The organism is Streptomyces sp. CT34 (assembly GCF_000805335.1).
Lineage (GTDB): Bacteria > Actinomycetota > Actinomycetes > Streptomycetales > Streptomycetaceae > Streptomyces.
Genome location: NZ_KN708638.1, coordinates 5882842 through 5940512 on the forward strand (window position 1 = coordinate 5882842; position 57671 = coordinate 5940512).

50 protein-coding genes, 4 pseudogenes and 1 riboswitch (1 of these 55 running past the window's edge) are annotated in these 57671 nt (G+C 71.4%); of the genes and pseudogenes, 36 read left to right on the plus strand and 18 right to left on the minus strand.

Going from position 1 to position 57671, the window contains the following annotated elements; translation table 11 throughout:
• Positions 1-10: 10 nt before the first annotated feature.
• The 3 genes from RZ84_RS25780 to RZ84_RS25790 all read right to left on the minus strand — a co-directional run bounded on the left by RZ84_RS25780 (position 11) and on the right by RZ84_RS25790 (position 4755).
• Complete coding sequence (locus RZ84_RS25780) at positions 11-1735, minus strand: ankyrin repeat domain-containing protein (RefSeq protein ID WP_043266299.1); 1725 nt, start codon at positions 1733-1735, stop codon at positions 11-13.
• A 321-nt stretch (positions 1736-2056) separates the two neighbouring features.
• Complete coding sequence (locus RZ84_RS25785; RefSeq protein ID WP_078894180.1) at positions 2057-3109, minus strand: LLM class flavin-dependent oxidoreductase; 1053 nt, start codon at positions 3107-3109, stop codon at positions 2057-2059.
• A gap of 149 nt (positions 3110-3258) precedes the next feature.
• A complete protein-coding gene (locus tag RZ84_RS25790) occupies positions 3259-4755 on the minus strand; it encodes a purine-cytosine permease family protein (RefSeq protein ID WP_043266301.1) in 1497 nt (498 codons plus the stop codon).
• Between the two features lie 422 nt (positions 4756-5177).
• Between RZ84_RS25790 and RZ84_RS25795 the strand changes: the two genes are divergently transcribed.
• Complete coding sequence (locus tag RZ84_RS25795; RefSeq protein WP_043270823.1) at positions 5178-5423, plus strand: hypothetical protein; 246 nt, start codon at positions 5178-5180, stop codon at positions 5421-5423.
• Between the two features lie 314 nt (positions 5424-5737).
• Positions 5738-6976: a signal recognition particle-docking protein FtsY gene (ftsY, locus tag RZ84_RS25800; protein ID WP_043266302.1), complete on the plus strand. Its 1239-nt coding sequence runs from the start codon at positions 5738-5740 to the stop codon at positions 6974-6976.
• Between the two features lie 261 nt (positions 6977-7237).
• On the opposite strand, the gene RZ84_RS25805 is transcribed toward ftsY, so the two are convergent.
• Positions 7238-7948 carry a bifunctional DNA primase/polymerase gene (locus RZ84_RS25805; RefSeq protein ID WP_043266303.1) on the minus strand — a complete coding sequence of 237 codons (711 nt, stop codon included), beginning with the start codon at positions 7946-7948 and terminating at the stop codon, positions 7238-7240.
• Between the two features lie 487 nt (positions 7949-8435).
• On the opposite strand from RZ84_RS25805, the gene RZ84_RS25810 reads away from it, so the two are divergent.
• The 5 genes from RZ84_RS25810 to ffh all read left to right on the plus strand — a co-directional run bounded on the left by RZ84_RS25810 (position 8436) and on the right by ffh (position 16090).
• Positions 8436-9929 carry a transcriptional repressor NsdA gene (locus RZ84_RS25810; protein WP_052230157.1) on the plus strand — a complete coding sequence of 498 codons (1494 nt, stop codon included), beginning with the start codon at positions 8436-8438 and terminating at the stop codon, positions 9927-9929.
• Between the two features lie 197 nt (positions 9930-10126).
• A complete protein-coding gene (locus RZ84_RS25815) occupies positions 10127-11467 on the plus strand; it encodes an ammonium transporter (protein ID WP_043266304.1) in 1341 nt (446 codons plus the stop codon).
• Positions 11464-11802, plus strand: coding sequence for a P-II family nitrogen regulator (locus RZ84_RS25820; RefSeq protein ID WP_043266305.1), 339 nt, complete (start codon positions 11464-11466; stop codon positions 11800-11802). Before RZ84_RS25815 ends, RZ84_RS25820 begins: the two co-directional genes overlap by 4 nt.
• 71 nt (positions 11803-11873) lie before the next feature.
• A complete protein-coding gene (locus tag RZ84_RS25825; protein ID WP_043266306.1) occupies positions 11874-14393 on the plus strand; it encodes a [protein-PII] uridylyltransferase in 2520 nt (839 codons plus the stop codon).
• Positions 14394-14536: 143 nt separating this feature from the next.
• Positions 14537-16090, plus strand: coding sequence for a signal recognition particle protein (gene ffh, locus RZ84_RS25830; protein WP_043266307.1), 1554 nt, complete (start codon positions 14537-14539; stop codon positions 16088-16090).
• 535 nt (positions 16091-16625) lie between these two features.
• Here the strand turns inward: ffh and RZ84_RS25835 are convergent.
• The 5 genes and pseudogenes from RZ84_RS25835 to RZ84_RS25855 all read right to left on the minus strand — a co-directional run bounded on the left by RZ84_RS25835 (position 16626) and on the right by RZ84_RS25855 (position 20691).
• On the minus strand, positions 16626-17582 hold the full coding sequence (locus RZ84_RS25835; protein ID WP_043266308.1) for a phosphotriesterase family protein: 957 nt from the start codon (positions 17580-17582) through the stop codon (positions 16626-16628).
• A 34-nt stretch (positions 17583-17616) separates the two neighbouring features.
• The gene (locus tag RZ84_RS25840; protein ID WP_052230158.1) at positions 17617-18963 is read right to left on the minus strand and encodes a YhfT family protein; all 1347 of its coding nucleotides are present in this window, start codon (positions 18961-18963) and stop codon (positions 17617-17619) included.
• Positions 18964-18965: 2 nt separating this feature from the next.
• On the minus strand, positions 18966-19325 hold the full coding sequence (locus tag RZ84_RS25845; RefSeq protein ID WP_043270829.1) for a DUF2620 family protein: 360 nt from the start codon (positions 19323-19325) through the stop codon (positions 18966-18968).
• An 83-nt stretch (positions 19326-19408) separates the two neighbouring features.
• Positions 19409-19789, minus strand: a pseudogene (locus tag RZ84_RS25850) (transcriptional antiterminator); the annotation flags it as partial.
• A 35-nt stretch (positions 19790-19824) separates the two neighbouring features.
• On the minus strand, positions 19825-20691 hold the full coding sequence (locus RZ84_RS25855) for a methyltransferase domain-containing protein (protein ID WP_043266309.1): 867 nt from the start codon (positions 20689-20691) through the stop codon (positions 19825-19827).
• A gap of 553 nt (positions 20692-21244) precedes the next feature.
• On the opposite strand from RZ84_RS25855, the gene RZ84_RS25860 reads away from it, so the two are divergent.
• The 17 genes and pseudogenes from RZ84_RS25860 (at position 21245) to RZ84_RS25940 (ending at position 34898) form a co-directional block, all read left to right on the plus strand.
• Entirely contained in the window at positions 21245-21835 is a 591-nt protein-coding gene (locus RZ84_RS25860) for a hypothetical protein (protein WP_043266310.1), read from the plus strand.
• Between the two features lie 155 nt (positions 21836-21990).
• Entirely contained in the window at positions 21991-22440 is a 450-nt protein-coding gene (gene rpsP, locus RZ84_RS25865) for a 30S ribosomal protein S16 (protein ID WP_043266311.1), read from the plus strand.
• Between the two features lie 2 nt (positions 22441-22442).
• The gene (locus tag RZ84_RS25870) at positions 22443-22682 is read left to right on the plus strand and encodes an RNA-binding protein (protein ID WP_003980229.1); all 240 of its coding nucleotides are present in this window, start codon (positions 22443-22445) and stop codon (positions 22680-22682) included.
• A gap of 210 nt (positions 22683-22892) precedes the next feature.
• Positions 22893-23438, plus strand: coding sequence for a ribosome maturation factor RimM (rimM, locus tag RZ84_RS25875; protein ID WP_043266312.1), 546 nt, complete (start codon positions 22893-22895; stop codon positions 23436-23438).
• Positions 23438-24247, plus strand: coding sequence for a tRNA (guanosine(37)-N1)-methyltransferase TrmD (trmD, locus tag RZ84_RS25880; RefSeq protein ID WP_043266313.1), 810 nt, complete (start codon positions 23438-23440; stop codon positions 24245-24247). Before rimM ends, trmD begins: the two co-directional genes overlap by 1 nt.
• Positions 24248-24381: 134 nt before the next feature.
• Entirely contained in the window at positions 24382-24729 is a 348-nt protein-coding gene (gene rplS / locus RZ84_RS25885; protein WP_043266314.1) for a 50S ribosomal protein L19, read from the plus strand.
• A gap of 96 nt (positions 24730-24825) precedes the next feature.
• Complete coding sequence (gene lepB / locus RZ84_RS25890) at positions 24826-25590, plus strand: signal peptidase I (protein ID WP_043266315.1); 765 nt, start codon at positions 24826-24828, stop codon at positions 25588-25590.
• The gene (gene lepB / locus RZ84_RS25895) at positions 25583-26650 is read left to right on the plus strand and encodes a signal peptidase I (RefSeq protein WP_043266316.1); all 1068 of its coding nucleotides are present in this window, start codon (positions 25583-25585) and stop codon (positions 26648-26650) included. Before lepB (RZ84_RS25890) ends, lepB (RZ84_RS25895) begins: the two co-directional genes overlap by 8 nt.
• Positions 26592-27557: a signal peptidase I gene (gene lepB, locus RZ84_RS25900; RefSeq protein WP_043270833.1), complete on the plus strand. Its 966-nt coding sequence runs from the start codon at positions 26592-26594 to the stop codon at positions 27555-27557. The genes lepB (RZ84_RS25895) and lepB (RZ84_RS25900) overlap by 59 nt, the downstream gene beginning before the upstream one ends.
• A 55-nt stretch (positions 27558-27612) precedes the next feature.
• Complete coding sequence (gene lepB, locus RZ84_RS25905; RefSeq protein ID WP_043266317.1) at positions 27613-28341, plus strand: signal peptidase I; 729 nt, start codon at positions 27613-27615, stop codon at positions 28339-28341.
• Between the two features lie 61 nt (positions 28342-28402).
• Positions 28403-28903: an NUDIX hydrolase gene (locus tag RZ84_RS25910; protein WP_043270836.1), complete on the plus strand. Its 501-nt coding sequence runs from the start codon at positions 28403-28405 to the stop codon at positions 28901-28903.
• Positions 28904-28941: 38 nt separating this feature from the next.
• Positions 28942-29250: a DUF2469 domain-containing protein gene (locus RZ84_RS25915; RefSeq protein ID WP_003980220.1), complete on the plus strand. Its 309-nt coding sequence runs from the start codon at positions 28942-28944 to the stop codon at positions 29248-29250.
• Positions 29251-29673: 423 nt separating this feature from the next.
• Positions 29674-30024 (plus strand): annotated as a pseudogene (locus RZ84_RS25920) (YraN family protein); the annotation flags it as partial.
• Positions 30024-31718 (plus strand): YifB family Mg chelatase-like AAA ATPase, encoded by a 1695-nt coding sequence (locus tag RZ84_RS25925; protein ID WP_052230159.1) that lies wholly within the window; start codon positions 30024-30026, stop codon positions 31716-31718. The pseudogene RZ84_RS25920 and the gene RZ84_RS25925, both read left to right, overlap by 1 nt.
• Complete coding sequence (dprA, locus tag RZ84_RS25930) at positions 31702-33027, plus strand: DNA-processing protein DprA (protein WP_241777856.1); 1326 nt, start codon at positions 31702-31704, stop codon at positions 33025-33027. The genes RZ84_RS25925 and dprA overlap by 17 nt, the downstream gene beginning before the upstream one ends.
• Before the next feature lie 359 nt (positions 33028-33386).
• The gene (gene whiG / locus RZ84_RS25935) at positions 33387-34223 is read left to right on the plus strand and encodes an RNA polymerase sigma factor WhiG (protein ID WP_043266318.1); all 837 of its coding nucleotides are present in this window, start codon (positions 33387-33389) and stop codon (positions 34221-34223) included.
• Between the two features lie 135 nt (positions 34224-34358).
• The gene (locus RZ84_RS25940; protein ID WP_043270846.1) at positions 34359-34898 is read left to right on the plus strand and encodes a TetR/AcrR family transcriptional regulator; all 540 of its coding nucleotides are present in this window, start codon (positions 34359-34361) and stop codon (positions 34896-34898) included.
• 532 nt (positions 34899-35430) lie between these two features.
• Here RZ84_RS25940 and RZ84_RS25945 read toward each other — a convergent pair.
• A pseudogene (locus tag RZ84_RS25945) lies at positions 35431-36105 on the minus strand (M23 family metallopeptidase); the annotation flags it as partial.
• Positions 36106-36782: 677 nt separating this feature from the next.
• On the opposite strand from RZ84_RS25945, the gene rpsB reads away from it, so the two are divergent.
• From rpsB to RZ84_RS25990, 9 genes are all read left to right on the plus strand, one after another.
• A complete protein-coding gene (gene rpsB / locus RZ84_RS25950) occupies positions 36783-37634 on the plus strand; it encodes a 30S ribosomal protein S2 (RefSeq protein WP_043266319.1) in 852 nt (283 codons plus the stop codon).
• A gap of 107 nt (positions 37635-37741) precedes the next feature.
• Complete coding sequence (gene tsf / locus RZ84_RS25955; protein ID WP_043266320.1) at positions 37742-38578, plus strand: translation elongation factor Ts; 837 nt, start codon at positions 37742-37744, stop codon at positions 38576-38578.
• Positions 38579-38740: 162 nt separating this feature from the next.
• Positions 38741-39511, plus strand: a complete 771-nt coding sequence (pyrH, locus tag RZ84_RS25960) for a UMP kinase (RefSeq protein ID WP_043266321.1) — start codon at positions 38741-38743, stop codon at positions 39509-39511.
• Between the two features lie 175 nt (positions 39512-39686).
• Positions 39687-40244 carry a ribosome recycling factor gene (gene frr / locus RZ84_RS25965; protein ID WP_043266322.1) on the plus strand — a complete coding sequence of 186 codons (558 nt, stop codon included), beginning with the start codon at positions 39687-39689 and terminating at the stop codon, positions 40242-40244.
• A complete protein-coding gene (locus RZ84_RS25970) occupies positions 40244-41383 on the plus strand; it encodes a phosphatidate cytidylyltransferase (RefSeq protein WP_078894186.1) in 1140 nt (379 codons plus the stop codon). Before frr ends, RZ84_RS25970 begins: the two co-directional genes overlap by 1 nt.
• A 168-nt stretch (positions 41384-41551) precedes the next feature.
• Positions 41552-42664, plus strand: a complete 1113-nt coding sequence (gene rlmN, locus RZ84_RS25975) for a dual-specificity RNA methyltransferase RlmN (protein ID WP_043266323.1) — start codon at positions 41552-41554, stop codon at positions 42662-42664.
• Positions 42665-42697: 33 nt separating this feature from the next.
• Positions 42698-42817: riboswitch (TPP riboswitch) on the plus strand.
• Between the two features lie 104 nt (positions 42818-42921).
• The gene (locus RZ84_RS25980) at positions 42922-44004 is read left to right on the plus strand and encodes a thiamine ABC transporter substrate-binding protein (protein WP_043266324.1); all 1083 of its coding nucleotides are present in this window, start codon (positions 42922-42924) and stop codon (positions 44002-44004) included.
• 53 nt (positions 44005-44057) lie between these two features.
• Positions 44058-45707: an ABC transporter permease gene (locus RZ84_RS25985; protein WP_043270852.1), complete on the plus strand. Its 1650-nt coding sequence runs from the start codon at positions 44058-44060 to the stop codon at positions 45705-45707.
• The gene (locus RZ84_RS25990; protein WP_043266325.1) at positions 45708-46778 is read left to right on the plus strand and encodes an ABC transporter ATP-binding protein; all 1071 of its coding nucleotides are present in this window, start codon (positions 45708-45710) and stop codon (positions 46776-46778) included.
• Positions 46779-46833: 55 nt separating this feature from the next.
• Here RZ84_RS25990 and RZ84_RS25995 read toward each other — a convergent pair whose 3' ends face one another.
• Complete coding sequence (locus tag RZ84_RS25995) at positions 46834-47520, minus strand: response regulator (protein ID WP_043266326.1); 687 nt, start codon at positions 47518-47520, stop codon at positions 46834-46836.
• Positions 47514-48668, minus strand: coding sequence for a sensor histidine kinase (locus RZ84_RS26000; RefSeq protein WP_043266327.1), 1155 nt, complete (start codon positions 48666-48668; stop codon positions 47514-47516). The genes RZ84_RS25995 and RZ84_RS26000 overlap by 7 nt, the downstream gene beginning before the upstream one ends.
• Positions 48669-49144: 476 nt before the next feature.
• On the opposite strand from RZ84_RS26000, the gene RZ84_RS26005 reads away from it, so the two are divergent.
• Both RZ84_RS26005 and RZ84_RS37070 read left to right on the plus strand, forming a co-directional pair.
• Positions 49145-50221, plus strand: coding sequence for a glycosyltransferase 87 family protein (locus RZ84_RS26005; protein WP_347232787.1), 1077 nt, complete (start codon positions 49145-49147; stop codon positions 50219-50221).
• Positions 50221-51351 (plus strand): annotated as a pseudogene (locus RZ84_RS37070) (glycosyltransferase family 4 protein). Before RZ84_RS26005 ends, RZ84_RS37070 begins: the two are co-directional and overlap by 1 nt.
• A gap of 52 nt (positions 51352-51403) precedes the next feature.
• On the opposite strand, the gene RZ84_RS26010 reads toward RZ84_RS37070, so the two are convergent.
• From RZ84_RS26010 to RZ84_RS26020, 3 genes are all read right to left on the minus strand, one after another.
• Positions 51404-52357, minus strand: a complete 954-nt coding sequence (locus RZ84_RS26010) for a DMT family protein (RefSeq protein WP_043266328.1) — start codon at positions 52355-52357, stop codon at positions 51404-51406.
• A gap of 129 nt (positions 52358-52486) precedes the next feature.
• Positions 52487-53641, minus strand: coding sequence for an LOG family protein (locus tag RZ84_RS26015; protein WP_052230160.1), 1155 nt, complete (start codon positions 53639-53641; stop codon positions 52487-52489).
• A 1-nt stretch (position 53642) separates the two neighbouring features.
• On the minus strand, positions 53643-54050 hold the full coding sequence (locus RZ84_RS26020) for a MarR family winged helix-turn-helix transcriptional regulator (RefSeq protein WP_043266329.1): 408 nt from the start codon (positions 54048-54050) through the stop codon (positions 53643-53645).
• A 135-nt stretch (positions 54051-54185) separates the two neighbouring features.
• On the opposite strand from RZ84_RS26020, the gene RZ84_RS26025 reads away from it, so the two are divergent.
• On the plus strand, positions 54186-54608 hold the full coding sequence (locus RZ84_RS26025; RefSeq protein WP_043266330.1) for a RidA family protein: 423 nt from the start codon (positions 54186-54188) through the stop codon (positions 54606-54608).
• Positions 54609-54899: 291 nt separating this feature from the next.
• Here RZ84_RS26025 and RZ84_RS26030 read toward each other — a convergent pair whose 3' ends face one another.
• The 3 genes from RZ84_RS26030 to RZ84_RS26040 all read right to left on the minus strand — a co-directional run.
• Positions 54900-56057, minus strand: coding sequence for a hypothetical protein (locus RZ84_RS26030; RefSeq protein ID WP_043266331.1), 1158 nt, complete (start codon positions 56055-56057; stop codon positions 54900-54902).
• Positions 56039-56779, minus strand: coding sequence for an ABC transporter ATP-binding protein (locus RZ84_RS26035; RefSeq protein ID WP_043266332.1), 741 nt, complete (start codon positions 56777-56779; stop codon positions 56039-56041). Before RZ84_RS26035 ends, RZ84_RS26030 begins: the two co-directional genes overlap by 19 nt.
• Positions 56780-56992: 213 nt before the next feature.
• Positions 56993-57671: the 3' portion of an aspartate aminotransferase family protein gene (locus RZ84_RS26040; RefSeq protein ID WP_043266333.1), read on the minus strand. 683 nt of this gene lie beyond the right edge of the window; the window shows 679 of its 1362 coding nt (coding positions 684-1362); its start codon lies beyond the right edge, outside the window; it ends in the stop codon at positions 56993-56995.

Genomic DNA, 57671 nt, shown 5'->3' on the forward strand with positions numbered 1-57671 from the left:
CTCGGGAGCCTCAGCCCAGCAGCGGGCTGCCGTCCGGTATCTCCACCCGGCGGCGCGGCGGACCGGCCACCGCGTGCGGGTTCGCCAGGCGCAGGCCCGCCATCGCGGAGGCGTACGCCAGCTCGGCGGCGCCGTACCTGCCGTCCGGCCGGTCCCAGCTCCAGAAGCGGTACAGCCAGTGGCCGTCCGGCTCGTCCCCGTACGGCGGGAGGCCGATCTCCTCGGTGAGCTCGGTGCGGCCGTCTTGGGAGAGCGCGCCGAAGGTGCCCCCGCTGGGATGGAAGTGGACGCCGTAGGCGGTGGTGCCGGCGGAGAGCGCGTCCAGCACCGGGGCGGTGCTCAACCGATACGACGTGGGCTGGACCAGGACGCATCCGCCGGGCACGCCCGTCACGCCTATCTGCCGCTCGGCCCCGTCCGGGGCGTACGGATCGAGGCCGCGCGGGCCGGTGCCGTGCGGGCCGGGCTCCGCGTCCAGGGCGAGGACCGGGCAGTCGCGCTGGTCGCGGCCCAGGCGCCGCACGGCCTCCTCCTCGCCGATGCCGGGGACGAAGGCGACCGAGAGGCCCTCCGTCTCCACCCCCTCGAAGACCGCCGCCCGGTCATCGGCGTCCTGCTGGGCGGCGCGCTCCGCGGCCGTCAGCGGCACCGCGTCCGGCAGCCCGGCGAACAGCGGGGCCAACGGTGTCGTCAGGGCCAGCCGGCCGGGCGATCGGCCGCCGGCCCGCGGGCTCCAGGCATCGGCGCCTGCCCCGAGCAGCAGCGCGGCGTTCGCCTCGGCGCCGTGCGCGACCGCGTGCCACAGGGGAGTGCGGCCCTGGTCGTCCACTGCGTCCACCGCCGGCCCCCGCGCGAGGAGTTCGGCGACGATCTCCGGGGAGCTGTGGGCGGCGGCCGGATGCAGCGGCGCGTCCCGGGAGCCGGGCCGCAGCGCGGCGGGATCGGCACCCCGCGCCAGCCGCGCCCTGATCAGCTCGGTGTCCTGCCAGTGGAAGGGGGCCAGCTCCTCCCAGTCGCCGCGCGCCGGGTCGGGGGCCGGCGGGGACCACGCGGGCAGCCCGGCCGCCGGCGGCTGCGCCAGGATCTCGGACGGTCCCGGGCTGACGCCGAGGAACCCCCGCGGTTCCTCACCGTCCCCGGAGCGGGCGGGCGGCGCGGCGTCCGGCCAGATCTCCAGCGCGCCGCCGGCCGCCGCCCGCAGCATCGCCGCGTCGACGACCGTGACCGTCTCCGGCACCCCCTCGTCCGGCCACTCGACCACCAGCTGGGCCGGCCCGGCGGGCGGCAACCGGGAGAGGTGCAGCTCCAGTTGGTAGTGGAAGGCGCCGCCGGTACCGCCGTTCAGCCGGAGCGTGGGCCGGCTGCCGCCGGCCATCGGCCAGGGCTCGCCGTCGAGCGTGGTGACCTTGCGCCCGTCGGCCAGCAGCAGGCCGCAGCGCAGCGCCCCGCTGCCGGGGCGGCCGTACGGTGTCGTCCGGCCGCCCGGCTCGATCCGCCGCAGGAAGACCGCCAGCCGCATCGTCACCGACGCCGGCCACACCTCCCAGCCGGTCAGCATGATCCGCACATCGGGGCCGGCGCCGACCTCGGCAACCTGCGGAAGCCGAGCCGGCACGAACCAGGGGGCGGGCGCGAAATCCTCGGTGCCGCCGGGATCGTAGGCGCTCAACACCATGGTCCCGGCGGGGGGTTCGGGTGGTGGGTCGGTGGCGATCAGACCGTCGAAGAAGCTCATGCACCGATCGTGACACCCGCCACTGACAATCCGCCGCGCCGCGCGCGCCGCCGCCGCTCCGGTGTGATTGGTCGCGGTAGATGACACCTGGTCGTCCTAACTGTCACCGGCGCTCCGCCAGCACGACCGTCGAGATGCGTGAGGTCGTTGACCGGCGGAAACGACTCACTGCCGGTGTCAGATAGGCCGACCAACGCGAGCATGTGCCAACAACGATGACCAAACGGTGCCAACCATCGTGACCAAGGCGGACCATCGGACATGCTCGGCGGGATCCAGCGGTGTCATCCATCGCGACCAATCACATCCGGCCGCCCCGCATCAGCCCCGGAGTTCGGGCAGCACCCGCTCCGCGAACAGGTGCAGCGACCGCCAGCCCTCGTCGACCGGCATCCCGCCGCACAGCGGATGCAGGATCAACGTGCCCTGGGCGCCCGCCTCTTGGGCCAGCTTCACACACGCCTCCGGCGTGACGATCCGGTACACGCCCTCCGCGCGCAGCGCCGCGGCGTCCCCGGCGGTGGAGCGCACCGCGGAGCGGATCCCGGCGGACTGCCACGACGCGTACATCCGCGCCTCGTGCAGCAGATGCCCGCCGTACTCGGCCCAACTGCGGTGCGGGTCCTCGGAGATGTGCAGCAGGCAGGTGCGCTCGGGCGGCTGCAGCACCCAGCCCTCGGTGCCGAACTCGGCGCGCTGCTCGTGGTAGTAGCGCTCCAGCTCCGGCAGGCGGTCGCCGGGGAAGAAGGGCAGCCCGAACCGGGCGGCGCGCCGGGCCGCCGGGCGTGAGCCGCCGCCGATCAGCAGCGGCGGATGCGGCCGGGTGTACGGGCGAGGGGTGACCTGGACCGTACGCCCCCGATAGTCGAAGGGTTCACCGGTCCAGGCGGCGAGCAGCGTCCGCAGCACCTCGTCCTGGAGGGCGCCGCGGCGCCGCCAGTCCTTGCCGTGCGCCGCGTACTCCTCGGGCCGGTAGCCGAGGCCGGCGACGGTGACCAGCCGGCCGCCGCTGAGCAGGTCGAGCGCGGCGATGTCCTCGGCCAGCCGCAGCGGGTCGTGCAGCGGGGTGATCAGCGCGGAGACGGTGACGCCGATGCGCCGGGTGGCACCGAAGACGGCGCCCGCGAAGACGAGCGGCGCGGGCATCCAGCCGTTGGTGGTGGCGTGGTGCTCCTCGGTCTGCACCATGGTCAGCCCGCGGTCGTCGGCGAACGCGGCCATCTCCAGGGCGGCCCGATAGCGCGCGGCGAGCCCTTCGGGGGTGGGCGCCGGGTCGACGAGGTTGAAGCGCAGCACCGTTGTGCAGAGGGGCGGCGGGTAGCCCCTCGTCGAGGGGTGGTGGTCGGGCGACGGGCGGGATGGAATCGCTGACATGACGGCGTCCCCTTCGCCGGGCGGATGGCGAAGGGGACGTTAGCTGACGTCTCGTCAGTTATCCAGGTCGGTGGCCGGAACCGGCCAGGACGGTGGCGCGGATCCGGCCGGGGCGGCCACCGGCTGCGCGCCGCCGGCCGCCCGGTCGTTCAGCCGACCTCGACGGTCGGCCGGTCCTCGTCGGCGGCCCGCTCGGGCGCCTGCGCGGGGACGTTCTCCCGAGCGGCCGGCAGTACCGCGAAGACCACCGCGGCGATCAGGATCGTGGCCGCCCAGCCCAGGCCGTTCCGGCCGATCCAGGTGCCGGCCAGCGGGCCGGTGAACCACTCCACCTTCGTGAAGCACAGGCCCGCCACCAGGGCGACGGTCCAGGCGGTCATGGCCTGCCAGGAGAAGCCGCCCTTGTACCAGTAGCGGCTGGTGCGGCCGACGTTCATCAGGCTCTCCGCGTCGTAGCGCACCGCCTTGTTGCGCCGGCGGGCCATGTCGACGCCGTAGACGCCGATCCAGGCGGAGAAGGAGACCGCGAGCAGCGTCAGGAAGGCGATGAACTGGCCGATGAAGTCCTTGGCCACCAGCATCATGAACAGCCCGCCGATCAGGCTGATGGCGGCGTTGATGCTGACCGCCATGGCACGCGGCAGCTTGACGCCCATGGTCTGCGCGGTGAAGCCCGCGGAGTACATCGACAGGCTGTTGATCAGCATCATCCCGATCAGCGCGGTGATCAGGTACGGAATCGCGATGGCCGACGGCAGGACCTGGCCGAGGAACGACATCGGGTCGGTGTTCTGGTTGGCCAGCTCCGGGTTGGACACGGCCATCACGCCGCCCATGACCACCATCGGGACCAGCACCAGGGCCGCACCGGAGACGGTGGTGCCGACGATCTTCTTGCCGGAGGCGGAGTGCGGCAGGTAGCGCGCGAAGTCCGGGCCGGTGGGCACCCAGCTGATGCCGCCGGCCGCGATCGTGCCGATGCCCGCGATCATCATGGCGCCGCTGCCCGGCGACTTGGCGAAGACGGCGCTCCACGGCATCTCGACGATCAGGTAGATCAGCACGACGATGCTGATCAGGCTGAAGAGGTACGTGGAGTACTTGTTGCAGAGGTTCAGCGCCTTGCGGCCCATCCCGCTGACCAGGAAGGTGCAGGCGACGAAGGCGAGCAGGGTGACGACGACCAGGACGTTGTTGGCCTTGATGCCGAACACCAGGTGCAGCACGGTCAGGATCGCGTAGGCGCCGGTGACCGCGTTGATCGTCTCCCAGCCGAAGCGCGCGACCCAGAGGATCGCGCCCGGGAAGTAGTTGCCGCGCACGCCGAAGGCGGCCCGGGAGAGCATCGCGCCGGGGGCACCGCCCCACTTGCCGGAGACCGACAGCAGGCCGACCATCCCGAAGGAGACCGCGGAGGCGATCGCGGCGACCACCAGCACCTGCCAGAAGTTCAGGCTGTTGTTGATCACCAGGGAGGCGCCCATGGTGAGCAGCAGCACGCTGATGTTGGCGGCGACCCAGGTCGGGAACAGTTCGCGGACCCGGCCCCGGCGTTCGTGGTCGGGAACCGGCTCGATGCCACGGGTCTCGACGGCGCCGTCGGCTTCGGGGATGGACGTGGATGCGGACGTAGTGCTGGTGCCCATGGGTGCAGCTGTCTCCGTGCGGGGGTCTGGGGGGCACCCCCGGGGAGGAGGTGCAGGCAGCGGCTGTGGTGCCTGGCCAGAAATGGTTGCCAGGACTCTACGCGCGTTGCGCAGCCGTCCACCATCGTACTTTGATCCAACTTCTACCGGTCCGCCCCCTTGGACTCCTCGACGATGCCAGAGATTTCCGGTTCCTGTCGATGAGTCCAGTCACACCCTTCTGAACAGGCACGGCGCGACCGCACCGGGTGCCGGCGGCAGAAGCGGAAGCCGGTCCACCGGTCCGGAACCTCGTGGCTCCGCCCGACACCGTGCCTCCGGAGAGACGCATGTCTCGTTTCGGGTGGGTCCCGGCGGCGCCGCGGACGGCGATCTTCCGGCTCGGGGTCATCCGGGGCCGGATGTGGTGCAAGGTGAAACCGATGAACGAGAGCGAGTACTCGCAGGAGGCCGATGTGCCCGGCAAGACGTGTCAGTGGTGCCAGGGCACCGGCTATGTGTCCCAGGCCCTCGCCTACGCCCCGGGCGTCGATCCCTTCCGGGGGCCGTACGAAACCGTTCACCGGGCGGGCGAATGCCGGCACTGCCAGGGGTTGGGCATGTACGACTCGCACCGAGATCCCACCCTGGAGCGCTGGCGGCGCACCCAGGAGCGCAGAGAGAGCTAGGTCCTGTCGTCGGACTCCCGCCTGCCTGCCGACGCCCTGCACGCGCCCCCACCCTCGAACCGGCTTCGCACGGCTAGGGCGGGGGGACCCCCTTCGTCGCACCGGACAATGACCGCAGTACTCCAGTACAGGGGCCGTCGCCCGGCACGCCGAGAGCACGCACCGGACGCCGCCCGGCCCGCCCTTCGGGCGGACGACGGGAGTCCGACGACAGGACCTAGGGCCGCGGGCGCCGGCCCGGGCCCGATGCGCCGGACCGGACCCCGTGCGCGTGCCGCCGCCCGCCGCGGGGCGTGGCTGATACTGGAGGGGTTATGGAAACCGTCATCCTTGCTGTAGTGATCGCCGTGGTCGCGCTCGGCGCGATCAGCGGGCTTGTCGTCAGCAGCCGCAAGAAGAAGCAGCTGCCGCCGTCCCCGCCGGCTGCCCCCAAGCCCTCCGTCACCGCGCCCCCCGCCGAACCGCAGGTCGGCGAGGAGGCCGAGACCCCACGCGACGAAGAACGTCGCACCATCGAAGAAGTCGCGCTGCCCGCCGTCGAGGCCCCCGAGGCCGAGGCACCGGCCGTCGAACCCGAGGCGGCTGCGCCGGCCGCGGCGCCCGAGATCGAGGTCCCCGCGCCGACCGCCGGCCGGCTGGTCCGGCTGCGCGCCCGGCTCTCCCGCTCCCAGAACAGCCTCGGCAAGGGCCTGCTGACCCTGCTGTCGCGCGAACACCTCGACGAGGAGACCTGGGAGGAGATCGAGGACACCCTGCTCACCGCCGACGTCGGTGTCGCCCCCACCCAGGAGCTCGTCGACCGGCTGCGCGAACGCGTCAAGGTCCTGGGCACCCGCACCCCCGAGGGCCTGCGCGAGCTGCTGCGCGAGGAGCTGCTGACCCTCATCGGCACCGACGCCGACCGCACCGTGCACACCGGCAACGGCATCGGCAACGGCGGCGACGAGATCCCCGGCGTCGTGATGGTCGTCGGCGTCAACGGCACCGGCAAGACCACCACCACCGGCAAGCTCGCCCGGGTGCTGGTCGCCGACGGCAAGTCCGTGGTCCTCGGCGCGGCCGACACCTTCCGCGCCGCCGCCGCCGACCAGCTCCAGACCTGGGGCGAGCGGGTCGGCGCCCGCACGGTCCGCGGGCCCGAGGGCGGCGACCCCGCCTCGATCGCGTTCGACGCGGTGAAGGAAGGCATCGCCGAGTCCGCCGACGTCGTCCTGATCGACACCGCCGGCCGGCTGCACACCAAGACCGGCCTGATGGACGAGCTCGGCAAGGTCAAGCGGGTCGTCGAGAAGCACGGCCCGGTCGGCGAGGTGCTGCTCGTCCTGGATGCCACCACCGGCCAGAACGGCCTGGTCCAGGCCCGGGTGTTCGCCGAGGTCGTCGACATCACCGGTGTGGTGCTGACCAAGCTCGACGGCACCGCCAAGGGCGGCATCATCGTCGCCGTCCAGCGCGAGCTCGGGGTGCCGGTCAAGCTCGTCGGCCTGGGCGAGGGCGCGGACGACCTGGCGCCCTTCGAGCCGGAGGCGTTCGTCGACGCGCTCATCGGCTGAGGCAGCCGAGGCCGCCGACGCAGGAGGCACCGCCGCACCGCCCGCGGCCCCATCGGCCCCCGGTACCCGCACCCGTCGGGTACCGGGGGCCGACGCTTCTCCCCGTGGGCACACGCGCGGCGCGTACGGCACTCGCGGGCACCTACGGCACCGGGCGCCGCCTCCTCGGGAGCGGCGCCCGGATCACGCCGCCGACGTCACGCCGCCGACGTCACGCCGCCGACATCACCCCGACGACGAAACGATTTGCCCGCGTTCAGTTCAGACCGGTGGCCGGGAGCAGCCCGCTCCGTGGGCGGCCGGGCGGCTGCCCACGGAGCGGTTGCACACATACGCCAGCGTCCCGAGCAGCAGCCGGGCCTGCGGCGGGCGCCCGGCCGAGTCCAGCGTCGGCGGACGCAGCCAGCGCATCGCGCCGTGGCCGCCGAAGTCCGAGGGCGGCGCGGTGATGTAGTCGCCGCGCCCCAGGGAGCGCAGGTCCAGATCGGCGTCGTCCCAGCCCATGCGGTAGAGGAGGTCGGGGAGCGCGCCGGCCGCCCCGGGGGCGACGAAGAACAGCGCCCGGCCGGTCGGGGTGGCGGCCACCGGCCCGAGCGGCAGCCCCATCCGCTCCAGCCGCACCAGCGCGCCGCTGCCCGCGTCCTCGGGCACGTCGAGGATGTCGAAGGACCGCCCCACGGGAAGCAGCACCGCGGCCCCCGGGGTGTCGGCCCAGGCAGCCGCCGCCTTCTCCAGGGGTGCGCCGGCCGCCAACTCCTGGCCGAAGGACAGCGGATGGGCGCCCGGCGACGGGCAGTCGGCGGCGCCGCACGAGCAGTCCGTGCGGCTGCCGGTGCGGACCGCGCGGGCGCCCGGAGCCACGTCCCAGCCCCACAGCCCGGTGTACTCCGCCACCGCGGTGCTCTCGGTCGAGCGGGCGCGGCGGCGCGAGCCGGAACGGATGTCCCGAATGCCGCCGATCGTGAAGTCCATGCCCCCTCCAACGGGTGGTGCGTGCGAGTGGTTACGAGGCGGCGCATTGACGAGGAGGCGGTGTCCACGCAGGTGTTCACGCTCCGTCGACGGTCCGCGGTGCCGGTGGTGAGCCGTCGCGTGCCGGGTGGTGCGATGCGCCGCGCACGCCTTCGCGTGCTTCGCTCCGCCCGGCCCTCTTCGGCCTGTGTCAAGTCAATCGCGAGAGCAGCCCGGGGAGTTCATTCAAAGGGGTGGCGAATGGTGGCGTTTCCGCGGTCGCCCTCGCGATGGGCGTGATCGTAGGATTACTTTCGGTGCGCGAACCCCGGAGAGGCATCGTTCGCACGGGTATGCCGGTGGCAACGCGCCAGGAGGAGCGCGGCCGGAGGTGTGGCCGGAATCCGCGCTCGGGTAGATGTACCCCCGCAACGGACGCCGCAACAGGCGGCATCCTGTGGGTGGTTCGCAGTTCGCAGCAAAGCGCAATCGGAATGGGGGCATTCCTGTGGGCGGCACTGGCGGCACCGCCGGCTCCAACAGCACGGGCGGCACCGACGCCGTCAAACGTCCCAACGCGCAGTTGGGTTCGTGGTTCATGCGCAGCGGCTGGTCCAAGGGCGAGCTGGCGCGACAGGTCAACCGGCGGGCGCGCCAGATGGGCGCCCACCACATCAGCACCGACACCTCCCGCGTGCGCCGCTGGCTGGACGGCGAGCAGCCGCGCGAGCCCATCCCGCGGATCCTGTCCGAGCTCTTCTCCGAGCGCTTCGGCTGTGTGGTCGGCATCGAGGAGCTGGGACTGCGTTCGGCGCACCAGTCCCCATCCGTCTCCGGGGTCGACCTGCCCTGGGCCGGGCCCCAAACCGTCAGCCTGATCAGCGAGTTCTCGCGCAGCGACCTGATGCTGGCGCGCCGCGGCTTCCTGGGCACCTCCCTGGCGCTGGCCGCCGGGCCGACCCTCATCGAGCCGATGCAGCGCTGGCTGGTGCCGGTGCCCGCGACGCCCGGCGACGCGCAGGCCCGGCAGGACCGGGCCCCGCGGCCGGCCCGGCTGTCCCAGCCCGAGCTGGAGCTGCTGGAGTCGACGACCGCGATGTTCCGGCAGTGGGACGCGCAGTGCGGCGGCGGGCTGCGGCGCAAGGCGGTGGTCGGCCAGCTTCACGAGGTCACCGACCTCCTCCAGGAGCCGCAGCCGTCCCAGGTCTCCAAGCGGCTGTTCAAGGTCGCCGCCGAACTGGCCGAGCTGGCGGGCTGGATGAGTTACGACATCGGGCTCCAGCCGACCGCGCAGAAGTACTTCGTGCTGGCGCTGCACGCCTCCAAAGAGGCCGGCGACCGCCCCCTGGGCTCGTACATCCTCTCCAGCATGAGCCGGCAGATGATCCATCTCGGCCGACCCGACGACGCGTTGGAGCTGATCCACCTCGCCCAGTACGGCAGCCGGGAGACCGCCACGCCGCGTACCCAGGCGATGTTGTATGCGATGGAGGCGCGCGCGTACGCCGGCATGGGTCAGCCCAGCAAGGTCAAGCGGGCGGTGCGGATGGCCGAGGACACCTTCTCCGACATCACTCCCGGCGAGCCGGAGCCGGACTGGATCCGCTTCTTCTCCGAGGCCGAGCTGAACGCCGAGAACGCCCACTCCTACCGCGACCTCGCCTACGTGGCGGGCCGCAGCCCCACGTATGCCTCGCTCGCCGAGCCCGTGATGCGGCGCGCCGTGGAGCTGTTCGGCCAGGACCCCGAGCACCAGCGCTCGTACGCGCTCAACCTGATCGGGATGGCGACCGTGCATCTGCTCCAGAAGGAGCCGGAAGCCTGCGCGGAAATGGCGCAGCGCGCGATCCCGTTCGCCCGGCAGGTCCGCTCCGAGCGGGTCAACACCCGGCTGCGCAAGACCGTGGACACCGCGGCGCGGGAGTACGGGGGCCTCGCCGAGGTGGTCCGGCTGGGCGACGAGCTGTCCCGGCAGCTCCCGGAGACGGCCGAGGCCGGCTGAGGGAGGGTGTCCGCGGGCTGAACCGGTGGTGCCGGTCTGATCTCGGAGTTCACCGGGGTGTAACACGGAGGGTGCCTTCGTCACCCCGGTGAAACACCGGCAAGGTTTGGCCGAAACGGTGCTGCGACAACCTCATCGCGAAGTCGGCCCACCAGCACCACGCCCGCACGGGCCGCATCGACGACGAGGAGACGCCGATGCCCCCAGGCATCCTGACGATCGCGGCAGACAAAGCGACGCTCAGCCCGGCCAACACCGGGTTCATGCTGATCTGCTCCGCACTGGTGATGATCATGACCCCCGGTCTCGCCTTCTTCTACGGCGGCATGGTCCGGGTCAAAAGCGTCCTGAACATGCTGATGATGAGCTTCATCAGCCTGGGCATCGTGACCATCCTGTGGGTGCTGTACGGCTTCGGGCTCGCGTTCGGCAAGGACAACGGCGGCGTCATCGGCTGGGACAGCACCTTCGCCGGGATGGGCCACATCGGCCTGACCCAGCTGTGGGGCACCACCACCATCCCCGTCTACGTCTTCGCGGTCTTCCAGCTGATGTTCGCGGTGATCACGCCCGCGCTGATCAGCGGGGCGCTCGCGGACCGGGTGAAGTTCACCGCCTGGGCGCTGTTCATCGCCCTGTGGGTGACCGTCGTCTACTTCCCCGTCGCCCACTGGGTGTGGGCCGACGGCGGATGGCTCTTCAAGCTCGGCGTGATCGACTTCGCCGGCGGCACCGCCGTCCACATCAACGCCGGTGCCGCGGCGCTCGGCGTCATCCTCGTCGTCGGCAAGCGGATCGGCTTCAAGAAGGACCCGATGCGCCCGCACAGCCTTCCCCTGGTGATGCTCGGCGCGGGACTGCTGTGGTTCGGCTGGTTCGGCTTCAACGCGGGCTCCTGGCTCAACAACGACGACGGTGTCGCCGCGGTCGCCTTCGTCAACACCCAGGTCGCCACCGCCGCCGCGATGCTCGGCTGGCTCGCCTACGAAAAGCTCCGGCACGGCTCGTTCACCACCCTTGGCGCGGCCTCCGGCGCGGTCGCCGGACTCGTCGCGATCACCCCGGCGTGCGGCGCCGTCAGCCCGCTCGGCGCCATCGCCATCGGCGTGATCGCCGGCGTGGTGTGCGCGATGGCGGTCGGCCTCAAGTACAAGTTCGGCTACGACGACTCGCTCGACGTCGTCGGCGTCCACCTCGTGGGCGGCGTCATCGGCTCGCTGCTGATCGGCGTCTTCGCCACCGGCGGTGTGCAGAGCGACGCCAAGGGCCTCCTGTACGGCGGCGGCTTCGCCCAGCTCGGCAAGCAGAGCGTCGGCGTGGTCTGCGTGCTCCTGTACTCCCTGGTCGTCTCGTACGTCCTTGCCAAGGCGATCGACCTGGTGATGGGCTTCCGGGTCGGCGAGGACGAGGAGATCGCCGGCGTCGACCAGGCCGCGCACGCCGAGACCGCGTACGACTTCGCCGGCGCGGGCGGCGGCACGGCCGCCCGCAAGACCACGGCCCTCGGCGAGACCCCGACCAAGAAGGTGGACGCGTGAAGCTCATCACCGCAGTAATCAAGCCGCACCGGCTGGACGAAGTGAAGGACGCCCTCCAGGCGTTCGGCGTGCACGGTCTGACCGTCACCGAGGCCAGCGGCTACGGACGGCAGCGCGGGCACACCGAGGTGTACCGCGGCGCCGAGTACACCGTCGACCTGGTGCCGAAGATCCGGATCGAGGTGCTCGTGGAGGACGCGGACGCCGAGGAACTGGTGGCGGTCGTGGTCAAGGCGGCCCGGACCGGCAAGATCGGCGACGGGAAGGTGTGGAGCGTCCCCGTGGACGACGCGGTCCGGGTGCGGACCGGCGAGCGCGGCCCCGACGCGCTGTAGACCGCGCCGCGGCGGCGGGGGAGTCCGGTGGGGCCCCGGTGGGGGCACAACACGACCAAGGAGAAGCCGAGTTGACCGAGAGCGCAGAGGACACCGCAGGCCGCCCCGCGGCCCCGCCGCCCAGCGCCCCCGACGGCGGCCACCTTGCTGCCTCTGACGGCGGCTACGCCGCAGCCCGATTGCGACTCCTCCAGGACGACGCCCCCACCGGCCCCGACCGCCGCGCCGGCCTCGCCCACCTCACCGACGACTGGCTCGGCGCCCTGCTGACCGCGGCGGCCGGTGCCACCGGCGTCACCGGCACCGCACTGGTCGCCGTCGGCGGCTACGGCCGCGGCGAACTCTCCCCGCGCAGCGACCTCGACCTCCTCCTGCTGCACGACGGCCGGGCCGCCACCGCGGACCTCGCCGCCCTCGCCGACCGCCTCTGGTACCCCGTCTGGGACCTCGGCCTGGACCTCGACCACTCCGTACGCACCCCCTCCGAGGCCCGCCGGGCGGCCCGCGAGGACCTCAAGGTGCAGCTGGGCCTGCTGGACGCCCGCCACCTGGCCGGCGACCCCGAGCTGACCGCCGCGGTGCGCAGCGCCGCCTACGCGGGCTGGCGGGAGAGCGCCCCCAAGCGGCTGCCCGAACTCCACGAGCTGTGCCAGGAGCGCGCCGCCCGCCAGGGCGAACTCCAGTACCTCCTCGAACCCGACCTCAAGGAGGCCAGGGGCGGCCTCCGGGACGCCACCGCGCTGCGCGCCATCGCCGCCTCCTGGCTCGCCGACGCCCCGCGCGGCGGCCTGGAAACGGCCCGCACCCGGCTCCTCGACACCCGCGACGCGCTCCACCTCACCACCGGCCGCGCCACCGACCGGCTCGCCCTCCAGGAACAGGACCAGGTCGCCGGCGCCCTCGGCATGCTCGACGCCGACGCGCTGCTGCGGCAGACCTACGAATCCGCCCGCACCATCTCCTACGCCGCCGACGTCACCTGGCGCGAGGTCGGCCGGGTCCTGCGCGCCCGGTCCGTCAAACCGACGCTGCGCGGGCTGCTGGCCGGACGGCCCGGACGCACGGCCGCCAAGGGGGAGCGCTCGCCGCTCGCCGAGGGCGTCGTGGAGCTCGACGGCGAGGCGGTACTGGCCCGCACCGCGCGCCCCGAACGCGACCCCGTCCTGGTCCTGCGCGCCGCAGCCGCCGCCGCCCAGGCCGGACTCCCGCTCGCCACCCACGCCATCCGCCGCTGCGCCCGAGCCGGCGCCACCGCGCCGCTGCCCGTGCCCTGGCCGGCCGAGGCCCGGGAACAGCTGGTGACGCTGCTCGGCGCGGGTGCGCACACCGTGCCCGTATGGGAGGCCCTGGAGGCCGAGGGCGTCATCGGCCGGCTGCTGCCCGACTGGGAACGCGTCCGCTGCCGCCCGCAGCGCAACGCCGTCCATACCTGGACCGTCGACCGCCACCTGGTCGAGACCGCGGTACGCGCCGCCGCGCTGACCCGCCGGGTGCACCGCCCCGATCTGCTGCTGGTCGCCGCCCTGCTGCACGACATCGGCAAGGGCTGGCCCGGCGACCACTCGGTGGCCGGCGAGACCATCGCCCGCGACGTGGCGTCCCGGCTCGGCTTCGACAGCCACGACATCACCGTGATCGCCACCCTCGTCCGGCACCACCTGCTGCTCATCGAGACCGCCACCCGGCGCGACCTGGACGACCCGGAGACCGTCGCCGCGGTCGCCGAGGCCGTCGGCAGCCCCGGAACCCTGGAACTCCTGCACGCCCTCACCGAGGCCGACGCGCTGGCCACCGGGCCCGCCGCCTGGAGCTCCTGGCGCGACGGCCTGGTCACCGACCTGGTCGCCCGCGTCGCCGACCGGCTCGCCGGGGAGCCCGCGGCCGACCCCCGCGAGACGGCGGGCCCGACCGCCGAACAGGAGCGGCTGGCCATCGAGGCCGGGCGCACCGGCGGACCGGTGCTGGCACTGCACACCCGGCCCGAGAGCACCCCGCAGACCGCGGACGACGGCACCGCCGCCCGGGAACCGGTCGGCGTGGAACTCCTGATCGCCGTCCCCGACCAGGCCGGTGTGCTGCCCGCCGCGGCCGGCGTGCTGGCCCTGCACCGGCTCACCGTGCGCGCCGCCGACCTGCGCGCCCTCGACCCCATCGGCCAGGGCCCGGTCCTGCTGCTCAGCTGGCGGGTGGCCGCCGAGTACGGCTCGCTCCCCGAGGCCGACCGGCTGCGCGCCGACCTGGTCCGCGCCCTGGACGGCTCCCTCGACATCCCCGCCCGCCTCGCCGAACGCGAACGCGCCTACGCCCGCCGCTCCCGCGCCGTACTGGCCCCGCCACCCCGGGTCACCGTCGCCACCGGCAGTTCCCGTACGGCCACCGTCATCGAGGTCCGCGCCCAGGACGCGCACGGGCTGCTGCACCGGATCGGCCGGGCACTGGAGGCGGCCGGGGTCTGGGTGCGCAGCGCCCATGTGAGCACCCTGGGGGCGAACGCGGTGGACACGGTGTACGTCACCCGGCACGACGGGACGGTGCTGCCGGAAGGGGAGGCGGCCGATCTGGCGAAGGCGCTGGAAGAGGCGCTCCGGTAGCGGCCTGCCGGCCGCGTGTCCGGCGTCCGCGCGGTTGCCCCCGGCGCACGGCCGGGAGCGGGCCCGGGACGGTTCGCTTGCGTGGCCGGATACCCTAGAAGCCGACTGCACCCCGCCCCCGACCCCGAGGATCGACGACCGCCGTGTTCGATACGCTTTCCGACCGCTTGGCGAGTACTTTCAAAAACCTCCGGGGCAAGGGCCGCCTGAGCGAGGCGGACATCGACGCCACGGCGCGCGAGATCCGTATCGCCCTCCTCGAGGCCGACGTCGCCCTCCCGGTCGTCCGCGCCTTCATCAAGCACGTCAAGGAACGCGCCTCCGGTTCCGAGGTCTCCCAGGCGCTGAACCCGGCCCAGCAGGTCATCAAGATCGTCAACGAGGAGCTCATCCGCATCCTCGGCGGCGAGACCCGCCGGCTGCGGCTCGCCAAGACGCCGCCGACGGTCATCATGCTGGCGGGTCTGCAGGGTGCCGGTAAGACGACCCTGGCCGGAAAGCTCGGCCGCTGGCTCAAGTCGCAGGGCCACGCCCCGCTGCTGGTCGCCTGCGACCTCCAGCGCCCCAACGCCGTCAACCAGCTCCAGGTCGTCGCCGAGCGCGCCGGCGTCGCCTTCTACGGTCCGCAGCCGGGCAACGGCGTCGGCGACCCCGTCCAGGTCGCCAAGGACTCCGTCGAGCACGCGCGCACCAAGCAGCACGACGTCGTCATCGTCGACACCGCCGGCCGCCTCGGTATCGACGCCGAGATGATGCAGCAGGCCGCCGACATCCGCGACGCGGTCGGCCCCGACGAGGTCCTGTTCGTCGTCGACGCGATGATCGGCCAGGACGCGGTCAACACCGCCGAGGCGTTCCGCGACGGCGTCGGCTTCGACGGCGTGGTGCTCTCCAAGCTGGACGGCGACGCCCGCGGTGGTGCCGCGCTCTCCATCGCGCACGTCACCGGCAAGCAGATCATGTTCGCCTCCAACGGCGAGAAGCTGGACGACTTCGACGCGTTCCACCCGGACCGCATGGCGTCCCGCATCCTCGGCATGGGCGACATGCTGTCGCTCATCGAGAAGGCCGAGCAGACCTTCAGCCAGCAAGAGGCCGAGAAGATGGCGGCCAAGCTGGCGAAGGGCCCCAAGGAATTCACGCTGGACGACTTCCTGGCCCAGATGGAGCAGGTCCGCAAGATGGGCTCCATCTCCAAGCTCCTCGGCATGCTGCCCGGTATGGGGCAGATGAAGGAGCAGATCAACAACCTCGACGAGCGCGAGGTCGACCGCACGGCCGCGATCATCAAGTCGATGACGCCGGGCGAGCGCCAGGACCCGACGATCATCAACGGCTCGCGCCGCGCCCGTATCGCCCGCGGTTCCGGCGTGGACGTCAGCGCCGTCAAGAACCTCGTCGAGCGGTTCTTCGACGCCCGCAAGATGATGTCGCGGATGGCCCAGGGCGGCGGTATGCCGGGCATGCCCGGGATGCCGGGCATGGGTGGCGGCGCCGCGCGCAAGAAGAAGCAGCTCAAGCAGGCCAAGGGCAAGCGCAAGAGCGGCAACCCAATGAAGCGCAAGGCCGAGGAAGAGGCCGCGGCGGCGCGCCGTGAGGCCGCGGCGGCCGGCAACCCGCTGGGCCTCCCGCAGGGTGCCGGCCAGGACCCGCAGAACTTCGAACTGCCCGAGGAGTTCAAGAAGTTCATGGGGTGAGGTCGAAGAGGGCGGTTAGGTCGGTTGGAGCGCCGAGGCGGCGGTGCCGAGGTGGGGGCGGGATGGCTTGCCTTCCTTGTCCGTCGGCCGCCCCTCTCTCCCCGTCCGCCCGCCCGGGCCTTCTGCGCTGCGTCGCCTGAGCCCTCTTCGCCTTCGTCTGTTCGCTCGGGCCCTCTTGGCGTCCTCGCCCACCCGGCTACCCGCCCGGCTACCCGCCACCCGGCTACCCGCCCGCCCACCCACCCCCTCCGCACCTCCTCACCCGCCCACCCCCCGAAGGGGGGTGGGCGGCGGGGAAAAAATAGGCGCAGGGTGGGCGGCGGGTAAGAGGAGCGCACCCCTGGGGATTTCGCACCCCACAGGACTGCGCACCTCACGGGATTTCGCCCCCCGCAGCATGCCGCCGCCCACCGCTTCTCACCGCCTGCTTCTCACCGCCCGCGGCACTCGGCCCCAGGACCTCACCGTCCCGCCACGCGGGCTCACCCCTACGGGAACTCACCGCCCCACGGCCCCCGAAGCCCCTGCCTCCCCCTCACCCCCGACCTCCCGCCCCCAGGAACCGCAGCGGGTTCCGCCGCGTCAGTCGGTCGATCAGCTCCTCGTCCGCCCCCGCCGCCCGCAGCCGCGGCAGGAACGACCGGAAGAGGTGCCCGTACCCCCAGCCGCCCTCCTCGGTCAGATAGCCGTGCCGGGAGATGTCGCAGCTCAGCAGCGCCCGGTCCGCGTACCCGGCCTCCAGCAGCGCCAGCAGCAGCCGCAGCCGTACCGCGTCGGGCGCGTAGTGCTCCTTCCCGACGGTGTCGAAGCCGAGATACGCCCCGGCCGCCGCCAGTTCCCGGTGCACCGCCGGATCGTCCAGCAGGTCCTGATGGCCGATGCTGATCCGGTGCGGTGGCAGCCCGGCCGCGGTCAGCAGCGCCAGCTGGGCCGGACCGCCGCGTCCGAGGTGTGTATGGGTCGCCACCGGCAGACCGGTCGCGAGGGCGGCGCGGGCGGCGGCGGTCAGCGTCCGCACCTCCGGCTCGCTCGGTTCGTCGCCGTGGCTGCCGGCCTCCCCGATGACGCCCGGCCGGATGCCGGTGCCGTCGCAGCCGTCCGTGATCTCCGTGATCAGTATGTCGGTCAGCCGCCCGGTGTCCGCGCCGGCGACCTCCGGAGGGTGGCGGCGGTCCTGGTACCAGCCGGTGCCCGCGATCACCGCGACCCCGGTCTCCCGGGAGATCCCGGCCAGCGCGCGGGGATCGCGCCCCATGCCGCGGCAGCTCAGCTCGACCACCAGTGACAGGCCGAACTCCGCGCGCAGTGCGGACAGTTCGCGGACGATCGCGGGCCGGTGCCGGGCGGCGAGACCGGCCGCCGGATCGTTCTCCCCGGTGAGCGCGAGCGCCAGATGCTCATGGGGGAGTACCGGACCGCGCACCGCGGAGGCGGGCAGCGGCCCCGTGACGGTGTGCAGCACCCGTTCCGTACGGTGCGCGGGACCCTCCATCCGGCGCTTCCCTCCCGCCCCGCGGGGCACTCGCTCATGACTGCACCGGAGTGAACAGGTCCAGCCAGTACAGGACGTTGAGCAGCACACCGCCCACGAGGACCGCGGCCGGGCCCGCCGCCATCCGTACGACGACCCGCCCCATCGCCTCGTTGAGCAGGTACAGCCCGCCGACGAGCAGGATCCCCAGCCCGCCGCCCATGGCCTGCGCGGCCAGCAACGACCCGAAGAGGACGGCCAGTTGGAGGGTGTCGCCGATCGCGCCGCGCAGCTGCTCCGAGGAGTCGCGTACGGAGGGCAGCCGGCCCAGCGCCCGCCCGATCCCGCTGAGCGCCAGCACCTCCACCGCGAACAGCAGCGCCCCGCACCCCAGCGCCAGCCAGGGGTCGGGCAGCAGATAGCCGACCGGAAAGACGAGGGTGAAGCCCGCGATGCCGTACGCGCCCGAGGCGAGCGCGGTGGTGGCGACGAGCGGCAGGAAGCCCAGCGCGCGGTAGAAGTCGACCTGCGCCGCCTCGGCGGCCCGCCCCTTGGCGAGGAGGAAGCCGGCCGCCTCGCCGCCGCCGAGGATACGCAGCTGCGCCAGCAGGCACACCCCGGCGCCCAGCGCCATGAACAGCGGCAGATGCCGGCGCAGCCGGGCCGCACTCGCACCGAACAGCGACGCCATCGGGTCGGCGCCGCCCGTATCCCCTCCCCCCTGTGGCATCGCGCGGACGGACCCCACCGCCCGGGCCGCCCGCAGATCCCGGACCACCGCCATACCGACCAGCAGCAGCACCCCGGCCGCCATCGCCGGCGCCCCGGCGAACACGCCCGGCCACACTCTCAACGTCACCACGACGAGCGAGAGTTCCAGCACCCCCGCGACCGCCCCGTGCAGCCGGCCGAACTGCTTGCTTACGGCCAGCACCGGAAACAGCGTGAACAGGTACAGGATCGGCGTCGCCATGTGCCGCATGGCCGTCAGGAAGTCGACCGGCAGCTGATGCGCCGCCCCGTTCACGCCCTTGAGCCCGAGGACCACCAGCGCGCCCCAGGCGCCGCCCAGGAGGGGCGCCAGCCATTTCCGGGGCGCCAGGATGCCGAGGACATCGGTCGGCAGGAACACCAGCCAGGGATTGAGCACCCCGGACGACAGCGCCATCGGGGCGCCCAGCCCGAAGACGAACCCGGCGGAGAGCCCGAAGGAGACCGCCCCGGTCGCCCCGCGGGTGCTCCGCCCCTGGACGAAGTCCAGCAGGAACGGCCGCACCCCGTCGTTGAACACCGCCAGCGCCAGATGCGACAGCAGTGCCGTCAGCGCGCACAGCCCGATGACCGCGAGCTGCTGCGCGGGCGAGAGGCCGAGCCCCGGCGCGGCGGTATACGGCGCGCGCACCGTCAGGCCGTACGCGCCGCGATGGCGCGGGCCAGGGCGGGCGTGACGGTGTCGATCCGGTCCACGGCGAAGCCGAAGACCTTCTTGCCGTCGTCGAGCAGCGCCTCGATCTGCGCCGCGCTGGGCACCGACCGCCCGAACGTATGGCAGACCGCCGCGCCCAGCAGCCCGACCAGCACACCGAGCGAGGCGCCCGCCCCCGTATGGCAGGTGCCCAGGAAGTAGTCCGCATGCCCGGCCCGCAGGGTCACCGCGGCGTCCATGTCGTTGCTGGTGGCGATGGAGACGCCGGGCAGCCCGAGCCCGGTCACGGCCCGCACGACCTCGGACTTGCCGACGCCACCGGTGAGGATCTTCGTCATGCGGTGCCCTTTCGCAGCGCGCCGGCCGGCTGTGGCGGATCCACCGCCGGTGGTGGTGCCCCGTCCCCTGCCGGCCGTGCCGCCGCCACCGGGGAGGCCGGTGTGCCACCGGGCAGGACGGCCAGATGCAGCGCCAGGAAGTCGACCTCCGGCCCCGGGAGCGCGGCGCCCAGATCGCGCCCCGCCCGCAGTGCCACCGCACGGGCGCGCGCCACCGCCTCGGGATGCGCCGCGAGCGCGTCGGCCACCGCCGCGTCCGAACGGCCGTCCAGCGCCTCGCCGTCCAGGATCCGGGTCAGCGCCATCAGCAGATGGCCGGCCAGCAGCCCCGCGCTGTCCTCGGTGACGGTGCGCCCCTCGCCGGCCAGCGCCGCCAGCTCCGCGGCCACGAACGCCGCGACCTCCGGACGGACCCGGCCGCTCTCCTCGAAGAGCCGGATACGGAGCGCCAACCGGGCCTCCAGGGAAGGCCGTTCGCGTCCTGCCAAGGCGGCCGGGCCTAACGGGTGCGCGCGATCAGGTAGCGGAACACGTTCGGCATCCACACCGTGCCGTCCGCCCGCTGATGCGGATGCAGCGCCTCCGTCAGCTCCTTCTCCACCTGCCGTGGTTCGGTGGCCTCCAACGCCGCGTCGAACAGCCCCGTCGACAGCAGCCCGCGCACCGCGCTCGCCATATCCGCGTAGCCGAACGGGCAGGCCACCCGCCCCGACCCGTCGGGCCGCAGCCCCGCCCGGTCCGCCAGTTCCTCCAGATCGTCCCGCCCGGCCAGTCGCCAGTCCGCGGACCCGGCGGCGAAGCCGCCCGCGGAATCGGCCAGCCGCTGTGCCACCCGCAGCACCCCGGACGTGGCGCACCGTTCCACCGGGCCCCAGCCGCCCAGTACCACCGCGCTGCCGCGCTCCGCCATCGCCGCCGCCGCGGCCAGCGACGCGGTCAGGCTACCGGCGCTGCTCCCGCAGCCCACCGGGTGGAACGCCGTCACCACCGTGAACGCCGCGTCCTTGGGCGCCGCGTCCGCCAGCCCGCCGCTGACCAGCCGGGTCACCTCCGGCATCCCGTCGGGCGTGAGCCGCTCGCGGGCCAGCTCCAGCCGGCACTCGTCCGCGTCCACGCCGCTGACCTGGGCGCCGCGCGCCGCGGCCAGCAACAGCGCCAGCCCGGAGCCGCAGCCCAGCCCGAGCAGCCGGGTACCGGGCCCGACGCCGAGACGGTCGTACGCGGCGTCGTAGAGGGGGACCAGCATGCGCTCCTGGATTTCCGCCCAGTCACGGGCGCGCGCCCGGGCGCCGGCCGCGGCGGGCGGGTCGTCGCAGCGCATGGACCCGGTGTTCGGAAGCTGGTGCCGCACGAGCGTGGGTGACATCGATAGCGCCCCTATTCGCCGAGAACCCGAAGCTGATCAGTACCGTCCGCCCCCGTTTCCGAGCGTTGTGCGCCCCCGCAATCCAGACAACTGCGCATCCGTCCGGCCGTCCAGAGGGTGCGCCGGGGTTGTCTCCCGCGCGCCCCCGTGTGCGCCGGGCCCGCACTCCGAGCGCCGTTCCAGGGTGCCCCGGCGGGCGCGGTCCCGCCACGGCAGCGCGCAGCGGCCGGCACCCGTGCACCCGGGTGGGCCCCCGCGTCCGGGCGGGAGGCGCTGCCCTACGGTGGAGGGGCGGGCGGTGCCCGGGACGGTCCCTACCACCCGTAACATCACCGCGTGATGGTTGCCCCGGCGTACGACCGGCTTACGCCATGCGGCGTACGCGGGGGTACGCGGCGGTACGTACCGGCTTGTTGCCCGGCGGGCGCCTTCTCCGCAGATCGGCGCACCGGCCCCACGGCACGGCCGATGACCAGAAACTGACTGGTACGTGCAAATTATTTGGGATGGCCCGGAATCGGAACACTGGGCGACCCCGGCTCGTTGTCACGACGTGAGCACGACACCGCCTGTTCTCGCCGCCGAGCTGGCGCTCGCGTGGGCCGACATTCAACGGCACCACCCCGAGCTGCCGGACCTGGCCGCGCCCGAGTCCCTGATCGGAGAGTCCTCGTCCGCCTGTGGCGCCGAGCTCTCCTTCGAACGGCTGCTCCATGAGGCAGTCCACGGCATCGCCGCCGCCCGCGGCATCCGCGACACCTCCAGGGCAGGCCGCTACCACAACCGCCGGTTCCTGGCGATCGCCGAGGAACTGGGCCTGGACCACGCCGACGAGCCGCATCCCAGCAGCGGCTTCTCGCTGGTCACGCTCAACCCCGAGGCCAGAAGGCGCTACCGCCCCACCATCGAGCGGCTCACCAGAGCCCTCAAGGCCCACAGTGCCGCGACCGCCACCGACACCGCCCGCAGCTTCCGCGGCCCGGCCGCCCGGCACGGCTCCTCCGGGGGCGGCGTCCGCGTCAAGGCCGTCTGCGACTGCGGACGCAATGTCCGGGTCGTACCATCCGTGCTGGCCCAGGCCCCGATCGTCTGCGGCGGTTGCGGCAAACCCTTCCGTATCCCCGAGGTAGCCGCGGTCGGCTGACCTCAGGGCGTGTGGCACAATGAATGGCTGTACTCGACAGTCGCACAGGACCCCTCTCTCCTCCGACTGACGCGTCCATCGGGCACCCGAGTACCGCAACCCCACGTGGCATCCCGTTGTGCCCAACCACGTCAAGACCAGGAGACACCACTCCAGTGGCAGTCAAGATCAAGCTGAAGCGTCTGGGCAAGATCCGTTCGCCTCACTACCGCATCGTCGTCGCCGACTCCCGCACCCGCCGTGACGGCCGGGCCATCGAGGAGATCGGTCTGTACCACCCGGTGCAGAACCCCTCGCGCATCGAGGTCGACTCGGAGCGCGCGCAGTACTGGCTGAGTGTCGGCGCGCAGCCGACCGAGCCCGTCATGGCCATCCTCAAGGTCACCGGCGACTGGCAGAAGTTCAAGGGTCTGCCCGCCCCGGCGCCGATGAAGGTCGCCGAGCCGAAGGCCGACAAGCGCGCCCTCTTCGAGGCCGCCGCCAAGGCGTCCGGCGACGAGCCGAAGGGTGAGGCCATCACCCCGAAGGCGAAGAAGGCCGACAAGAAGGCGGACGAGGCCGCGGCCGAGGCCGACAAGCCCGCCTCTGAGCCCTCCGAGGACTGAGCGTGCTGGAGGAGGCCCTTGAGCACCTCGTCAAGGGCATCGTCGACAACCCCGATGACGTGCAGGTAGCCTCGCGCACCCTGCGCCGCGGGCGCGTGCTGGAGGTCCGGGTGCACCCCGACGACCTCGGCAAGGTGATCGGTCGCAACGGCCGTACCGCCCGTGCGCTGCGGACCGTCGTGGGCGCCATCGGCGGCCGGGGCATCCGCGTCGACCTCGTCGACGTCGACCAAGTTCGCTGACAAGTTGAACACCGGCTCGGGCCGGGGAGGGCCTTCGGGTCGTCCCCGGCCCGCGCTCGTATGCCACCGTGGAACCACGGCCACACCCGTCGGATCCCCGGTGACCAGCCCCATCGGACCCACCACCGTCACCATCAAGTGAGGAACCCCAGGTTCCTCGGCCACGTCCGCGAGAGCGGCGGCGGCTCAGCCGCAAAGGGGAGCAGCACAGTGCAGTTGGTAGTCGCCCGGATCGGCCGCGCCCACGGAATCAAGGGCGAGGTCACCGTAGAGGTGCGCACCGACGAGCCGGAACTGCGGCTCGCGCCGGGCGCCGTCCTCGTCACCGAACCGTCCTCCGCCGGACCGCTCACCATCGCCACCGGCCGCGTCCACAGCGGCCGGCTGCTGCTGCGCTTCGAAGGCGTCACCGACCGCACGGCCGCCGAGGCGCTGCGCAACACCCTGCTGATCGCGGAGGTCGACCCCGAGGAAGTCCCGGAGGATCCCGAGGAGTTCTACGACCACCAGCTGATCGACCTCGACGTCGTCACCCGCGACGGCACCGCTGTCGGCCGGATCACCGAGGTCTCCCACCTGCCCTACCAGGACCTGCTGATCGTCGAACGGCCCGACGGCGGCGAGGTCATGATCCCGTTCGTCAGCGAGATCGTGCCCGAGATCGACCTGGAGGAACAGCGCGCGGTCGTCGAACCGCCGCCCGGCCTCCTCGACGAGAACCAGGCCGAGATCGCCTCCGGCCGCGAGGACAGCTGATGCGGCTCGACGTCGTCACGATCTTCCCCGAATACCTCGAACCGCTGAACGTCTCGCTCGTCGGCAAGGCCCGCGCCCGCGGGCAGCTCGACGTCCGCATCCACGACCTGCGGCAGTGGACCCACGACAAGCACCACACCGTCGACGACACCCCCTACGGCGGCGGTCCCGGCATGGTCATGAAGCCCGAGCCCTGGGGCGAGGCGCTCGACGAGATCATCGCCTCCGGCGACGGCGAACCCGTGATCGTCGTCCCCACCCCCAGCGGCGCCCCCTTCACCCAGCAGCTCGCCGTCGAGCTCTCCGCCAAACCCTGGCTGGTGTTCACCCCGGCCCGCTACGAAGGCATCGACCGCCGCGTCATCGAGGAGTACGGCGACCGGCTGGACGTCCGCGAGGTCTCCATCGGCGACTACGTCCTGGCCGGCGGCGAGGCCCCCGTCCTGGTCATGGTCGAGGCGGTGGCCCGGCTGCTGCCCGGCGTCCTGGGCAACGCCGCCTCCCACCAGGACGACTCCTTCGCCCCCGGGGCGATGGCCGACCTCCTGGAGGGCCCCGTCTACACCAAGCCCCCCGAGTGGCGCGGCCGAACCATCCCCGAGGTGCTGCTCAGCGGCCACCACGGCAAGATCGCCCGCTGGCGCCGCGACGAGGCGTTCCGCCGCACCGACCGCAACCGCCCCGACCTCATCGAGCGCGCCGACCCCGCCGCCTTCGACAAGAAGGACCGGGAAATCCTCTCCGTTCTGGGCTGGTCGGAGAACGAGGGGGGCCGATTTGGGCGCGCGAGTCAGGCCGTGGAAGAATAGGCCGCTGCTGTGTGCGTCCGGCGCGCGCCCCTGCCACAGGGGGAACGACGCCCGCCCGACGGAACGGCATCCGAAACAACCTTTCCTCATATCCCGTTGATGACCTGTGGCATCAGCGAAGAAAGCAGTAGGTCATGCACCTTCTCGACAACGTCGACGCCGCTTCCCTGCGCGGCGACGTCCCGGCCTTCCGCCCGGGTGACACCGTCAACGTCCACGTCCGCGTCATCGAGGGCAGCCGCTCCCGTGTGCAGCAGTTCAAGGGCGTCGTCATCCGCCGTCAGGGCTCCGGCGTGCGCGAGACCTTCACGGTCCGCAAGGTCAGCTTCTCGGTCGGCGTCGAGCGCACCTTCCCGGTGCACACCCCGATCGTCGAGAAGATCGAGGTCGTGACCCGCGGTGACGTCCGTCGCGCCAAGCTGTACTACCTCCGTGAGCTCCGCGGCAAGGCCGCGAAGATCAAGGAGAAGCGCGACAACTGAGCCGCACCGCACCGGGCCGCGGACTTCCGCCCCGGTGCACCGCGAGGCCACGCTCGCGTCCGGCGTCCGGACCCGGCCGGATAGGCTCTGGGCCCGATGGACACCGACGCACAGCTCACGGAGCGCGACCCCTCTCCCGCCCCCGACCAGGGGCCGGAGCAGCGGTCGCGCTCCGCGCGTTTTCTCACCTCGGTGGCGCGCCTGCGGTACCGGCCGGTCAGCCTCTTCGCCATCTGCCTGGCCTTCCTGTTCCTGCTCAGCACCTTCGTCGCGCAGCCCTTCCTGATCCCCAGCACCTCCATGGAGAACACCCTCCGGGTCGGGGACCGGGTGCTGGTCAACAAGCTGGCGTACCGTTTCGGCAACCAACCGCGGCGTGGCGATGTCATCGTCTTCGACGGCCTGGGGACGTTCGTTCACAGGGAGCAGGAGGAGAATCCCGTCACGGGGCTGCTGCGCGGGGCCGGTTCGGCCCTGGGCCTGGCCCCGGCCGCCCACACCGACTACGTCAAGCGCGTCATCGGTATCGGCGGGGACCATGTGACCTGCTGTGACAAACGGGGGCGGATCGAAGTGAACGGTGAGCCGGTGAGCGAGAGCTATCTCTACCCGGGGGACGCGCCGTCCGCCGTGCCCTTCGACACCGTGGTGCCGGCGGGCAAGCTGTGGGTCATGGGCGACCACCGCGCCAGGTCCAGCGATTCCCGCGACCACCTGGGCGAGGCCGGCGGCGGCACCGTCCCCGTTGACAAGGTCATCGGCCGGGCGGACCTGATCACCTGGCCGGTCGGCCGCTGGCGCACCATCGGCACCCCGCGGTCCTTCGACGGCATACCGGCCCCGGCAGGCCCGCATGGGTAACCGGGGACGCCCGCGGCACGGGCGCCGGGACACCCGGCGGACCGGCCACGGCCACGGCGACGGCGACGCGTACGGCGGCCCGGGGGAGGCCGAGGACTCCGAGGGCCCGCGGGAGACCCGCCGGGCGACCGGCGGCCGGGCCGAGCGGCGGCGCCAGGCCCGGCGCATCAAGCGCCGCAGACGCCGCTCCTACCTCAAGGAAATCCCCATCCTGGTCGGCGTGGCGCTGGCCATCGCGCTGGTCCTGAAGACCTTCCTCGTCCAGGCGTTCGTGATCCCGTCGGGCTCCATGGAGCAGACGATCCGGATCGGGGACCGCGTCCTGGTCGACAAGCTCACCCCCTGGTTCGGCGCCAAGCCGCAGCGCGGCGACGTCGTCGTCTTCAAGGACCCGGGGGGCTGGCTCAAGGGCGAGCAGAACCAGACGTCCGGCGACCCCGGCCCGTTCAAGGACTTCATGACCTTCATCGGGCTGCTGCCGTCCGCCGACGAGCAGGACCTGATCAAGCGGGTGGTGGCGGTCGGCGGCGACACCGTCCGCTGCTGCGACAAGCAGGGCCGGGTGACGGTCAACGGGACGCCGCTGACCGAGCCGTACGTACACCCCGGGAACCCGCCCTCCCAGCTGACGTTCACGGTCACCGTCCCCACCGGGCGGATCTTCGTGATGGGCGACCACCGCTCCAACTCCGCGGATTCGCGCTACCACCTGGACGAGCCGTACCGTGGCACGGTCTCGGTGGACAACGTGGTGGGCCGGGCCGTGGTCATCGCCTGGCCGTTCAGTCACTGGCGGATGCTGGAAGAGCCCGACACCTTCGCAACGGTGCACGACGCGCCGGGCGCGAAGGCGGCGGCAGCGAATGCGCCGCATAGGGTGTCACCCGAGAGTTTGACCGTACTCCCGACCCCTGCGGAACTCCCGCTCGTTATGGGAGTGGTGGGCCTGCACCGGTTGACGGGCAGGCGAGAGCGCGGAGTAAGGAGCAGATGTGGGGGACTTGGCGGTCGGCGCGCGGTCCGGAACCGAAGAGCCCGAAGAGCCGGCGGGGCGCGGTGAGACCGCGCGGTCGGCGGCGAGTTCCGTGCATCAGCCACAGTCACAGTCAGGGCGGTCCGCGCCGGCGGACCGGCCGCGGACGGATCTATCGAAACAGTCGGACACGGCGGCCGACGAGGAGGCGGGCGGCAGCGTGACCAAGGGCAAGAAGCCGCGTGCCTTCTGGAAGGAGCTGCCGATCCTCATCGGCATCGCCCTGCTCCTCGCGCTGCTGATCAAAACGTTTCTGGTGCAGGCGTTCTCGATCCCGTCCGACTCGATGCAGGACACCCTCCAGCGCGGGGACCGGGTCCTGGTGGACAAGCTCACACCGTGGTTCGGGTCCAAGCCGCAGCGCGGCGAGGTCGTCGTCTTCCACGACCCGGGCGGCTGGCTCAACGAGACGCCCACCCCGCAGCCCAACCCGGTCCAGAAGGTCCTCAGCTTCATCGGGCTGATGCCCTCGGCCGAGGAGAAGGACCTGATCAAGCGGGTCATCGCGGTCGGCGGCGACACCGTCGAGTGCCAGGGCACCGGCCCGGTCAAGGTCAACGGCAAGGCCCTCAAGGAGGACTCCTACGTCTTCCCCGGCGCCACCCCGTGCGGTGACCGCCCCTTCGGCCCGATCCACGTCCCCAAGGGCCGGATCTGGGTGATGGGCGACCACCGCGACGACTCCCTCGACTCCCGCTACCACCAGAACCTGGACGGCGGGGGCACGGTCTCCGAGGACAAGGTCGTCGGCCGGGCCTTCACCATCGCCTGGCCCGTCAACCGCTGGGCAACCCTCCCCGTACCGGACACCTTCGACCAGGCCGGGATCAACAAGGCAATGGCCGCGGCTCCGGCCGCGCTGGGCCTGACCGGCGCGGTGCCGATCGTGCTGTGGCGCCGCCGGAGGCTTACCGGAGTCGGTAACCCCAGGTAAGGTGCCGTCCCGGATCTTTCGACGCGGGCCGGTACCGCGGGGTGGGAGCGCTGGGATGAGCAGCAGTACGGAACGCAGGACGGACGGCCGCGGCCGGACCACGGGCAGTGTGCTGTCCGGTCTGGCCGTGGCCGTCGGCTGTGTACTGTTCCTGGGCGGCTTCGTCTGGGGTGCGCTGAACTACCGGCCCTACACGGTGCCGACCGATTCGATGACGCCGACGATCTCCGTAGGGGCCCGGGTGCTGGCCGAGAAGGTCGGCGGCTCCGAGATACGCCGCGGCGACATCGTCGTCTTCAAGGACTCGACCTGGGGATCGTTGCCGATGGTCAAGCGGGTCGTCGGCGTCGGCGGCGACAAGGTCGCCTGCTGCACCAAGCAGGGGCTGCTCACGATCAACGGAACCCCCGTTGAAGAACCGTATCGGCAGGGCGGTGGCCCCGCCTCACCCGTCGGCTTCAAGGCCACCGTCCCCCATGGCCAGCTCTTCCTCCTGGGCGACCACCGCAGCGACTCCCTCGACTCCCGCGTCCACCTCACCGACGGCGACCAGGGCTCCGTACCCCGCAGTGCCGTCGAGGCCCGGGTCGACGCCCTCGCCTGGCCGCTCGGCAGCGCCGGCCTGGTGCAGCGCCCCGCGGCCTTCTCCGCGCTCCCCGGGGGCACGTCCCGGCCGGGGCCGATCCAGCCCGTCGTCCTGGCCGTCGCGGCGGGCGCGGTGCTCATCCTGGGAGGTGCGGCATACGGGCCGATCGCACGGAGGAGGGGGCGCCGGCGTGCCTGAGCGGGAGCAGGGGCAGGAGCGGGAGCCGGACACCGAGCCGACGCAGAGCCCGGAACGGGCGGTGACTCGCGGCGAGCCCGCCGGGGTGCGGCAGGTCTCCCGCGTCGTCCTGCTCGACCCCGACGACCGGATCCTGCTGCTGCACGGCTTCGAACCGGACAACCCCGACGACACCTGGTGGTTCACCCCCGGCGGCGGTGTGGAAGGCGCCGAGACCCGCGAGGAGGCGGCCCGTCGCGAGCTCGCCGAGGAGACCGGCATCACCGATGCCGTCCTGGGCCCCGTCCTGTGGAAGCGCCGCTGCGCCTTTCCGTTCGACGGGCGACGCTGGGAACAGGACGAGTGGTACTACCTGGGACGGACCGACCGGACCGCCACCGACACCGGCGGCCACACCGACCTGGAGCGACGCAGCGTCTCCGGGCTGAGGTGGTGGACCGCGGAGGAACTGTCGGCGACGCATGAGACGGTGTATCCGACCAGACTCGCCGGGCTGCTGCGCACACTGCTCGACGAAGGCCCCCCGAGTGCGCCAGTGCTCCTGGAGACCGAGAGGGTCTGACGCACAATAGGGGGACGCACGGCTGAAGGGGATCTGCCATGAGCGCCGAGGACCTCGAAAAGTACGAGACCGAGATGGAGCTGAAGCTCTACCGGGAGTACCGCGACGTCGTCGGGCTGTTCAAATACGTGATCGAGACCGAACGTCGCTTCTACCTCACCAACGACTACGAGATGCAGGTGCACTCGGTCCAGGGTGAAGTGTTCTTCGAGGTCTCGATGGCCGACGCATGGGTGTGGGATATGTACCGACCGGCCCGTTTCGTTAAGCAGGTGCGGGTACTCACGTTCAAGGATGTGAATATCGAGGAGCTCAACAAGAGCGATCTGGACCTTCCGGGGAGCTGACGACCGAGGGGCGGACCGGGGGATCGCCCGCCGCGGAGCGGCCCCGGCCACCCCGGCGGGTGACGGAGTTGTCCACAACCGATCCGCTGTCCACCAAGATCCAACAGACCTGCGCGGAGGCGTCACAGTCGGTGCCGGAGGTGGTACCGCATGAACGCCACGCACACCGGCAACCAGGCCGGAGACAGCGCACGGACCCGGGACGGCGGACGGACCGCGGACGGCGAGGGCACCGGGGACGGTTCCCTCAAGAAGGCGGCGACAGCAGACGGCCACGGTGCCGTCACGGCCACACGGACCCGGGATCACCCGGCGACCGGCAAGACCGCACGCGCCGGGAAGGACGCCCGCACCAGGCCGGGCGCCCGGGGCAGAGCGGCGCGCGCCCCGGACCGACCGACGGCCGCCCGGCCCCGCACCCGCCGCCGCGCACTGGGGTGCTACGGCGAAGACCTGGCGGCCCGGCGCCTCACCGAGGCCGGGATGCGGATCCTCGACCGGAACTGGCGCTGCCGCGACGGCGAGATCGACATCATCGCCGCCGACGGCGACACCCTGGTGATCTGCGAGGTCAAGACCCGCCGGGTGGGCTCCTACGAACACCCCATGGCCGCGGTACGGCCCGGGAAGACCGCCCGGCTCCGGCTGCTCGCCGAACGCTGGCTGGAGTTGCACGGCGGCCCACCGCCCGGCGGCGTACGGATCGACGTCATCGGCGTCCTGCTGCCCGCCCGCGGCGCCCCCGCGGTCGAGCACGTACGGGGGGTGGCCTGATGGGATTCGCCCGCACCTGCTCCGTGGCCCTGGTCGGGGTCGAAGGAGTCGTCGTCGAGGTCCAGGCCGACCTGGAGCCCGGCGTCGCCGCCTTCACCCTCGTCGGACTCCCCGACAAGAGCCTGGTCGAATCCCGCGACCGGGTGCGTGCCGCGGTCGCGAACTCCGGCGCCGAGTGGCCGCAGAAGAAGCTCACCGTCGGCCTCAGCCCCGCTTCCGTGCCCAAGAGCGGCAGCGGATTCGACCTCGCCGTGGCCTGCGCGGTCCTCGGCGCCGCCGAGCGTCTGGACCCCCGCGAGCTCACCGACCTGATGATGATCGGCGAACTGGGCCTCGACGGCCGCGTCCGGCCCGTACGCGGCGTGCTGCCCGCCGTACTCGCCGCCGCCGACGCCGGATACCGCCAGGTCGTCGTGCCGGAACAGACCGTCGCCGAGGCCTCCCTCGTCCCCGGCGTCTCCGTCCTCGGCATCCGCAGCCTGCGCCAGCTCATCGCCGTCCTCGCCGACGAACCCGTGCCGGACGAGGAGAACCCCCTCGAAGAAGGCCGCCCCGACCCGCTCCTCGCCGGGCTCACCATGCCCGGCACCGGCGTCGGCGCGGGCCTGCCACCCGGCGACCACACCCCCGACCTCGCGGACGTCGCAGGCCAGCACGGCGCCCGCCGCGCCCTGGAGGTGGCCGCCGCCGGCCGCCACCACATCTTCTTCAAAGGCCCGCCGGGCGCCGGCAAAACCATGCTCGCCGAACGCCTCCCCGGACTGCTGCCGGCCCTGACGCCCAAGGAGTCCCTGGAGGTCACCGCCGTCCACTCGGTCGCCGGTACCCTCCCACCAGGACAGCCACTGGTCCACCGCCCGCCCTACTGCGCCCCGCACCACTCCGCGACCATGGCCTCCCTGGTCGGGGGCGGCACCGGCCTGCCCAGACCAGGAGCCGTATCGCTCGCCCACCACGGCGTGCTCTTCGTGGACGAGGCCGCCGAATGCAGCCCACGCGTCCTGGACGCGTTACGCCAGCCGCTGGAATCCGGACATGTCGTCGTCGCCCGGGCCGCCGGCATGATGCGCCTGCCCGCCCGTTTCCTCCTCGCCCTCGCGGCGAACCCCTGCCCCTGCGGCCGGCACGGCACCACCGCCGGCGGCTGCGAATGCCGGCCCTCCTCCATCCGCCGCTACCGCGCCCGGCTCTCCGGGCCGCTGATGGACCGCGTGGACCTGCGGATCGCCGTGGAACCGGTCGCCCGCTCCGAACTCCTCGCACTCGGCCGCGGCGCCGAATCCACCGCCGACGTCGCGGAACGCGTCCGAGCCGCCCGCGCACGCGCCGCGGCCCGCTACGCCGGCACCCCCTGGCACACCAACAGCGAGGTACCGGGCCACGAACTGCGCACCCGCTGGCAGGTCCACCACGGCGCGCTGGCCCACGCCGAACGCGACCTGGAATGCGGCCTCCTGACCGCCCGCGGCCTCGACCGCGTCCTCCGCGTCGCCTGGACCGCCGCCGACCTCGCAGGCCGCGACCGCCCCACACGGGAGGACGTCAACTGGGCCCTGGAACTCCGCACCGGCGTGCGCCGCGGCACGGTGACGACCGCGGCGGGCGCGCAGACGGCGACCGCACGCACAAAGACCGCAGGCACGAAGGGGCAGACCGGCGGACGAGCGGAGGCGAGCGATGAACACGATGGATGAATGGGGCTTCGTCACCAGCGGGGCCACGGCGAACGCCCCGAGAGCCCCCGCTCCCGGCCTGCCCTCCCCACCCGACCGCGTCACCAGCACGCCCACCGGGCCGGCCCACGACGCGAACGAAGCGGAGACGGCAGCCGGCAGCGGCACGTCCCGGCGGGAGGCCTGCGAACCGCAGCGGGCCGCCCGCGCGGCCCTCACCCGCATCCTCGAACCAGGCGACGAAACGGCCGGTCGCTGGCTGCGCGAGATGGGCCCGGTAGCCCTCTGGCACGCGCTGTCCGAGGACGACGCGAGCCTTCCCCCGGGCGCGAGCCCCACTAAGGTCGCGGGCCTCAGACTGCGCGCCGCACGAGCCCGCCCCGCCGCGGACCTCGCGGCCGTCGCCGCGCTCGGCGGCCGTTTCATCTGCCCCGGCGACGAGGAATGGCCACGCCAGCTCGACGACCTCGGCGACGGCCGCCCCATCGGCCTCTGGGTACGCGGTGCGGGGGGCCTGCGACTGTGGGCGCTGCGCTCGGTCGCCGTGGTCGGCGCGCGGTCCTGCACCGAATACGGCGCCCACCTCGCCACCACCCTCGGCGCCGGACTCGCCGAGCGCGGCTGGACGGTCGTCTCCGGCGCGGCGTACGGCGTCGACGGCGCCGCGCACCGCGGCGCACTGGCCGCCGACGGCCCGACCATCGCCGTCCTCGCCTCCGGCGTCGACTACGCCTATCCGCGCGGTCACAGCGAGTTGCTCGGCCGGATCGCCGAACAGGGCCTGATCGTGGCCGAGTTGCCGCCGGGCGACCACCCCACCCGCAGCCGCTTCGTGCTGCGCAACCGCGTCATCGCCGCACTCACCCGGGGCACCGTCGTCGTGGAAGCCGAACTCCGCAGCGGCTCGCTGGTCACCGCCCGGCGCGCGCTGTCCCTCGGGAGGTTCACGATGGGCGTGCCTGGGCCGGTCACCAGCGGCCTGTCCGCCGGCGTGCATCAACTCCTGCGCGGCGAGGCCACGGTGGTCACCGACGCCGACGAGGTCATCGAACTCGTCGGCAGCATCGGCGATCTCGCACCCGAGCGGCGCGGCCCGACCCTCGCCCGCGACCTCCTGGACCCGGTCGCCCTCCGCGTACTGGAAGCACTGCCGGCCCGCGGCCCCGCGGACACCGTTCAACTGGCACGGGAGTCGGGCACACCCCGTGACACCACGCAGGGAAAGCTCTTCGAGTTGCAGTCCCTCGGATTCGTTCAAAGGTGCGGTGAGCACTGGGAGTTGGTGCGACGCGCCGACTCCGCCGAAGGTTCCCGGCGAGGCGGTACTTGACCTTGCGCGAACGGGTGAAAGGGTGAGGGGAATGACCGCAGAATCCAGGTTTGCCTCGCTTCGGTGCGCGAGGCCGACCCGTTGGGAGACGGCGATGTGGCGCAACGGACGCACGGGGTCCTGCCCGCCGCTTCGCCGCGTCCGTCCGCACGGCCCTCCGGGAACGCGCCCCCGACGCACCGTCCGGGTGCCGCCACGCCGTACGAGGTAACCCTGGGGTGCGGGCAGCGGAACGTATCTGCGCACACCCAACCCGCTTTCCTCGCACACCGCGATGCCGCGGTCACGCTACGCTCACAACAATTCAAACCTCACACATCCATCTACCCGTGTCTCGGCAGAACGGCTCAAGGCGACGAATGCCCCAGCACACCTCCGGGTCTGACCGTGCGGCAGTACCACCCGCCGCACGCGGCAGCGTGCGCCCCAATCCGCCCACCTCGCTCGACGAGCTGTGGCGCTCCTACAAGGCGTCAGGCGACGGACGCTTGCGGGAACAGCTGATCCTGCACTACTCACCGCTGGTCAAGTACGTCGCCGGCCGCGTCAGCGTCGGACTGCCGCCCAACGTCGAGCAGGCCGACTTCGTCTCCTCGGGGGTCTTCGGACTGATCGACGCCATCGAGAAGTTCGAACCCGAACGCTCCATCAAGTTCGAGACGTACGCCATCACCCGCATCCGCGGCGCCATGATCGACGAACTGCGCGCCCTGGACTGGATCCCGCGATCCGTACGGCAGAAGGCCCGAGCCGTGGAACGGGCATACGCCACGCTCGAAGCGCAACTCCGCCGCACCCCCACCGAGGCGGAGGTCGCCGGCGAGATGGGCATCGCACTCGAAGAACTCCACGGCGTCTTCAGCCAGCTGTCGCTGGCGAACGTCGTGGCGCTGGAAGAACTCCTCCACGTCGGCGGCGAGGGTGGTGAACGCCTGAGCCTGATGGACACACTGGAGGACACCGCCGCCGAGAACCCCGTCGAAATCGCCGAGGATCGCGAACTGCGGCGGCTGCTCGCCCGGGCCATCAACACGCTCCCCGAACGCGAGAAGACCGTGGTCACCCTTTACTACTACGAGGGCCTCACCCTCGCCGAGATCGGCAACGTCCTCGGCGTCACGGAGAGCCGGGTCAGCCAGATCCACACCAAATCCGTGCTCCAGCTCCGGGCGAAACTGGCGGATGTCGGACGCTGAACAGGGCGCGGCACCCCGGTCGATGTTGCCCGCCGACACCTCGTGTCGCGACGCGGAGTGCCACAACGCGAGGGCCATCCGTAAAGTGGTGGCGTGCCCAGGATTCGAGCGGCCTCGGTGGCCGAGCACCGGACGATGCAGCGCGGCGCCCTATTGGACGCCGCCCGCACCCTGCTGTCCGAAGGCGGAACGGAGGCGCTGACCTTCCCCGCCCTCGCGGAGCGCACGGGCCTCGCGCGCTCCTCCGTGTACGAGTACTTCCGCTCCCGCGCGGCTGTCGTCGAGGAACTGTGTGCCGTCGACTTCCCCGTGTGGGCGGCGGAGGTCGAGGCGGCGATGGAACGCGCCGAAACGCCCGGCGGGAAGGTCGAGGCGTATGTGCGCCGGCAGCTGGCCCTGGTCGGCGACCGCCGTCACCGCGCCGTCGTCGCCATCTCGGCCGGAGAGCTGGACGCCGGGGCGAGAGAGAAGATCCGCGCGGCGCACGGCGGCCTGATCGCCATGATCGTCGAGGCGCTCGCCGCCCTCGGCCATGAACAGCCCCGCCTCGCCGCCATGCTCCTCCAGGGCGTCGTCGACGCCGCCGTCCGCCGCATCGAACTCGGCGCCGCGGAAAACCCGGAAGAGATCACCGAGGCAGCAGTGGCCATGGCCTTGCGGGGGGTCGGCGGCTGAGGGCACGGGGCCTCCTGGGGGCTCCCCCCCCCGGGCCCCCACCCCCCGCCCCACCCCTCCCGCACTTCCACCACCGCTCGTTGCCCCCGCAGCCCGCAGCCCGCAGCCCGCAGCCCGCAGCCCGCAGCCCGCAGCCCGCAGCCCGCAGCCCGCATGCGCCCGCCTGATCACTGAGGCATGGGCTGTGCCGTGTCGCAGGTGTGATCTTCGCCGCTCCTCTCGCGCCTGGCTCCCCGTTTGCGTCACCTCCCGCCCGTCATCTCATCCCTCTCTCCCTCCGTGCTGGTATCTCGTCGCGCCGCGCGCATTGCCCCTCGGTAGCCCGGCCCGCGGAGTTGCCCCGCCCCGTTGGCTCGCCGCGGTTGCCCGACGCATGGCGGCCCAGTGCCCACAGCGCGGCGGTCGCGAGCGCGATCGCTCCTGCGAGGGCCGCGCTTGTCGGTGCGTCCGTCGTCTCGTGAGCCATGGGGGCCGGTTGTCCCGGACCCGTCCGCTTCGGTTCCGTCCGCTGAGTAGCGGTAGGGATCCGGGGTGGTTCGGGGATGCCGAAGACCGGGAGCAGCCGGGACGGGCCGCCATGGAGCATGGCCGGTGGCAGCAGCGAGAGTGGGTCCAGGTAGGTCTTCCCGCGGAGCAGGCCCCAGTGGAGGCACGGGGCGCGGCAGTGGAACGGGCCGCGTTGCAGCACGCCGACCGGCTGGCCCGCCGCGACGTGCTGCCCTGGGTGGGCGGTGGCGCGGACCGGTTCGTAGGTGGTGCGTAAGGGTGGGCGCCCCTGGCCGGACAGCTCGATGGTCAGCACCCCGCGTCCGGCAACCGTGCCGGCGAACGCGACCTGGCCGGGGGCGGCTGCCCGGACGACCGTGCCGGGGGACGCCGCCAGGTCGACACCGCGGTGGCCCGCCGCCCAGGGTGAAGGGGGCGGCTCCCAGCCGCGTAGCACGGTGGGCCGCAGCCCTGCCGGGCCGCCCACCGGCCAGGAACGGTCCGTGGACGCCGGCGGTGCCGGGTCTTCCGGGCCGGTCCGCGTGGCGCGTGCCGTGGCGCTTTCCGCTACGAGGCCCAGGGCGTCAACCTTGAACGCATCCACGTCCAAGGCACCTGTTGCCATCGGCACGCACACCGCAGCCGCCACCGCAGCCGTGACTGCCGCCGCCCCTGCCAACGCCCTGGCGGCGCCCAGGGAAGCCCTGTACGTCGTACGCAGATCGCCCGATGCGGGAGCCGAAGGAGGGCGGCTGCGCTTGCGCGGTTCCCACGCTCCCCGTGGCTCCCACGCTCCCGGTGCTTCCTGTGCTCCCCGAGCTCCCCCTGCGTCCCACGCTTCCCGGGCGCCCCGTGTGCCGAGTGGCGCCGGGGTCCGGGTCGGAGTCGGGGCCGGGTGGGGCGGCCCGTGTCGGGATGTGTGGCGGGGGCTGCCGGATCGGTGTCGGGGCGGGCCGGAGCGTCGTCGGCGCAGGGCGGGGGGCCGTCGGCGGTATGTCCGTGCAGATCGTCCGAGTGAGAGCGGCTGCCGCTTGGCTGAGCTGGGGTGTCGTCTCATGCCCTGACCATGACGGAGTCCGGACGGGCGTGGGGATCTTGGTCGAAAGCTGTGGACGGCGGGCTGATTGTGGATAACGGCGTCACTCGCCCGGGGCACGAAATGGTGCGTGTCGCCCGGTGCATCGCCCGTCCCGTACACTTCTGGTGGCGATCCGGGTCACCGGGTCGACTTCGCACGCCCCGCCATCAGTGCACCAGTCCCTTTCGGGCAGCACGACGGCCGCGCTCCTCGGTCCTCGGAAGGTTCCGTCCGGTTCCTCCCCTGGCAGGCGCGTCGGGGCGTCAGGCACCGCGGCCGACCGGCCGCGGTGGAACCGAGAAACAACAAGGAGTACGGCCATGGCCGTCGTCACGATGCGGGAGCTGCTGGAGAGCGGCGTCCACTTCGGGCACCAGACCCGCCGCTGGAACCCGAAGATGAAGCGTTTCATCTTCACCGAGCGCAACGGCATCTACATCATCGACCTGCTCCAGTCGCTGTCGTACATCGACCGCGCCTACGAGTTCGTCAAGGAGACCGTTGCCCACGGCGGCTCGGTCATGTTCGTCGGCACCAAGAAGCAGGCCCAGGAGGCCATTGCCGAGCAGGCGACCCGCGTGGGCATGCCCTACGTGAACCAGCGCTGGCTCGGCGGCATGCTGACCAACTTCTCCACGGTCTACAAGCGCCTGCAGCGTCTGAAGGAGCTCGAGCAGATCGACTTCGAGGATGTGGCCGCCTCCGGCCTCACCAAGAAGGAGCTCCTCGTCCTCTCCCGCGAGAAGGCCAAGCTGGAGAAGACCCTCGGTGGTATCCGCGAGATGCAGAAGGTACCCAGCGCCGTCTGGATCGTGGACACCAAGAAGGAGCACATCGCCGTCGGTGAGGCGCGCAAGCTCAACATCCCGGTCGTCGCGATCCTCGACACCAACTGCGACCCCGACGAGGTCGACTACAAGATCCCGGGTAACGACGACGCGATCCGCTCCGTCACCCTGCTCACCCGCGTGATCGCCGACGCCGTCGCCGAGGGCCTCATCGCCCGTTCCGGTGCCGCCACCGGCGACCAGAAGCCCGGCGACAAGGCTGCCGCCGAGCCGCTGGCCGAGTGGGAGCGCGACCTGCTCGAGGGCGAGAAGAAGTCCGACGACGAGGCCCCCAAGGCCGAGGCCCCGGCCGCCGAGGCCGAGAAGCCGGCCGAGCAGGGCTGACCTCAAGACCGGTTGATGACGGCGGGGGAGGGCGCCACAAGCGCCGCCCCCGCCGTCCACCCGTAGATCTTTCGACTTTCGCGATTCCGAGAAGAGATTCACAGACCATGGCGAACTACACCGCCGCTGACGTCAAGAAGCTCCGCGAGCTCACCGGCGCCGGCATGATGGACTGCAAGAAGGCCCTGGAAGAGGCCGAGGGCAACGTCGACAAGGCCGTCGAGGTGCTCCGCGTCAAGGGTCAGAAGGGCGTCGCCAAGCGCGAGGGCCGCTCCGCCGAGAACGGCGCTGTGGTCTCCCTGATCGCCGACGACAACGCTTCCGGCCTTATCCTGGAGCTGAAGTGCGAGACGGACTTCGTCGCCAAGGGTGAGAAGTTCCAGGCCGTCGCCAACGCCCTCGCCGCGCACGTCGCCAAGACCAACCCGGCCGACATCGAGGCCCTGCTCGCCTCCGAGATCGAGGCCGGCAAGACCGTCCAGGCGTACGTCGACGAGGCCAACGCGAACCTCGGCGAGAAGATCGTCCTGGACCGCTTCGCGCAGTTCTCCGACGGCTACGTGTCGGCGTACATGCACCGCACCATGCCTGACCTGCCGCCGCAGATCGGTGTCCTTGTCGAGCTCGACAAGGAGAACGCCGAGGTCGCCAAGGGCATCGCGCAGCACATCGCCGCGTTCGCCCCGCGGTACCTCTCCAAGGAGGACGTCCCGGCCGAGGTCGTCGAGGCCGAGCGTCGCGTCGCGGAGGAGACCACCCGCGCCGAGGGCAAGCCCGAGGCCGCACTGCCGAAGATCGTCGAGGGTCGCCTCAACGGCTTCTTCAAGGACGCGACGCTGCTCGGTCAGCCGTACGCGCTCGACAACAAGAAGTCGGTCGAGAAGGTCCTCCAGGAGGCCGGTGTCACCCTGAAGCGCTTCTCGCGCATCAAGGTCGGCATCTGAGCCTGCCGCGAAGGCAGCGAATGACCTACGACCCCGCTAGGGTCGTACGCAGTCGGCCGCTCAACGGCCGGCCGCAGATGTGACGAGGAGGCCATTGCCGCACAGGGATCTGGACCAGACCCACGGCAGTGGCCTTCTTCGTATGTGCACGAGGAGAGCTCAATGAATCACGGTGCCGACGGCGCGGACACACACAAAGCCGGCAACGGCGGCAAGCGTCGCTTCCTTCTCAAGCTGTCGGGCGAGGCGTTCGCCGGCGGCGGAGGACTGGGTGTCGACCCCGATGTCGTGCACGCCATCGCCCGAGAGATCGCCGCGGTGGTCCGTGACGGCTATGAGATCGCCATCGTGATCGGCGGCGGCAACTTCTTCCGCGGCGCCGAACTCCAGCAGCGCGGTATGGACCGGGCCCGCTCCGACTACATGGGCATGCTTGGTACGGTCATGAACTGCCTGGCCCTCCAGGACTTCCTGGAGAAGGAGGGCATCGACTCCCGCGTCCAGACCGCCATCACGATGGGCCAGGTCGCGGAGCCGTACATTCCGCTGCGCGCGGTGCGCCACCTGGAGAAGGGCCGGGTCGTCATCTTCGGCGCCGGTATGGGCATGCCGTACTTCTCCACCGACACCACCGCCGCCCAGCGCGCCCTGGAAATCGACGCCGAGGCCATGCTGATGGGCAAGAACGGTGTGGACGGTGTCTATGACTCCGATCCGAAGCAGAACCCGGACGCGGTCAAGTTCGACGCCCTCGAATACGGCGAGGTGATCACCCGCGATCTGAAGGTCGCCGACGCCACCGCCATCACGCTGTGCCGGGACAACAAGCTCCCGATTCTCGTGTTCGAGCTGCTCGCCGAGGGCAACATCGCGCGTGCGGTGAAGGGTGAGAAGATCGGGACGCTCGTCAGCGATCAGAACACCCGGGCCTGACGGCCCCAACTGCCGTGATTCCGTACGGGCGTCGGCGCGTACGGGCGGCAACTCCCGGCCGTGGGAAGACCTCGGTACGGGGATGGACAACCGCCTGCCGGTCGGACACCGTGCAGGAGAAGACGCGCGGCAGGGGCGAGGCTCTGCTTCTTACCGAAAAGACCAGGAGCAAGTGGTGATCGAAGAGATCCTCCTCGAAGCCGAGGAGAAGATGGAGAAGGCCGTCGTGGTCGCCAAGGAGGACTTCGCCGCGATCCGCACCGGGCGTGCGCACCCGGCCATGTTCAACAAGATCGTGGCGGACTACTACGGCGCCATGACGCCGATCAACCAGCTGGCGTCGTTCTCGGTGCCGGAGCCGCGGATGGCCGTGGTGACCCCGTTCGACAAGAGCGCGCTGCGCAACATCGAGCAGGCGATCCGTGACTCCGACCTCGGTGTCAACCCGAGCAACGACGGCAACATCATCCGTGTGACGTTCCCGGAGCTCACCGAGGAGCGCCGCCGCGAGTTCATCAAGGTCGCCAAGAACAAGGCCGAGGACTCGAAGATCTCGATCCGCAGCGTGCGGCGCAAGGCCAAGGAAGCGCTCGACAAGCTCGTCAAGGACAAGGAGACGGGTGAGGACGAGGTCCGCCGTGCCGAGAAGGAGCTCGACGACGTCACCGCGAAGTACGTCGCGCAGGTGGACGAGCTCCTCAAGCACAAGGAATCCGAGCTCCTAGAGGTCTGATGAACGAGTCATCCTGGGGGACCCCGCCCGGCGCCCGTCAATGGGGACCGCCCGATCACGGACCGGCTGCCTCGCTGCGCGGGGCGGCACCCCCCGTCCCGGCGGGTCCCGTGCACGACCGGGGCGACGCGGCGCAGACTCGGCCCATGCCCATCGTGCCCGAGCCGGGCGGACACCAGGACGACCATCGGGACATCCGGGACGACCGGGGGGCTGCTCGGCTGAGCGGCCCCCCGTTCCGCGACGACAGGCCGCAGGAGCCCATGCCCACCTCTCTCCCCGGGGCCGACAGCGCACCGGACCCAGAGAAACCGAAGAAGAAGAGTGCGGGGCGTAATCTGCGCGCCGCCATAGGGGTCGGTGTCGGCCTCGGCGCGGTCATCCTCGCCTCGCTCTTCGTCTACAAGCCGGTGTTCATCGGTGTGATAGCGATCGCTGTCGTCGTGGGGCTGTGGGAGCTGACCTCCAGGCTGGCGGAGCGCAAGGACATCCGGGTGCCGTTGGTACCGCTCGCGGTCGGCGGTACCGCCATGGTGGTCGCCGGATACGTCCGCGGGGCCGAGGGGGCGTGGGTGGCGATGGCGCTCACCGCGCTGGCCGTCCTTGTGTGGCGGATGACCGAGGCGCCCGAGAACTATCTGCGGGATGTCACGGCGGGCGTCTTCGCGGCGTTCTACGTGCCGTTCCTGGCGACGTTCGTGGCCCTGATGCTTGCGGCCGGGGACGACGGGCCGCAGCGGGTGCTGACGTTCCTGCTGCTGACGGTCGTCAGCGACACCGGGGCCTACGCGGTCGGCTGGCGGTTCGGCAGGAAGAAGCTCGCGCCGCGGATCAGCCCCGGCAAGACCCGTGAAGGCCTGGTCGGCGCGGTGCTGTTCGCGATGGTGGCGGGCGCGCTCTGCATGGAGTTCCTGATCAAGGGCGGCGCCTGGTGGCAGGGGCTGCTGCTCGGTCTCGCGGTCGCGGCCAGCGCGACCCTCGGCGACCTCGGCGAATCCATGATCAAGCGCGATCTCGGGATCAAGGACATGGGCACCCTGCTGCCCGGCCACGGCGGCATCATGGACCGCCTGGACTCCCTGCTGCCGACCGCGCCGGTGGTCTGGCTGCTGTTCGTGATCTTCGTGGGATCGGGCTGACCCGCGCCGGTTACCCTTGAAGGGCGCGTCGCTCGCGGGCGATGCGCCCTTTCCGCCCCGCGACCGCGGGGGATGATCCATGAGGTCTTCTGGCTCCGGCTCCGTCCGGCCCCTGGCTCCGCGACAGCGGAGGACGCCCGGCCTCGTCGTACAGAGGAGTTTCCACTCATGGCACGCCCGGCCCCGGGAGAACTGACATTCGTCGCGCCCCGTGGGGCCAAGAAGCCCCCACGGCACCTCGCCGACCTCAGCCCCCTTGAGCGCCGCGAAGCGGTGGCCGCGATCGGCGAGAAACCGTTTCGCGCGAAGCAGCTGTCGCAGCACTACTTCGCCCGCTACGCACACGACCCGGCCGAGTGGACCGACATCCCGGCGGCGGCGCGCGAGAAGCTGGCGGCGGAGCTGCTCCCGGATCTGATGAACGTGGTGCGGCACATCTCGTGTGACAACGACACCACCCGCAAGACCCTGTGGCGGCTGCACGACGGCACGCTCGTCGAGTCGGTGCTGATGCGCTACCCGGACCGGGTCACCATGTGCATCTCCTCGCAGGCCGGCTGCGGAATGAACTGCCCGTTCTGCGCCACCGGGCAGGCGGGGCTGGACCGCAACCTCTCCACCGCCGAGATCGTGCACCAGATCGTCGACGGCATGCGGGCGCTGCGCGACGGCGAGGTGCCGGGTGGTCCGGCGCGGCTCTCCAACATCGTCTTCATGGGGATGGGCGAACCGCTCGCCAACTACAAGCGGGTGGTCGGCGCGATCCGGCGGCTGACCGACCCCGAGCCGGACGGGCTGGGGCTGTCCCAGCGCGGCATCACGGTCTCCACGGTCGGGCTGGTCCCGGCGATGCTGCGGTTCGCCGACGAGGGCTTCAAGTGCCGGCTCGCGGTGTCGCTGCACGCGCCGGACGACGAGCTGCGCGACACCCTCGTGCCCGTCAACACCCGCTGGAAGGTGCGTGAGGTGTTGGACGCGGCATGGGAGTACGCCGAGAAGTCCGGCCGCCGCATCTCGATCGAGTACGCGCTGATCCGCGACATCAACGACCAGGCATGGCGCGGTGACCTGCTGGGACGGCTGCTCAAGGGCAAGCGTGTCCATGTGAACCTCATTCCGCTCAATCCGACGCCGGGCTCGAAGTGGACCGCCTCGCGGCCCGAGGACGAGCTGGCGTTCGTACGGGCCATTGAGGCACACGGTGTGCCCGTGACCGTCCGGGACACCCGCGGCCAGGAGATCGACGGCGCCTGCGGGCAGCTCGCCGCCTCGGAGCGCTGAACGCCCGCTGGTACGGTGTGCTCGAACAAATGCACATTCCGACAGGGGAGCGCCACAGCGCTGAGAGTGCGGAAGCGTCGTCGTCACACGGCCCCGCAGACCCTTGAACCTCGCCCGGGTCATTCCGGGTAGGAAGTTCGGTCGTCACTCATGCTGTTGCGCCCTGCCCGCTGTGCGTTGCCGTACGTCCCCCGACGTCGCGAGCGGCGGACACCGGGCGGGGCCGCGTCTCTTCCTGGCCAGCCAGGAGGAAATCAGTGAGCACCACCAGCAGGATCACCGCGGCAGCGCTCGCCGCCGCGGCCGGCATGGCCGCGCTCTCCGCGTGCGGCACCACGGGGAGCAGCGGCGGGAGTGCGGACGCCAAGACCGTCACGCTCGTCAGCCATGACTCGTTCAATGCCTCCAAGTCCGTACTGGCCGCCTTCGAGAGGGAGAGCGGCTACAAGGTCAAGGTGCTCAAGGGCGGGGATGCCGGCAAGGCCGTCAACCAGGCGATCCTGTCCAAGGACAACCCGCAGGGCGATGTCTTCTTCGGCATCGACAACACCCTGCTCTCCCGCGGCCTGAAGGCGGGCATCTTCAGCCCGTACCAAGCGAAGGGGCTGGACAGCGTCCCGGCCGACCTCCAGCTCGACAAGGACGCGCACCGCGTCACGCCCCTCGACTACGGCGACATCTGCGTCAACTACGACCGCGCCTACTTCACCCAGCACAAGATCGCGCCGCCGCAGACCTTCGACGATCTGCTCAAGCCCCAGTACAAGGGGCTGCTCGTCACGGAGAATTCCGCGACCTCCTCTCCGGGGCTCGCCTTCCAGCTCGGGACCGTCGCGAAGTACGGCGACGCCGGCTGGCAGGACTACTGGAAGAAGCTCAAGGCCAACGGGGCCGAGGTCGTCAACAGCTGGGAACAGGCGTACAACGAGCGCTTCTCGGGCTCCGCGGCCGGTAAGGGCAAGGGGGACAAGCCGCTGGTCGTCTCCTACGCGTCCAGCCCGCCCGCCGAGGTGATGGGCAAGAACCCGCCACCCAAGGAAGCGCCCACCGGTGTCGCCACCGGCACCTGCTTCCGACAGATCGAATTCGGCGGCCTGCTCAAGGGCGCGAAGAACGAGAAGGGTGGCAGGGCACTGCTGGACTTCCTGCTGTCCAAGCAGTTCCAGGAGGACATGCCGCTCCAGATGTTCGTCAACCCGGCACGCCAGGGTGCCAAGGTGCCGGAGCTGTTCACCAAGTACGGCGCGACGATCGACAAGCCGACGACGCTGGCACCGGAGACGATCTCCAAGAACCGTGAACAGTGGATCAAGCAGTGGTCCTCGCTCGTTCTGAAGTAGCCCGCGCCCGCCTCGGGAGGCCCGCGCGGGAAACGGCGGTGCGGCTCGGCCTGATGGCTGTGCCGCTCGCCTTCTTCGCGCTGTTCTTCGCCTTCCCCGTCGTCGCGATCGTCGGGCGGGGGCTGAAGGACGGCGGACAGTGGCAGCTCGGCCGGCTCGGTGCCGTACTGGGCGACCCGGATGTCCTTCACGTGCTGTGGTTCACGCTCTGGCAGGCAGCCGCCTCGACCGTACTGACCCTGCTGATCGCCCTGCCCGGCGCCTATGTCTTCGCGCGCTTCGACTTCCCCGGCAAACGGCTGCTCCGGGCGGTGGTGGCAGTGCCGTTCGTGCTGCCGACCGTCGTCGTCGGCTCGGCGTTCCTCGCACTGGTCGGCAGGGGCGGGCTGCTGGACGATCTGTGGGGCATACGGCTGGATACCTCGGTGTGGGCGATCCTGCTGGCGCACGTCTTCTTCAACTACGCGGTGGTCGTCCGCACCGTCGGTGGGCTCTGGAGCCAGCTCGATCCGCGCCAGGAAGAGGCGGCGCGCGTGCTCGGCGCCGGACGGTTCGCGGCCTGGCGGTGGGTGACACTGCCGGCGCTGGGGCCGGCCGTCGCGGCGGCTGCGCTGATGGTGTTCCTCTTCACCTTCACCTCCTTCGGCGTGGTGCAGATTCTGGGCGGCCCCACCTTCTCGACGCTCGAGGTGGAGATCTACCGGCAGACCGCCGAATTCCTGGATCTGCCGTCGGCAGCAGTTCTGACGCTGATTCAGTTCGCCGCGGTGCTGGGGCTGCTGGCGCTGCATGCCTGGACCGTGCGCCGGCGGGAATCCACGCTGCGACTGGTGGACGCCTCGCAGACCGCACACCGACCGCGCGGCCATGGCCAGTGGGCACTGCTGTGGGGCACGCTCGCGGTCATCGCCGTGCTGCTCGTCCTGCCGCTGGCCGTGCTCGTCGAGCGGTCCTTCGCCGGGCCCGACGGCTACGGGCTGGTCTTCTACAGGACGCTCCGCTCCGCGGCAGCCGCCGACAGCACCTTCGCCGTCGCGCCGCTCGACGCCGTGTGGAACTCCCTTGCCTACGGCGCGGCGGCCACCGTGATCGCCGTGCTGGTGGGCGGGCTGGCGGCAGCAGCCCTGACACGTCCTTGGCCCCGCGCCGGCCCGTCCCGGCGGACCTCGACGGTCGGCAGGTTCGTCCGCGGCTTCGACGCGCTGCTGATGCTGCCGCTGGGGGTCTCCGCCGTGACCGTCGGCTTCGGCTTTCTGATCACCCTCGACAAGCCGCCACTGGATCTGCGTGGTTCCTGGTGGCTGGTGCCGCTCGCACAGGCCCTGGTGGGGGTGCCGTTCGTGGTCCGGACGATGCTGCCCGTACTGCGGGCGGTCGACGGGCGGCTGCGCGAGGCGGCGGCCGTTCTCGGAGCCTCGCCATGGCGGGTCTGGCGCGAGGTGGACCTGCCGATGGTGCGTCGGGCGCTGCTGATCGCGGCGGGCTTCGCCTTCGCCGTTTCGCTCGGGGAGTTCGGCGCGACCGTCTTCATCGCGCGGCCGGACCACCCCACGCTGCCGGTGGCCGTGGCACGGCTGCTGGGGCGTGCCGGGGAGCTCAACTACGGGCAGGCGATGGCCCTGTCGGCCATTCTGATGGTGGTGTGCGCCGGTGCCCTGCTGGCCCTGGAGCGCATCCGCACCGACCACTCCGGGGAGTTCTAGATGACGGCGCAGGCCGGAAGCACGGCACGGGGACTGCTGCGGCTGGGCGGGGTGACCGTCCGCTTCGGCACACCCGGCGGGCGCCCGGCGCTCGACGCGGTGGACCTCGATGTCGCCGCGCGGGAAATCGTGTGCGTCCTCGGGCCCAGTGGTAGCGGCAAATCCACACTGCTGCGGGTGGTGGCCGGACTGCAGCATGCCGATGCGGGCGAGGTACTGCTGGAGGGGCGGGACCAGACGGGGGTACCGACGCATCGGCGTGGCGTCGGGCTGATGTTCCAGGACCACCAGCTCTTCCCACAGCGCGATGTCGCGGGGAACGTCGCCTTCGGGCTGCGGATGCGGCGCTCCTCGCGCGCCGAGCAGGAGCGTACGGTCGCCGAACTGCTCGACCTCGTCGGGCTCCCCGGTGCCCAGCGGCGGGCCGTTGCCTCGCTGTCCGGTGGTGAACAGCAGCGGGTCGCACTGGCCCGTGCGCTCGCTCCGCGCCCCCGGTTGCTGATGCTCGACGAGCCGCTCGGTCAGCTGGACCGCGGGCTGCGCGAACGCCTCGTCGTCGAACTGCGGCGGCTCTTCAGAGAGTTGGGTACCACCGTGCTCGCCGTCACCCACGACCAGGGCGAGGCCTTCGCTCTCGCCGACCGGGTCGTGGTGATGCAGGACGGCAGGGTCGCGCAGAGCGGAACCCCTCTGGAGGTCTGGCAGCGGCCCGCCACGGAATTCGTCGCCCGCTTCCTCGGCTTCGACAACGTGGTCGAGGCGACGGTGCAGGGCGGAGCCGCGGTCACGCCCTGGGGCAAGGTGCCGGTGCCGGAGGACACTTCGAACGGCCCCTGCCGCCTGCTGGTACGCCCCGCCGGCGTACGGCTGACGTCCCCGGCGGACGGATTGCCCTGCACGGTCGCTGCCCGGACGTTCCGCGGCACTCATGTCGCACTGCTGCTTGAGCCGGCGGGTGGACCGCAGATGGAAGCCGCCTGCCCACTTCGCGATGCGCCGGAGACGGGAGCGCGGGTAGGGGTTTCGTTCGCCGCCGAGGACGTGGTGGTGCTGGACGCCTCGGTGGAGTAACCGCGTGAAGTGCCGCTGCTGTGGCATGGATTGCTCCTGAAGGGTCGGCTCGCCGCTAGGTGCGAGGGGGAGGGTGGGGACGTCGGCCCTGCGGGACGACCAGGCCCAGCTCGTAGGCGAGAATCACCGCCTGGGCACGATCACGCAGGCCCATCTTCGTGAAGAGCCGGTTGATATGGGTCTTGACGGTGTGATCGGTGATCGTCAGCCGCGCGGCGATCTCTCCGTTGGACAGTCCTTGGGCGATGTGCACGAGCACCTCCACCTCGCGGCTGGTCAGCTCCTCGACCGTGCGGACCGGCACCGGCGCCGACCGCTGTTTGACGAATTCCGCGATCAGCCGCTTGGTCAGCTCGGGTGCGAGCAGCGCATTGCCCTCCGCCACGATCCTGACGGCATGTAGGAGTTCGGGGAATGTGGTGTCCTTGAGGAGGAATCCGCTGGCTCCGGCCGCGAGCGCGTCATAGACGTACTCGTCGAGGCCGAACGTCGTCAGCATCAGCGCCTTGGTCGTGCCTCCGGACGCCCGGGTGATCTCCCGTGCGGCCTCGATGCCGTTCTTGTGTGGCATACGGATGTCCAGCAGCGCCAGGTCGGGGCGTCGCTCCGCGGCGAGACGGATGGCCTGCACACCGTCCTCCGCCTCACCCACCACCTCGATGTCGTCCTGTGTGCCCAGCAGATTGACGAAGCCGGTGCGGACGATCGCCTGGTCGTCGGCGACGATTGCTCTGATCACCACGGGAGCTCCGCTTCCACGAGAAAACCGCCTTGCGGGCCGCGGCCGGCGGTGAGCTTCCCGCCGAGCAGTGCCGCCCGCTCGTGCATGCCGACCAGGCCATGGCCGGAGTGGGCCACACCCGGCGGACCCGGCCCGTCGTCCGCGATCCGCACCGCCAGCCGGTCGGACGCGTAGTCGATCTCCACCACCGCATGAGCACCCGGGGCGTGCCTCCGCACGTTGGTCAGCCCCTCCTGCACGATGCGGTAGGCGGACAGCTCGCAGGACGTGGGCAACTCGACCCGATCTCCACTGATCCGCAATTCGACCGCGCCGCCGACCGAACGGTGTTGCGTGATGAGCTCGTCCAGCGCATCGAGGGTCGGCTGGGGAGCCGTACCGGCCTTGTCATCGGGCCCCGTGCGCAGCACGCCCAGCAGCCTGCGCAGCTCGGCCATCGAGGACCGGGCCGAAGCAGCGATCTGCTGGAAACCCTCGCGGGCCTGCGGCGAGAGGTCCGGGGTGGTGTAGGTGGCGCTCTCCGCCTGCACGGCGATCACCGAAACCGAGTGCGAGACGACATCGTGCAGTTCGCGCGCTATCGCCGCCCGTTCGGACTCGGCGGCCTGCCGGCGCTCCATCGCGATCACCCGCGCCTGTGCGTTCGCCCGCTCGCGCTGTGTCTCTTCGCGCGCGCGTACCGCGTCACCCATCGATACCGCGGCCAGGATCGCCACGGTCAGTACGAACCATTCGGCGAACAGATCGATGCGGTACGTCTGCGGATGCCACGTCGCGATGTGCCACAGGTTCACCACGAGAGACAGCACAGAGCCGCCGCCGACGAGAATCGCCGGATGCGCCACACGGTGGCGTCCGAGGGTGTAGCAGCCCATGAGAGCGCTCACGGTCGCCGCGACATAGAGGTCCGTTCCGGCCGCGAAACTCAACAGGGTCGCCACAACCGAAAGGACCGCGGTGGCCGGGTGCGCGCGACGCCACGGCAGCACCGCTGCGGACACCAGCACATCGGACGCGATCACCGCGGAATGCCGGGGCACCACCACCAGCTCCACGGCGGCGAACGCCGTGAGTGCTCCGCCGGAGACCCAGGGATAAGCGGACGACGCGACCCATGCGCGCAGCCGCTGCCGGAGAGATTTGCTCATGCCTTTATCTTTCGGGATCTCCGCAGCTCATACGTCGCCGCACGGGTTGATCCATCGTAGGGATGTCATGCCACGGGTTGACCCGGAAGTTCGGTTGCTCGTTTGACGCTCCGCCCTTCCGCCGTCCATAGCCTCGTGATCAAGGCGAGGACGGGAGTGTCATGAACGAGCAACTGGACTGTGAATCAAGGGAATTGAAGCAATGTTGCGCAACGGTGAGTGCTGCACGCCGGCGGTGGCGCGCAATTCGCGGGTGCGGGAACCATGAGGTCTCGGCGTGGAGCGCGTGCGCGGTCACCGCGCTCGGACTGGGACTCGCCACCACGCTTGCCACGCACCGGACATGGGGCCTCATCGCCGCGGCCGGATACGGCTGTGCGGCAATGGCCGCGGCGTTCCGCGCGCGGGGACGGAACAAGCCGCGTGCTCCGGCAGTCTCCGCTCATCTGCCCGCGGCGGTGGCCGTGGCGGGCTCCGTGATACTGCCCCTTGCCGTCCTCGCGCTGAGCGGCAGGGCGCAACTGGAGGTGTCGGTCGTCGAGCGCGCGGGCGGCCTGCTGCTGTCGTCCGGCAGCCCCTACGTTCCCACGCCGTCCGAAGTGGCCGACTACAACCCCTATCTGCCGGGCATGGCGGTCTTCGGTCTGCCCCATGCGATCTTCGGAGCCCGGCAGTTGGCGGACGCCCGATGGTGGATGGCGGGCGCTTTCCTCCTCTCCATGACCGGCGCGGCGGTAACGCTGCTTCGCGGAGTGCCGAGAGGCCCTGGTGCGCCCCGGAGAAACCGGGCCACCGCCCGTGGGAACGGCACACTCGCACTGACCCGGCTCGCTGCCTGCCCGATAGTGGCTCTGCCGCTGGCCGTTGGAGGCATAGACCTGCCGGTGATCGGCCTCATGTGCTGGGGACTTGCGACGGCCGGCTGCGGAATGCCATGGCGTGCGGGGCTGTTGCTGGGCGCCGCGGCAGCGCTGAAGTGGACGGCCTGGCCTGCGATACCGGTGGCCATCGTCCTGCTGGTGATGCGTGACGGGTGGCGCCGTGCGCTGACATGCGGCGCTGTCACGGCCATGACGGTATCGACGGCGGTACTGCCCTTCGTCCTCACCACCCCACGCTCCTTCGCCGAGAACGTCCTGGCGTTCCCACTGGGACTCGGCGCGACGGCATCACCCGCCGAGAGCCCCCTTCCCGGGCACCTCCTGGCCGCGTATGTGCCCGGCGGCAGGCTGATCGCGATGGCCCTCCTGGCGGTCGCGGCCCTCACTGTCGCCGCTTCCCTGCTGATACGGCCACCGCGCACGGTCCGCGCGGCGGCCGACCGGCTGGCGATCGGCCTCGCGCTGGCCATGGCACTGATGCCGGCCACCCGCTTCGGCTACCTCGTCTATCCGCTGGTGCTGTGGGTCTGGCCCCGCCTCTGTCAGTCCGCGGTGGATGCACACCCCGCGAGCCGACTCCGGACGCCGGAGCCATCCCCGTTGGAGAACGCGCTGCCCGCCGACGCCGCGACGGAGCGCCACCTCCCCGAACCAAGAGAGAAGGCAGCCTGATGCCCCGCACCCTCATCGTTACCAACGACTTCCCACCCCGTCAGGGCGGGATCGAGACCTTCGTGCATGTCATGGCCAACCGCTTCCCGCGCGATGCGGTGGTCGTCTGCACCTCGGCCGAGCCGGAGGCAGCCGTGCACGACGCCGCCCTGCCGTTCCCGGTGATCCGCGATCCGGCCCGGATGCCGTTTCTCACACCCCGCGCCGCCTCCCGTGCCGCGGCGCTCGCCCGCCCGTACGCGTGCGACAGCGTCCGGTTCGGCGCCGCGGCACCGCTCGGTCTGATGGCGGGGCGCCTGCGGCGCGAAGCCGGCGTGGCCAAGACGGTGGCGACCACCCATGGACACGAGGTCTGGTGGGCCCGCACACCCTGTGCTCGCGGACTGGTCCGGCGGACCGGTGAACAGACGGACGTGGTGACCTTCCTCGGCAGGAGCACCCGGGAGCCCATAGCCGCCGCGCTCGGCCCCGTCACTGCGGAGCGAATGGTCAGGCTGGTCCCCGGAGTTGACGCCTCCACCTTCCGGCCGGGACTCGACGGTCGCGCCGTGCGCGAGCGCCTCGGCCTGGTTGGACGGCCAGGTGATCCTTTGTGCGGCCCGGCTCGTGCCCCGGAAGGGCCAGGACACACTGGTCCGCGCGCTGCCGCTGATCCGCCGCCAAGTGCCCGGTGCCGTAGTACTGCTGGTGGGCGGCGGTTTCTGCAAACGCAGCCTGCGCCGGCGCGCCGCAGCCGAAGGCGTCGACGATGCCGTGGTCTTCACCGGACCTCATCCGCACCGCTCCTTGCCGTCGTTCTATGCCGCGGCCGATGTCTTCGCCATGCCGTGCCACACGCGTCGGGGCGGACTGGAGATCGAGGGTTTGGGGCTCGTCTTCCTGGAGGCCGGGGCGGCCGGCCTTCCGGTACTGGTCGGTGACTCGGGTGGTGCGCCCGACGCGGTGCGTGACGGCGAAACAGGCCATGTGGTGGACGGTCGCAGCCCGCTCGCCGTGCCGGAGCGGCTGACAGCGATGCTGGCGGACCCAGGCGCCGCCCGGGCCATGGGGGAGAAGGGGCGCTCCTGGGTCACCGCGGATTGGGATGGGACCGTTCCTATGCACAACTGGTGCGCATGCTCGCCGGGTAAAGGGCCAGAGTGGCCGAACGGCTCACCCTCGCCCCGGCCGTCGATCGCCGCGTCAGGCAGCCGCTCGATGCGCGCTGTCCGATGGAGCGGCGGCGATTTCCGGGGTCGAGCCGTCAATGTCGGTCGCACCGGGCTCCGGTTCCGGTTCACCGAACCACGCGACCGCGACGGCCCCGGCCACGGCGACCACAAAACCGAGCACGGCGACCCAGGCGAAGCCCGGACGGGAGGAGTCACCGAGCCACAGCACTCCGAGGATGCCGGGGACCACGGTCTCGCCCACCACCAGTGCCGCCGTGGCGCCGTTCACCGAACCGATCTGCAGCGCGACGGTGTGCAGATACATCCCGCCGATGCCCGCGACGAGGATCGCGTACAGCGCGGGATCGCCGAGGAGAGAGGGCAGATGGAACGGATCGATACCGTTCAGCACCCGCACGCCGACACCGAGGGCGCCGAAGCCCAGGCCGGAGAGCAGACCCGCGAGGATCGCGGCTCGCCCGCCGAGCAGTCGCACGATCAGGGTGCCGCCACCGATGATCACGACAGACGCGACGAGCAGCCACCAGTGCGTGGTGACCGCGGTGTCGCCACCGCCCTCGTGTCCTGCGGCGGTGGCCAGCAGGACCAGTGCCGAGCAGACCACGGCGATGGAGGCCCATTCCGGCCGGGTGAGCCGGATGTTGAGGAGTTTGATGCTCAGTACGGCCGTGATCACGAGATTCGCGCTGATCACGGTCTGCGAGAGGAACAGGGGCAGCAGTCGGGCGGCGAGCGCGCCGAGCCCGAAACCTATGAAGTCCAGCACTGTGCCGACCATGAACTCCCAGGTCACGGCCGCCTTAGCGGTGGACGACAGGCTGGGGCCGCCGTGCTGGGTGATGCCGGTGCTGGATGCCTTGGCGGCTTCCCGGCGGGCGGACTTACGCGACCCCACCGCCTGCAGGACCGAACCCGTGCCGTAGCAGGCAGATGCCGCCACGGCCGTCAGAAGGCCGATGATCACCAAGAGCTCCGTTCGCGCACTGCATTACCTGTTCATTACCTGGCCTGGCAGACGCGCAATTCGGGACCGGAGTTGCCTCGGCGGGCAAACAGATCTCTCAGCGGTCAAAGGATCACGAACGGGTCCCGGTCAGGAACCGGTCTCTGCGCTGAGGCGTGCCAGTGCCTCCGGGACGTCGTCCACCGACTCGACCAGGGCGATCCGGGCTGCCATGGGGCGGCCGGCCGCCAGCGACTGGAGCAGCGGCCAGGTCGGCAGTTCCTCGGTCCAGTGCTCGCGGTTCACCAGCACCATCGGCGTCGGTTCCCCACGCGACCGGTAGTAGTTCGGGGTCGTGTTGTCGAAGATTTCCTGAACCGTCCCCGCCGCACCGGGAAGGAACACCACGCCGGCATTGGACCGGGCCAGCAAGCCGTCCTCGCGCAGCGCATTGACGAAGTACTTCGCGATATGGGACGCGAAGGCATTTGCGGGTTCGCGGCCGTAGAACCAGGTGGGGATGCCGACGGAGGAGCCGCCGCCCGGCCGGCTTCGGCGCACCTCGAAGGCGGCGCGCGCCCAGTCGGTGACGGAGGGCCTGAAGTGCGGTGCCTTGGAGAGGATCTCCAGCGCCGAGTCGAGCATGCCGTCCTCGAAGGGTGCGGCGTAGGCCCCGAGGTTCGCTGCCTCCATCGCGCCCGGTCCGCCACCGGTCGCGACGGTCAGGCCGTCGCGGGTGAGTCGGCGGCCGAGCCGGGCCGCGCCGGCGTAGGCGGCCGAGCCGCGTTCCAGGGAGTGGCCGCCCATGATCCCGACCACGCGCGAACCGGCGAGATGCTCGTCCAGGGCGTCCGACACGGCATCGTCATGAATGCTCCGCAGCATGGAGGCGAACACATCGCCGCCCGCCTTGGTCTCCTGGTACCAGTGGTACGCGCGGGCGTCCGGCGTCGCGTCGTAACCGGCGTCGACCAGTCCTTCGAAGAGTTCGTCCGGCGTGTACAGGCTGCCGCGATACGGATCGACCGGTAGGCCCGGTACCGGTGGGAAGACCAGGGCACCCCCGGCGCGCACCTTCGCGGCGGCGTCCGGCTCCATCGCGCAGCCGAGGAAGACGGAGTCCGCGGTATCCGTACTGAGCAGCGCGAAGGTACGGTCCGTCAGGTCGAGGGACTGGACGCGGTATCCGGCGAGGCTTCCCGATGCGGCGACCCGGTCGAACTCCGTGATGGAGTCGATCTCCTGGCCTCGCTCGCGGGGGCTGTGGGACACCGGGGGCTCTGAATTCGACTGCACACCGGCCATGTTAGGTCCGCAGCGACTGCACCAGGGGTGCGAGCAGCCCGTCTTCGGCCGCGGCATCGAGTGCGGCGCGCAAGGCGCTGTCGTACGTCGGGCGTGCCCTGTCCTGCACGTCCCGGCCCTCGTCGGTGATCACGCTGTAGACGCCGCGCCGGTCGTCGGGGCACAGGTCCCGGCGGGTCAGGCCGGACGACTCCAGACGCGAGGCCAGTCGGCTCACCGAGCTCTGATTGAGGCCGATGAGGTCGGCGAGCTCCTGCATGCGCAGCTCGCCCTCGTCGGCCTCCGCGAGCCGGGCCAGCGCGCGGTACTCGGAGAGGCCGAGGCTGTGATGCCGCTGCAGGGCCTTCGCCAGCTCCTGCTCGACACGCGTGTGCAGTGCGCCGAACCGGTCCCAGTGCTCCGCGTCCATCGTCTTCTGCTTTCCTCCGTCGTCGGGCAGCTGTGCGTTCTTCCACTGAGCTCTTGACAGCAGCGTACATGCAGTAGAAAATTATGTATGTGCATGCAAGGGATGCTTGCGCATGGATTATCGAGGGGGAACATCATGTCTACGAGTGGTATCGCAGCGGCCGGGAGTACGCGGGAGATCGAGCGGATCGCCACCACGCCGGATTGGTATGAGCCGTACAAGATCTCGCAGGCCGTCAAGGCGGGCGGTCTGATCCATGTCTCCGGACAGGCGGGGATCGACGAGCAGGGGCGGACCGTCTCGGACGACTTCCTGACGCAGGGGCGGCAGGCGTTCGCGAATGTCGAGCGGGTTCTCGCGGCGGCCGGCGCCTCGCTCGCGGATGTGGTGAAAGTGGGCATCTTCGTGACGGACATGGCCGCCTGCCTCGACCAAGTCATCGCCCTGCGCGAGGAGTTTCTGTCCGAGCCCTATCCTGCGGATACTCTCCTGGAAGTGTCGTCCTTGGCCCGGCCGGACTGGCGAATAGAGGTCGAGGTCACCGCTCTCGCCCGCTGAGACCGACGCTTGCCGCTGCTTCACCGCCGACCGGCTTTCCCCCGAAGCGCGCCGTGTTGCGGCGCTCCGCCCTACAGCGCACCGTGCGGCGGCGCGCACCGCACGGATGCGCGTCCACTACCCCGAGCTGGCGCCGTCGCGCCCCCGACCGGGCCGCTATGCCACCACCCCGGCCGGATGGGCAGGCCACCATGGCGGCCGGATCGTCATCCCACGGCCTGGCCGATGCTCCACCAACTCAGCTCGATACCAACTCAGCCCGATGCCTCCCGTGTTCCCCCCGCCGCGCCCTCAGTGCACCAGCGGGAGGGTGGCCATCTCGGCGACGGTCCATGTCAGCGGGCCCAGTACAAGAGTCAGCGCGAGGGCGCGCAGTGCCGTGGCGCGATGGAGGACGGAAGCGGGGGCACCGAGGCGGCGCAGGGCGGCGGTGGTGTGGGCGCGGGCCGACCGGGACTCCAGAGCGGCGGCCAGGGCGCTGGCGGTGACACAGGCGAAGATGACCGATGTACCGATGGCGGTGAGCGGTCCGACAGAACGGGAGGGAGTGGTTCCGTACACCGTGACGGCGGCGTAGGCCCCGGAGGCCACCGCGCACAGGACGCCGAACGGGCGGCCCAGGCGGTGCGATTCCTCCTGGAGCACGCGTCCGGACAGCAACCGCAGCGCGCCGGGACGCCCCGCGCACAGCAGTTGACCGGACAGATACACCAGGCCGGGGCCGGCCAGGACGAGCCCGCAGGCGGCAAGTGCCCAACCGGCCAGGATGCCCGGGGCGCTGCCGAGCAGCCGTCCCGGGAGGGGCAGTTCGCCGTGGGCGTCGGTAATGGGGCTGGTGTAGGCCTCGATGGCCAGGCCCGCCGCGGTGAGGGCGACGCCCCATGGGAGGCCGGTGGGGGCGGCGGTGGTGTGTGGCTCGCTGTCGCTGTAGCCCGGCTCGGTGCGGGGGCGCAGTGAGACGGCGGTCGCTGCTGCGGCGGCGAGCGGGACGGACGTCAGCAGCATGAGGGCACCGGGGAGCGGCAATGGGTGGCCCGCGCCGAGCAGGTCGGGGTGGCCGCCGACGACGGCGGGGCCGCCGAGGTCGCCGCGGAGGCGGAGGAAGACGAGCAGAGAGAGGAGGACGCCGAGGGCACAGGACAGCGCGGTGGTGGCCGCGGCGAGCAGGGTGAGTCGCAAGGGGCCCAGGCCGGCGGCGGTCATGCCGCGCTGGAGGCGGGCGGCCGGATCCGTCCGGGCGACCGAGACCGCGAGCTGGGTGGTGGCGGCGAGCGGGGCGGCGCACCACAGCAGGCGGGCCAGGGAATCGCCGGCGGCGGTGGGGTGGTCGGCGGCGTGGCCGAGGGCGGACAGCAGCAGGAAACCGGTGCCGGCGGAGGCGGTGGCGACGAAGAGGCGGCGCAGCAGAACGAGGGGGTGAGAGCCGCGGGCTAGACGGAGAGCGAGCACGCTGCCCTGCTTTCCTCATCGGAGGAGTCGGCGGTAGCGGGCACGGCGCCCGAGAGGCGCCCGTCGAGGAGTGAGACGGTGCGGTCGGCGAGGGCGGCGACCTGGGGGTCGTAGGTCGCCAGGATGACGGTGATCTGGTGCGAGCGGGCCGCGGTGGTCAGGGTGCGCAGCACCTGGGTGCCGTCTGCGCTGTGCAGCGGGGCGGTCGGCTCGTCGGCGAAGAGCACCTGCGGGGTGGTGGCGAGGGCGCGGGCGATGGCGACACGCTGGCGCTGGGACTGGTCGAGCCGTGCGGGGCGCCGGCGGGCGCACATGCCGACGTCGAGGCGGTCCAGCCATTCGACGGCCGTGTTCTTGGCCGAGCGGTGGCCGGTGCCGCGCAGCAGGAGCGGGAGGGCGGCGTTCTCCCAGGCGGTGAGTTCGGGGACGAGGTGGGGTTCGGTGTCGATCCAGCCGAACCGGTCGAGACGCAGCCGTTCGCGGCTGGGGGAGGAGAGAGTGTGGACGGAGGAGCCGTTGAACCAGATTTCGCCCTCCGTGGGGACGATCTGCCCGGACAGACAGTGGAGGAGGGTGGTCTTGCCGCTGCCGCGGGGGCCGGTGACGGCGATGATCTCGCCCTCGCCGACGCCGAGGGAGACTCCGGTGAGGGCGGCCGTGCCACCGTGCATGTGGTGCAGGTCGCGAGCCCAGAGCACGTTGTTGTCAGGCGGGGCCACCATCTGTGCACCTCTTGCTTGTTCGCTGGTCCTTCCCCCGACCGGGTGAACGACCACGGAGGGTATCGGTCACTAGCACGGTAAGGACTCGTGGCCCTCGGCATTCGGCGCTCGGCAGGCACAACGGCCCAGATTCACTCGTGTGGCTGGAAGTGAGTGAATCTGAGCCGCTGGATGTTCAGTTGCGTACTGGCGAACCAGGAGGTGACGCGTAGGTCAGAGCTTGGTCCACGCCTCGGTGAGGACGGAGCGCAGGATCTGCTCGATCTCGTCGAAGACGCTCTGGTCGGCGATCAGCGGCGGGGCCAGCTGGATGACCGGGTCGCCACGGTCATCGGCGCGGCAGTAGAGGCCGTTGTCGTACAGGGCCTTCGAGAGGAAGCCGTAGAGGACGCGCTCGGTCTCCTCCTCGTTGAACGACGCCTTGGTGGCCTTGTCCTTGACGAGTTCGATGCCGTAGAAGAAGCCGTTGCCGCGGACGTCGCCGACGATCGGCAGGTCGTGCAGCTTCTGCAGCGTGCTGAGGAAGTTGCCCTCGTTGTCGAGGACGTGCTGGTTGAGGCCCTCGCGCTCGAAGATGTCGAGGTTGGCGATGCCGACGGCGGCGGAGACCGGGTGGCCACCGAAGGTGTAGCCGTGCAGGAAGGTGTTGTCGCCCTTGTAGAACGGCTCGGCCAGGCGGTCGGAGATGATGCAGGCGCCGATCGGGGAGTAGCCCGAGGTCATGCCCTTGGCGCAGGTGATCATGTCCGGGACGTAGCCGAACTTGTCGCAGGCGAAGATCGTGCCGAGGCGGCCGAAGGCGCAGATGACCTCGTCGGAGACGAGCAGCACGTCGTACCGGTCGCAGATCTCGCGAACCCGCTGGAAGTAGCCGGGGGGTGGCGGGAAGCAG

Bases quoted from the DNA above. Each gene is read 5' to 3' on its own strand.
- lepB (WP_043266317.1), top strand. From the start codon at position 27,613: ATGAGCAGCAGTACGGAACGCAGGACGGACGGCCGCGGCCGGACCACG.
- RZ84_RS26035 (WP_043266332.1), bottom strand. From the start codon at position 56,779: ATGGTGGCCCCGCCTGACAACAACGTGCTCTGGGCTCGCGACCTGCAC.
- RZ84_RS25990 (WP_043266325.1), top strand. From the start codon at position 45,708: ATGACGGCGCAGGCCGGAAGCACGGCACGGGGACTGCTGCGGCTGGGC.
- RZ84_RS25835 (WP_043266308.1), bottom strand. From the start codon at position 17,582: ATGGAGGGTCCCGCGCACCGTACGGAACGGGTGCTGCACACCGTCACG.
- RZ84_RS25940 (WP_043270846.1), top strand. From the start codon at position 34,359: ATGCAGCGCGGCGCCCTATTGGACGCCGCCCGCACCCTGCTGTCCGAA.
- pyrH (WP_043266321.1), top strand. From the start codon at position 38,741: ATGAATCACGGTGCCGACGGCGCGGACACACACAAAGCCGGCAACGGC.
- RZ84_RS25795 (WP_043270823.1), top strand. From the start codon at position 5,178: ATGAACGAGAGCGAGTACTCGCAGGAGGCCGATGTGCCCGGCAAGACG.
- RZ84_RS25985 (WP_043270852.1), top strand. From the start codon at position 44,058: ATGGCTGTGCCGCTCGCCTTCTTCGCGCTGTTCTTCGCCTTCCCCGTC.
- lepB (WP_043266316.1), top strand. From the start codon at position 25,583: ATGGGTAACCGGGGACGCCCGCGGCACGGGCGCCGGGACACCCGGCGG.
- RZ84_RS25815 (WP_043266304.1), top strand. From the start codon at position 10,127: ATGCCCCCAGGCATCCTGACGATCGCGGCAGACAAAGCGACGCTCAGC.
- dprA (WP_241777856.1), top strand. From the start codon at position 31,702: ATGAACACGATGGATGAATGGGGCTTCGTCACCAGCGGGGCCACGGCG.
- ftsY (WP_043266302.1), top strand. From the start codon at position 5,738: ATGGAAACCGTCATCCTTGCTGTAGTGATCGCCGTGGTCGCGCTCGGC.
- RZ84_RS25970 (WP_078894186.1), top strand. From the start codon at position 40,244: ATGAACGAGTCATCCTGGGGGACCCCGCCCGGCGCCCGTCAATGGGGA.
- whiG (WP_043266318.1), top strand. From the start codon at position 33,387: ATGCCCCAGCACACCTCCGGGTCTGACCGTGCGGCAGTACCACCCGCC.
- RZ84_RS26025 (WP_043266330.1), top strand. From the start codon at position 54,186: ATGTCTACGAGTGGTATCGCAGCGGCCGGGAGTACGCGGGAGATCGAG.
- lepB (WP_043266315.1), top strand. From the start codon at position 24,826: ATGGACACCGACGCACAGCTCACGGAGCGCGACCCCTCTCCCGCCCCC.
- RZ84_RS26020 (WP_043266329.1), bottom strand. From the start codon at position 54,050: ATGGACGCGGAGCACTGGGACCGGTTCGGCGCACTGCACACGCGTGTC.
- RZ84_RS25790 (WP_043266301.1), bottom strand. From the start codon at position 4,755: ATGGGCACCAGCACTACGTCCGCATCCACGTCCATCCCCGAAGCCGAC.
- RZ84_RS25805 (WP_043266303.1), bottom strand. From the start codon at position 7,948: ATGGACTTCACGATCGGCGGCATTCGGGACATCCGTTCCGGCTCGCGC.
- RZ84_RS26015 (WP_052230160.1), bottom strand. From the start codon at position 53,641: ATGGCCGGTGTGCAGTCGAATTCAGAGCCCCCGGTGTCCCACAGCCCC.
- RZ84_RS25780 (WP_043266299.1), bottom strand. From the start codon at position 1,735: ATGAGCTTCTTCGACGGTCTGATCGCCACCGACCCACCACCCGAACCC.
- rlmN (WP_043266323.1), top strand. From the start codon at position 41,552: ATGGCACGCCCGGCCCCGGGAGAACTGACATTCGTCGCGCCCCGTGGG.
- rpsB (WP_043266319.1), top strand. From the start codon at position 36,783: ATGGCCGTCGTCACGATGCGGGAGCTGCTGGAGAGCGGCGTCCACTTC.
- RZ84_RS25845 (WP_043270829.1), bottom strand. From the start codon at position 19,325: ATGACGAAGATCCTCACCGGTGGCGTCGGCAAGTCCGAGGTCGTGCGG.
- tsf (WP_043266320.1), top strand. From the start codon at position 37,742: ATGGCGAACTACACCGCCGCTGACGTCAAGAAGCTCCGCGAGCTCACC.
- RZ84_RS25915 (WP_003980220.1), top strand. From the start codon at position 28,942: ATGAGCGCCGAGGACCTCGAAAAGTACGAGACCGAGATGGAGCTGAAG.
- RZ84_RS25855 (WP_043266309.1), bottom strand. From the start codon at position 20,691: ATGTCACCCACGCTCGTGCGGCACCAGCTTCCGAACACCGGGTCCATG.
- trmD (WP_043266313.1), top strand. From the start codon at position 23,438: ATGCGGCTCGACGTCGTCACGATCTTCCCCGAATACCTCGAACCGCTG.
- RZ84_RS26000 (WP_043266327.1), bottom strand. From the start codon at position 48,668: ATGAGCAAATCTCTCCGGCAGCGGCTGCGCGCATGGGTCGCGTCGTCC.
- rplS (WP_043266314.1), top strand. From the start codon at position 24,382: ATGCACCTTCTCGACAACGTCGACGCCGCTTCCCTGCGCGGCGACGTC.
- RZ84_RS25925 (WP_052230159.1), top strand. From the start codon at position 30,024: ATGGGATTCGCCCGCACCTGCTCCGTGGCCCTGGTCGGGGTCGAAGGA.
- RZ84_RS25785 (WP_078894180.1), bottom strand. From the start codon at position 3,109: ATGTCAGCGATTCCATCCCGCCCGTCGCCCGACCACCACCCCTCGACG.